Genomic DNA, 56,013 nt, shown 5'->3' with positions numbered 1-56,013 from the left:
ATAGTGTCCTCGACGTTGTCCTCGGGCCTGCGCCCTGCTTGTCATGTATTCCGCTCTTTCGTGCAATGTCTCCACACATGCCCGAAGGAGCACTCAGCCATTCTCGGTTCCGCACGGTTCGTTCTCTGTTCGTCAACTAACGCTTTGCGGTTTCACTAAGCCCCCAGATGTCAGGCGGCCACCGCAGCCGGCTCGCGCTCACGTACCACGGGCGCCTCCACCTGTGTCTCCAGGAAAGCCTCGTAGGCACGGCGCAAGCCCTCGGCCAGCGGGGTACTGGCGCGCCAGCCGAGCGCGGCCAGCTTGGAGACGTCCAGCAGTTTGCGCGGCGTGCCGTCCGGCTTGCTCGCATCAAACACGATGCGCCCGCCGTAGCCCACGGTCTCGCCCACCAGGCGCGCCAGCGCGGCGATGGTGACGTCCTCACCGGTGCCGACATTGATGTGCGAGTGCATCGGGTCGGTGTTGGCGGCGTAGACCTCCAGCGGCAGGTTCATCACGTAGACGCTGGCCGCCGCCATGTCGTCGACGTAGAGGAATTCGCGCATCGGCTTGCCGCTGCCCCAGATCACCACTTCGGGCGCCCCGCCCGTCTTCGCTTCGTGGAAGCGGCGCAGCAGGGCCGGGATCACGTGGCTGTTCTCGGGGTGGTAGTTGTCGCCCGGGCCGTAGAGATTGGTCGGCATGACGCTGCGGTAGTCGGTGCCGTACTGGCGGTTGTAGCTTTCGCACAGCTTGATGCCGGCGATCTTCGCCATCGCATACGGTTCGTTGGTCGGCTCCAGGATGCCGTTCATCAGGTATTCCTCGCGGATCGGCTGGGCCGCCAGGCGCGGGTAGATGCAGGAGGAGCCGAGGAACAGCAGCTTGTGCACGCCGGCGCGCCAGGCTTCGTGGACGACGTTGGCCTGCACCATCATGTTGTCGTAGATGAACTCGGCCGGATAGCTGTTGTTGGCGTGGATGCCGCCGACCTTGGCCGCGGCCAGGTAGACCTGGTCGATATTCTCCGTACGGAAGAATTCGCGCACCTGGGACTGGTCGGTGAGTTCCAGTTCCTGGTGGCTGCGGGTGACGATGTTCGTGTGGCCTTGGGCGCGCAGGGTGCGCACGATGGCGGAGCCGACCAGGCCGCGGTGGCCGGCGACGTAGATGCGCGGCTCGTTCTGCTTCTGCTGAATGTTCAACACGATTACTCCATTGAAAGTGCAACGTTGTAGCCATGCGATGCCAGCAGCTTGTGGCGGCGCGCCGTGTCGAGGTCGTGCGCCACCATCTCCTGCACCATCGCTTCGAAAGAAGTTGCCGGCTCCCAGCCGAGGCGCTCGCGCGCGCGGCTCGGGTCACCCAGCAGGGTCTCGACCTCGGTCGGACGAAAATACTGCGGATCGACGGCCACGATGGTCTGGCCGACCGCCACGCCCGGCGCCCGGTCGCCATCGACGCCGGCGACCAGGCCGCGTTCCTCGACGCCCTGCCCCTGCCAGGCGATCTCGATGCCCAGCTCGTTCGCCGCGAGTTCGACGAAGCGCCGCACCGAATACTGGCGGCCGGTGGCGATCACGAAATCTTCCGGCCGCTCCTGCTGCAGCATCAGCCACTGCATGTGGACGTAGTCGCGCGCATGGCCCCAGTCGCGCAACGCGTCCAGGTTGCCGAGAAAGAGCTCGCGCTCCAGGCCCTGCGAGATATTTGCCAGCGCGCGCGTGATCTTGCGCGTGACGAAGGTCTCGCCGCGGCGCGGGGATTCGTGGTTGAACAGGATGCCGTTGCAGGCATACATCCCATAGGCTTCACGGTAATTGACCGTGATCCAGTAGGCGTAGAGCTTGGCCACCGCGTAAGGGCTGCGCGGATAGAACGGCGTGGTCTCGCGCTGCGGGGTTTCCTGCACCAGGCCGTAGAGTTCGGAAGTCGAGGCCTGGTAGAAGCGGGTCTTCTTTTCCAGGCCGAGGAAGCGGATCGCTTCCAGCAGGCGCAGGGTGCCGATCGCGTCGACGTCGGCCGTGTATTCGGGCGACTCGAAGGACACCGCCACATGGCTCATGGCGCCCAGGTTGTAGACCTCGTCCGGCTGCACCTGCTGCAGGATGCGGGTCAGGTTCGAGGTGTCGGTCAGGTCGCCGTAGTGCAGGATCAGGCGCGGGTTGTCGGCATGCGGGTCCTGGTAGATATGGTCGATGCGGCCGGTATTGAACAGCGAGGCGCGGCGCTTGATGCCATGCACCTCATAGCCCTTGTCGAGCAGCAACTCCGCCAGGTAAGAACCGTCCTGGCCCGTCACGCCGGTGATCAATGCTTTTTTCATGTTCCCGTTCCCGTACAGAACCAGACAAGCGGCCCCGGCAAGTTGCAAACTCATCAACGATTCTACGCAGCTCGCATGGGCATGCAAGCAGCTGTTCTATCGTGCGTGTGGCGTTTAAGTCAAGCCTAAGCGATTTATTTCCGAAACGAATTTAAAGTGTTTTCACCAGTAAATGTCGTCACTTTGTCGACAATTGATGACTTTTCGCAAAACCCAACCATACCCGGATTCTGTATTCGATGTCGCTAATGTCAACAGGTTCTGCGCTTTCGTAGGTGGGCGGTCCTCCGCCCACGCGTTCACATCACTGTCGATCAGCCTGCGCGGCTATTCATGTCCCGGTAATCACCGCGTGGGCGGCATAGCCGCCCACCCTACGAGGGTGTGAAAAATTCGTCCATGGCTGCGTTGCCTCGTCTCGCCGTACGAGTGTACTGTCTTCGACTCGGCGCCTTGCCATAGCCGTTTTTTCACACCCTCTACGAAAAACGACACCATTATTAGTGCGCGTTCTGGCGCGACAGCACCACCTTGACGGTTTTCAGGATGATCCACAGATCCAGCCACAGCGACCAGTTGCGCAGGTAGTCAAGATCGTGCTGGATCCGCGCCTCCATCTTGTCGAGGGTCGCGGTCTCGCCGCGCAAGCCGTTGACCTGGGCCCAGCCGGTGATCCCGGGGCGCACCTTGTGGCGCAGCATGTAGCCCTTGATCAGCTTGCGGTACAGCTCGTTATGAGCGACGGCGTGCGGGCGCGGGCCGACCAGGCTCATGCGTCCTTGCAGCACGTTGATGAATTGCGGCAGCTCGTCGAGCGAGGTGCGGCGCAGGAAGCCGCCGATCGGCGTGATGCGCTGGTCGTTCCTCGAGGCCTGCACCACGTTCGGCCCGTCCTCGGTGACCGTCATCGAGCGGAATTTGTAGACGTAGATCTCTTCCCCATACAGCCCGTAGCGACGCTGGCGGAAGATCACCGGCCCCGGCGAAGTGAAGCGCACGGCGAGCGCGATCACCAGCATCAGCGGCGCCAGCAAGAGCAGGATCAGGCTGCCGATCACGATGTCGCTGCCGCGCTTGAGCACGCTGTTGAAGCCCATGAAAGGGGTCTCGCTGATGGCGATCACCGGCATGCCGCCGACGGTATCGAAGCGCGCCTGCATCAGGTCGAACACGTAGACGTCGGGCAGGAAGTACACCGAGGCCGTGGTGTCCTTCAGTTCGTCGATCAGCTTGCGGATGCGCGGCTGGGCCGAGATCGGCTGGCTGATGAAAATCATCTTGATATTGTGCTGGCGCACGTACTGGCAGACGTCGGCCATGCCGCCCAGCACCGGGTACTGCATGCTGGCGGGCCGCCGCTCGTCGGCGCGGTCTTCGAAGAAGCCCTCGACTTCCATGAACAGGTTCGGATGGCGCTCGCACACGCCGGCGAACTTGATGCCGACGTCGTTGCAGCCGACCACCACGATCGAGCGCACTTCGCGCGAGCGGTCGCGGCTGCCGGTGGCCTTGCGTACCGCCAGGTGGCTGGCCAGGATGGTGACCGGGGTGGCGACGAACCAGGCCAGCAGCACGCGCTCGTCATAGAAATATTTCAGGCCGGACGCCGAGCCCAGGAAATACAGCACCGCCATGGTCAGGCACCAGCCGAACACCGTGTCGCGCGCATACGCCACCATGCGCCCGCTGCGCCAGGTGCGGTAGGGGTCGACGTGCTGGTACACGGCGGACGAGATGAAGAAGGCCAGGATCATCAGCACCAGCGAGTAGCCCGAGAACGGTTCGCCGTAGTACAGGGTCGCCAGATAGAGCGTCCCCATGATGATCAGGGGATCGAGCACGCGCTGGAAGAAGGAGATGATCGGGATATCGTTGACCGTCATGTGAACCTTCCGCGCGGCTCAGAAGAGCACGTTCGCGCTGACCATCACGGTGTTGGCGTCGAACTTGCCCAGGCCCAGGTTCTCGGAGCCGCTGCGCGACTGGTGCTGCCAGCCGGCCGACACCGCGACCTTGCGTTTGGCCTGCCAGGTGGCGCGCAGGCTGGCGGTGCGCAGCGAATCGCTCAGCTCGCCCCTGCCGCTGAAGGCTTCGCGCGGATTGTAGGCGCGCTGCTCGTAGGCGGCATTGCCCTCGACCTTGATCTTGCCGGTGGCGGCCCAGGTGGCGCCCACGCTGGCGCCGCGGTTGAGCGTATAGCTGACGATGGTGCTCTCGATCGGCGCGAATTCGCGCCAGACCGAGGCGTTGTAGCTGATCTTGCCCTTCGGCGTGTAGGTGCCGTTCAGGCGGCCGTTGAAGCCGCTGGTCTTGCCCTCGCCGAACGACAATTGCTCGCGCCGCACATAGCCGGCCAGCGCCTGCAAGGTGGTGGTGCCGGTCGCGTACCAGTTGACCCGCACCTTGAGTTCGTCCTGGGTGAAGTCGTCGATCAGCACGCCCGTGGCGGCTGGCCGGCGGAAGGGATACACGCCCTTCACGCGGCGCGCCACCAGGCCGACCGAGTTGCCCGAGCGCGGCGTGTACAGCAGCTCGGCTTCCGTCGCCTTTTCGGTGCGGTTGTTCCAGCGCTGGCGCAGCAGTTCGTACTCGTAGCGGTCGCGCGTGAAGCCGGTGCGGATCTTCCAGCTCGGGTGCATCTTGTAGCCGGCGTCGACCCATTGCTTGCGCTGCTCGCGCACATTGCGCTCGTCGCTGAAGAAGTCGGTATAGGGCGCCAGGGTGCGGTTGTACAGCGCCCCGGCCTGCCCTTCGAACTTGTTGCCGACTTCCCAGAACCAGGTGCCCTGCAGGTCGCGCCCGTCGTAGTCGAGCTGCTGGAAGTGGTCGAAGTTGACTTTCGAGGCCTTGGCAACCACCGCCACGCGCTGGCGGCTGATGCGTTTGTTGTACACCACGCCCGCGTCAAGCTGGCGCCAGCGGTCGCTCTTCTGGCCGCCGAAGGCGGGCCGGTTGTCGGGCACCCGCAGCAGGTTGTCGTCGTAGCCCCAGCCGATGCCGCCGTACAGGCGCAGGCCCTCCTCGGGTTCGGCGGCGCGCGCGCCGCCCGGCAGCAGGAACAGGGCCCCGACCAGTGCCGGCAGCAGGGCCAGGGAGGTGGAAAGTTGCGGGCGTGGATGCGTCATCGTCTTTGTCTTCTTCGAGGTTTTCGCGTCAGGAATCACCAGAACTGCCAGCTTCCGGTCGTGACGACCCAGATGCCGAGCATGCCGTTGGTGACAGCGTGGGCGAGCACCGCCGACCACAGATTGCGGTGGCGCATATAAAGGAGTGCATAAGCGACGCCGGCGACGATGCCGGCCAGCCACAGGTTGTGCTCGAAGCCGAACAGGACGCTCGAAATCAGGAAACCCTTGAGGCCGACCCGGGCCGGCTCCAGGGCTTCGAAGTCGGCCGCATCGGCCCAGCGCATCACGAAAGAGCGCCAGAACAATTCTTCCATGACGGGCACGACCACGGCGGCGCCGAGGATGCGGATCACGACCAGCGGCCAGTTCAGGCCGCCGTCGGTGCGCGGGTCATAGCCCGGGGCGGAGCCGACCGTCATCCAGGCGGCGTCGAGGTTGATCCAGAGCACCAGCACGACGGCGCCGACCGCGATCGCGGTGAGCAGCTGCGCCGGCTTGGGTAGGGGGACGTGCAGCTCGTGGTAGCCGCGCCAGAAGGCGGCCAGCAGCACCGCCACCACGCCGACCTGCACCGGGTAGAGCCAGCGCAGCTCGGCGCGGCTGAAGCCGGCGCGCTCGAGCAGGTCGCCGAGGACGATGAAGAAGATATAGGCCGCGAACGGCAGGATCCGCGCCCAGGCGGCGCGGCTGAACAGCGGGGTGTCGACCGACATGGCGGGGCTGGCTGGAGCGGTACGGGGTTCGTTGTGCTCGGTCATGTCCTCTGGTCCACGGGCGCCTGGCCCGCCGCTTGGGTTACACCATCCGCTACTCGCCCCGCGCGCGGGCTTCGATGCGCTCCCAGCGTTCCAGGGCGTCGAGCAGCAGTTCGTCGATCTCGGCGTGCCGCGCGCTGATGCGCTTGGCGTCGCCGGGATTCTGCTTGTAGAAGTCCGCCGAGTTCAGCTGGGCCGTAATGGCGGACTGCTCATCCTCGAGAGTGGCGATCAGCTGGGGAAGTTCCTCCAGCTCGCGCTGCTCCTTGTAGCTCAACTTTACCTTTTTGCTCGGCGTACTCTGTGCGGTAGATGACATTTCGCTGTCTTTGGCGGGGGCCGCCGCGGGCGCCGCTGCAGCCTTGACCGCACGCGCCGGCTCGCTCGCCTTCACCCGCTCCCAGTCAGTGTAGCCGCCAACATATTCGCGCCATGTTCCGTTGCCTTCCGCCACGATCACCTGGGTGACGACGTTGTCGAGGAAGGTGCGGTCGTGGCTGACCAGGAACACGGTGCCGGTGTATTCCTCAAGCAATTCCTCTAGCAATTCCAGGGTTTCGATGTCGAGGTCGTTGGTCGGTTCGTCCAGCACCAGGCAGTTGGCCGGCTTGGCGAACAGGCGCGCCAGCAGCAGGCGGTTGCGCTCGCCACCGGACAGCGACTTGACCGGCGAACGCGCGCGTTCCGGCGCGAACAGGAAGTCGTTCAGGTAAGTCATCACATGCTTCTTCTGGCCATTGATCTCGACCCAGTCGCTGCCCGGCGAGATGGTGTCGGCCAGGCTCGCCTCTTCGTTGAGCTGGGCCCGCATCTGGTCGAAATAGGCGACGTTCAATCTGGTGCCGAGCTTGACGCTGCCGCTGTCGGCGGTCTCGTCGCCCAGGATGATGCGCAGCAAGGTGGTCTTGCCGGCGCCGTTCGGGCCGATCAGGCCGACCTTGTCGCCACGCAGGATGGTGCCGGTGAAATTGCTGACGATGACTTTCTCGCCGAACGACTTGGAGATGTTCTCCATGTCCGCCACGATCTTGCCCGAACGCTCGCCCGAGGCGACTTCGAGCCGCACGGTGCCCTGCTGCTCGCGGCGTGCGGCGCGCTGCAGGCGCAGCGCTTCCAGGCGCCGCACGCGGCCCTCGTCGCGGGTGCGGCGCGCCTGCACGCCCTTGCGGATCCACACCTCTTCCTGGGCCAGGAACTTGTCGAACTTGGCGTTTTCCACTTCCTCGTTGGCAAGCAGTTCGCGCTTGCGCTCCTGGTAGGTCGAGAAGTTGCCCGGGAACGAGAGCAGGCGGCCGCGGTCGAGCTCGATGATCCGGGTGGCGACGTTGTCGAGGAAGCTGCGGTCGTGGGTGATGAACAGGACCGAGCCGCGGAATTCGCGCAGCAGGCCCTCCAGCCACTTGATCGAGGTGAAGTCGAGGTGGTTGGTCGGCTCGTCCAGCAGCAGCACGTCGGGACCCGACACCAGGGCCACGGCCAGCGCCACGCGCTTCTGCATCCCGCCCGACAGGGTGCCCATCTTCGCCTCGCGATTCAGGCCCAGGCGGTCGAGCGTGGTGTCGACCTTGTGCGTGAGGTTCCAGGCGTCGACGGCGTCGAGCTTCAGTTGCAGCTCGTGCATGCGCTCCATCAGGGCGTCGTCGTTGTCGCCGCCGAACTGGCCGGTGATGGCTTCGTACTCGGCCAGCATGGCCTGCTGGTCGCCCATGCCGCCGGCCACGGCGTCGAACACGGTGGCTTCCGGATCGAACACCGGTTCCTGCTCGACGTAGGCGATCTTGATGCCTTGCTGCATGACCAACAGGCCGTCGTCGAGCTTCGAGCGGCCCGAGATGATCTTCAGCAGCGAGGACTTGCCGGTGCCGTTGCGGCCGATCAGGCCGACGCGTTCGCCGGTCTCGAGGGAAAAGTCAGCGTGGTCGAGCAGCGCGACGTGGCCGAAGGCCAGCTGCGCGGAGGTAAGGGAGATGACAGCCATGATCGGTGAAGCCAGAGAAAATTGAAGGAAGCGTGCATTGTACCGGCTGGATGGATCGGGCCGGAACGTTTGCTATGAAACCCGTGGAGATGTTTCGGCCAACCATGCGGCGAGCGCGCCTGCATCGACCGGTTTGACGAAATGCGCGTCAAAACCCGCGTCGCGGCTGGCCAGCCGGTCATGCGGCTGCCCATACCCCGTCATCGCCGCCAGCCGAACCTGCTCCAGCCCGGGAATCCGGCGCAGCCGCTGGGCCAGCTCCTTGCCATCCATCCCCGGCAGCCCGATGTCGAGCAGGCAGACCTGCGGCTGTTCCAGGCGCGCCCGCTCGAGCGCCGCTTCGGCTCCGAACTCGACGCTGACCTGGTAGCCGAGCAGCTCCAGCAGCATCGCCGCCAGTTCCGCCGCATCGACGTTGTCGTCCACCACCAGCACCCGCAGCGCGTCGCCGGCACGGGGCAGCGGCGCGGCGGCGCCCGGCGCGGCCCGGTCCGGCAGGGACAGGAGCGGCAGGGTCACCGTGAAGGTGCTGCCGCGTCCCTCCCCTTCGCTGGCGGCGGAGACCGTGCCGCCGTGCAGCTGCACCAGGCTGCGCACCAGCGCCAGGCCGACGCCGAGGCCGCCCTGCGAGCGGTCGGGGCTGCGTTTGCCCTGGTGGAACAGCTCGAAGGCGCTGGCCACCAGTTCGGGCGCCATGCCGACCCCGTTGTCGCGCACCGACACCACGGCGCGGCCATCGGCGATGCCGGCGTCCAGCACGATGTGGCCGCGCGCCGGGGTGTACTTGGCGGCGTTGCCGAGGATGTTGGCCAGCACCTGCACCAGGCGCTTGCGGTCGCCCGCGACCTGCGCGTCGCCCAGCGCCGCGCGCACCTCCAGCCGGTGGCCGCGGCCTTCGAGCAGCGGGCGCACCTGCTCGACGGCGTCGTCGATCACGGCGGCCAGCCCCACGCTGTCCTTGTCCAGGGTCACCATGCCGCGGGTGACGCGCGAGACGTCCATCAGGTCGTCGATCAGGCCGGTCATGTGGGTGGCCTGGCGCGAGATCACCTTGCCGACCTGCTGCACCCGCTCGGGCAAGCCGTTCGACAGCCCGAGCAGCGAGGCCGCGGTCACGATCGGCGCCAGCGGATTGCGCAATTCGTGCGCCAGCATCGCCAGGAACTCGTCCTTGCGACGGTCGGCCTGCTGCAGCGCCTGCTGGGCCAGCTTCTGTTCGTGGATGTCGGTGCAGGTGCCCATCCAGCGCACGATCGTCCCGCCCTCGTCGCGCACCGGCAGCGCGCGCCCCAGCACCCAGCGCCAGGCGCCGCTGTGGTGGCGCAGCCGGTATTCGATCTCGTAGGTGGCGCCAGTGCGCAGCGACTCGCGCCATTTTTCCCAGGCCAGCTCGCGGTCGTCCGGGTGGAACAAATCGTTCCAGCCGTCGCCGTCGGTCGAGCCGTAAGGCACGCCGGTGAAGGCATACCACTGGTCGTTGTAATAGTCGTGGAAGCCGTCGGCGCGGGTCGACCACACCGCCTGCGGCATGGCGTTGGCGATCACGCGGAAGCGCAGCTCGGCCTCGACGCGGGCGCTGACGTCGAGCACCGCGCCCGACAGCCAGGCCGGCGTGCCGTCCGGCGCCAGCGCTACCCGGCCGCGCGCCTCGATGTGGCGCCAGCCGCCGCCCGCGCGCCGGATGCGGTAGTTGTCGCTGAACGATTCGCCGCTGGCCAGGGCGCGGGCGATGCGGGCCTGGACCTGCGGCACGTCGTCCGGGTGGATGGCGGCGAGAAAGGCGCTCACCGGGCCGCCGCCGGCATCTTCTTCCGACACGCCGTACCAGGCGCGCAGGGTGGCGTCGGCATACAGGCGGTCGGCCGGCACGTCCCAGTCCCAGGTCGCGACGCCGGCGGCGTCCAGCGCCGTGGCCAGGCGCCGGTGCGCCGCGCTCTCGTCGACGGTGAAGGTCAGGCCGCGCACCACGCCCGCCAGCGTGCGCAGCGGTGTCGCAGCGATGCTGCGCCCGGCCGGCTTGAAAGGCAGGTCGAGCGGCGGCAGGCGTCCCGCCAGCGCATCGGCCAGCACCGGCGCCAGCGCCGCGGCGGCTTGCGGCCAGGCCTCGCGCAGCGGACGCCCGAGGGCGGCCGGGTGGCGGCTGCCCAGCAGCGGCACGCAGGCGTCGTTATAGAACAGCAGGCCCGCTTCGCCCCAGGCCACGAACACCGGGATGCCGGCGTCGAGCATGCGGCGCAGCCCGAACTGCAGGGCCGGCTCCCACCGGGCCGGATCGCCGCAGGGCGTGGCCGCCCAGTCGTGGCTGGCCAGCAGGGATTCGGCGGCGTCAGGCCGTCCGGGTACGGGGAAGAACATGGAAGGAGGCACGCGCGCGCCGGAGATCGAAGCAGGCAGTATAGCCGAGCTCGGGGTGAATACGTTGCAGAGCGAACAGAACTGGTGTCGCCAGCAGGAATCGAACCTGCATCTAAGTCTTAGGAGGACCTTGTACTATCCATTGTACTATGGCGACACATGCGCGACAGCGGTCGGCAGCCCCATATTGTACCAGCGGTCTTGCCAAACCAGAACACCGGCGCGCTCAACGTCCCTCGTCGATGCGCAAGCGCCCCTTCATCGACGTCAGCAACCCGATCAGGGCCGCCTTGTCCTCGTCCGGGATGTCGGCCAGCATCTCGTCGATCCAGCGCTCGTGCACCGCGGCCATCTCGGCAAAGGCGGCGCGCCCGGCGGGGGTCAGGCGCACCGCCCAGGCGCGCCGGTCGCTGGGGTCGGGCACACGCTGCACCAGCTTCTCGCGTTCGAGCTGGTCGGTGATGCCGGTGACGTTGCCGCCGGTGACCATCATGCGCTTCGACAGCTCGCCCATGCGCAGGCCGTCGGGATGGCGCTCGAGCTGGGCCATCAGGTCGAAGCGCGGCAGGGTGACGCCGAAGGCGGCGCGCAGGCGGGTGCGGATCTCGTTCTCGATGCGCACGGTGCACGAGAGCATGCGCAGCCACAGCTTGAGCGACTGGTGATGGTCCGGCGTCAGGCGGCTGGCAAGATCCAGCCCGGCTTCCCGTCTCTCGTTGTCCCCGTCCTGGCCTTCGGCGTCCTTCATCGTCGTCAACCTTCGCTCATGCGCAATTTAAACCGTTGCAGTTTACCGGTTTCGGTACGCGGCAGCGCCTCGCGGAAGCGCACCACGCGCGGATACTTGTAGGGCGCGATGTGCGCCTTGACGAATTCCTGCAGCGCCAGCGCCGTCTCCCCGGACGGCGCATGCCCCGGCTTGAGCACCACGTGGGCCTCGACCACCTGGCCGCGCTCGGGGTCGAGCCTGCCGACCACCCCGCACTCGGCCACCGCCGGATGGTGCAGCAGGGTTTCCTCGACCTCGGCGCCGGCGATGTTGTAGCCGGCCGAGATGATCATGTCGTCCAGCCGCGAGCGGTAATAAAAATAGCCGTCGGCGTCCATCTCGTAGGCGTCGCCGGTGATGTTCCAGCCACCCTCCACGTAGTCGCGCTGGCGCGGGTCGTCCAGGTAACGGCAGCCGGTCGGCCCCTTGACCGCCAGGCGCCCGATCACGCCGGGGCCGGCCGGCAGACCGTCCTCGCCCAGGATGCAGGCGACATAGCCCGGCACCGGCTTGCCGGTGGCGCCCGGACGCACCTCGTCTCCCGCGGCCGAAATGAAAATGTGCAGCATCTCGGTGGCGCCGATCCCGTCGATCATCTCCAGGCCGCTGGCCTCCTTCCACGCCGCGCGCGTGGCCAGCGGCAGCGCTTCGCCGGCCGACACCGTGCGCGTGAGACTCGTCACATCGAAACGGCCGGCCAGCTGCGCCATCTGGCGGTAGAAGGTCGGCGCGGTGAAGCAGACGGTGGCGCGGTGTTCCTCGATCGCCGTCAACAGGGTCTCGGGCGTGAGCTTTTCCAGCAGCACCGCGCCGGCGCCGACGCGCAAGGGGAACAGCAGCAGCCCGCCCAGGCCGAAGGTGAAGGCCAGCGGCGGGGTGCCGATGAAGACGTCGTCGCTGCGCGATTGCAGGGTGTGGCGCGGGAAGCAGTCGCAGATCGCCAGCAGGTCGCGGTGGAAGTGCATGGTCCCCTTCGGCACGCCGGTGGTGCCGGAGGTGAAGCTGATCAGGCAGACGTCGTCGGCCGCCGTGTCGGGCGCGGCGAAGGGATCGCCGTGCGCCGCCATGCGCGCCTCCAGCCCGTCGGATGCGGCGCCGGCATCGAACAGCAGCAGCGGCAGCGCGGGGCCCTCCATCGCGTCGACCTCGGCGCGCAGCGCGGCCGCCGACAGGACGGCGTCGACCTGCGCGCGTGCGGCGATGGTGTTCAGTTCGCGCGAGCGCAAGAGCGGCATGGTCGGCACCGCGATGCAGCCGGCCTTGATCACGGCCAGGATGCAGGCCGCCATCATCGGACAGTTGGCGCCGCGCAGCAGCACCCGGTTGCCGGTGGCGAGCTTCAGGTCGCGCCGCAGCACGTGGGCGATGCGGTCGACCCGGGCCGCCAGCTCGGCATAGGTCCAGCGTTCGCGCGCACCCACCAGGGCGGTACGCCCGTTCCAGCCGCGCACCGCGGCCACCTCGAACAGCTCGGCCACGGCGTTCAGGCGCGCCGGATAGCGCAGCTCGGGCAGGTCGAAGCGCAGTTCCGGCCATTCTTCGAAGGGAGGCAGCTTGCTGCGGGCGAAGCCGTCGGCATAGCCGGAAGGCGCGAGCGGGTGAGCGGCAACGGCAGCGTCGGTCATGGCGGGATCCCTGTCGAGTTCAAGACAACAGCCGCGGATACTTTAAATCTAAAGTAACAGGTCAGCAAGCGGAATCGTCGGCCGCCTTGCGCGCCAGCGCATCCTGGCGCTCGAGCGCATCGAGCGCATGCGCGACGGCGCCCGCATCGCCCGCGCGCAGCAGCGCCGCACTCTCCATCAGGCCGAGGGTGGCGCAGCCTTCCGCCAGGCGCGCCGCGCCCGGCCCGCCGCCGGTGCGCGCATCGATCAGCTGGCGGCGCAGGCCAGCGAAGTACACCAGCAGGCGCTCTAGCGTAATGCCGAGGCGGTGCGCCACCGCCTGCGGGTCTTCCCCGGCGCCCGGCGCCAGCTTGTCGAGCTGGGCCCGCACCGCATCGATGCGGAAGGGCTTGGCGATGTAGCCGTCGGCGCCCAGGCGGCCGGCCTGTTCCAGGGTCTCGGCGTCGGAGGCGGCCGAGACCAGCACGAAGGGAATCCCCGCCGTTGCCGCACTCCCGCGCAGGCGCGCCAGCAGGCCCAGGCCGTCCAGCCGCGGCATGCGCAGGTCGCAGAACACGATGTCGGGCCGCAGCCCGTCCGCCAGCAGGCGCCAGGCGTCCTCGCCATCCTCCGCTTCCAGGATCTCGGCGCGCACGCAGCCGTCGACCTGATGCATCAACATCATGCGCGAAACCACGTCGTCATCGACCACCAGGACCTTCATGCCGCCACCATCGGATTGACCATGGCGCGATTATAGTGGGCGAGCCGTTTATCAAGCGTCCTGGAAGGCGGCCAGGTGCCGCTCCAGGCGCGCGCCGGCCGCCGCCAGGCCCGGCGCATCGCCGGCGTCGGCCAGCGCTTCCAGCTCGGCGCACAGCCGTTCCAGCCCGGCTTCGCCCAGGTGGGCGGCGCTGCCGCGCAGGCCGTGCAGCACCCTGCCCGCCTCGGTCATGTCGCCGGCCGCGAGCGCCGCATCGAGTTCGGCGCGGCGGCGCGGCAGGTCGGCGGCAAAGGCCGCGCGCAGGCGCTCCTGCAGCCCGCCGCCGCGCGGGACGGGTCGCGGCGGCGCGGGCTCGGGCGCCACGCCGAACATGGCGTCGAGCGCCGCCACCGGCGGCGCATCCATCGCATCCAGCGCGGCCGGCATCGGCGGCATCGGCGGCAGTTCGACGCCGCGCGCGCGCTGGCGCTCGATCGCGCGCGAAATCTGCGCGTGCAGCGCGTCCTCGTCGATCGGCTTGGTGAGGAAGCCGTCCATGCCGCAGGCGAGATAGCGGGTGCGGTCTTCCAGGCTGGCGTTGGCGGTCAGGGCCACGATCATCACGTGGGTGTCGAGCACGCGCGCATCCGGCGTGCCGCCGGCGCGGATCACCCGGGTCGCATTGGCGCCGTCCATCTCGGGCATGCGCCCGTCCATCAGCACCAGGTCGTAGCGCGTGCGGCTGCAGGCCGCCACCGCCTGCAGGCCGTCGGCGGCGACGTCGACCAGGTGGCCCATCTCCTCGATCATGGTGCGGGCGATGATCTGGTTGGTCGGGAAGTCCTCGGCGCACAGGATGCGCAAGCGGTGCGTGTGCGGCGCGCGCGCCGGGTTGTCGGCCTGCGGCGGCGCGACGCCGTCGGCCAGCGGCAGCAGCACGCTGAAGGTGCTGCCCTTGCCCTCGACGCTGTTGACGCCGATCGAGCCGCCCATCAGGGTCACCAGCTGGCGGCAGATGGCCAGGCCCAGGCCGGTGCCGCCGTAGCGGCGCGTGGTGCCGGCGTCGGCCTGCTCGAACTTCTGGAACAGGCGCGGCAAGGCGTCCGGCGCAATCCCGATGCCGGTGTCGCGCACCGTGAAGCGCACCATGTTCCAGCCCTCCCCGCGCACCTGGTCGTCGTCGCGGCGCTCGACCTCGATCTTGATACTGCCCTCGGTGGTGAACTTGAAGGCGTTGCCGAGCAGGTTGACCAGCACCTGGCGCAGGCGGGTCGGGTCGCCCTCGACGAAATGCGGCACGCCGGGGCCGACCTTGACCTCAAAGCCGACGTTTCTAGCCGCCGCGCCTTCCTCGAACAGGCTGGCCACGCCGCGGATCGCCGCGTGCAGGTCGAAGTCGATGTTCTCGATACTCAGCTTGCCGGCCTCGATCTTGGAAAAGTCGAGCAGGTCGTTGATGATCGCCAGCAGGGCCTGGGCATTGGCCTGGCCCAGCGCGATCTGCTCGCGCGTGTTGTCGCGCAGGACCGGATCGCGCAGCGCGAAGCCGAGCATGCCGATCACGCCGGCCAGCGGGGTGCGCATCTCGTGGCTCATGTTCGCCAGGAACTCGGATTTCTGGCGCGTGGCGTCCTCGGCGCGCTGCTTGGCCTGGCGCAGGAATTCCTCGTTCTCCTGCAGCGCGCGGTAGGCGCGCGCCAGTTCGTTGGACTGCTGGCGCACCCGCCCTTCCTTGTCGCGCAACTCGGCGGCCTGGCGTTCCAGCACCCGGTTCTGGCGCTCGACCTCCTCGGTGCGCACGCCGACCTGGTGCGCCAGCTGTTCCTTCTGGCGCCGCAGGCCGGACAGGCGCAGGCGCACCCCGCCATACACCAGCGCCAGGGCCAGCGCCAGCAGGGCCGCGCGGAACCAGGGCGTGCCCCAGGGCGGCGGCTCGATCGTGATCGCCAGCGCCGCCACCTGCTCGCTCCAGACCCCGTCCTTGTTGGCGGCGCGCACCCGGAACACATAGGTGCCGGGATCGAGGTTGGTGTAGGTCGCGAAGCGCTTGCCGGCATCGGCCTGCACCCACTGCTCGTCGAAGCCGTCGAGGCGGTAGGCGAAGCGGTTGCGCTCGGGCGCGGCGAAGTGCAGCGCCGAGAATTCGAGCGAGAACACCGAGGCGCTGGGCGGCAGGGTCACCGATTCGGCATGCTCGACCGGCCCCTTCAGCAGGCCCGGGAAGGCTTGCTCGACCGGCTGATTGAAGATCGCCAGGCCGGTGATCACGGGACGCGGCGCGACCCGGTTGTCGCGGATCGCGCGCGGATCGAAGGCCGTGATGCCGTTGAAGCCGCCGAAGTACAGGGTGCCGTCGGCGGTCCTGAGCGCCGCGCCGTCGAAGAAGGCGCCCTCGGTGATGCCGTCGGCCGAGGTGTAGCTGCGCCAGCGCCCGCTCTCGGGATCGAAGCAGGACAGGCCGGCCGTGGTGCTGACCCACAGGCGGCCGTCGGCGTCTTCCAGGATCGCGGCCACGGCGTCGTCGATCAGGCCGTGCCGGGTCGTGTAGCGCACGAACGAGACCGAGCCGTCCTTCGCGGTGACCATGCGGTTCAGCCCCACCGCGGTGCCGACCCAGATGTCGCCGCGGCTGTCCTCGAACAGGTAATGGACCTCGTCGTGGCTCAGGCTGGCCGCGTCATAGGGATCGTGGCGGAAGTGGCGGAAGCGCCCGCTGGCGCGGTCCATCAGGTCCAGGCCGTCGAAGGTGCCGATCCACATGCGGCCGCGCCGGTCGTGCAGGATCGGGCGCACGATGTCGTCGGCCAGGCTGGTCGACTTCGCCGGATCGTGGCGATAGCTCTCGATGGCGCGCGTCTTCGGGTCCATGCGGTGCAGGCCGCCGCGGGTGGCGATCCACAGGAAGCCGTCCTCCCCCGCCAGGATGTTGCGCACGTTGTTGGCGTCGGCGTCGCCCGGCAGCGGCAGGCGCGTGAAGCGGCGCGTGCCCGGGTCGAAGATGGTGAGGCCGGTGCGGCTGCCGATCCACAGCCTGCCGGCGCGGTCGCGCGCCAGCGCCGACGCCGGCACGTCGATGATGCTGTTCGGGTTGTCCGGCTCGTGGCGGTAGACCGTGGTCTTGCCGGTGCCGGGGTCGACCCGGTTCAGCGCGGTGCCGGTGCCGACCCAGATGGCGCCGCTGTCGCCGTCGGCCAGCAGCGCGCGCGCCTTGTTGTCGGCCAGGGTGTCGGGCGCCTCGTCGCGCCGCACGATGCGCGCGAAGCCGCCGCTGCCCAGATCGACCCGCGACACGCCGGCATACCAGGTGCCGACCCAGAAGGTGCCGAGGCGGTCGCGGTACAGGGCGGACACCTGGTTGTCGCCCAGGCTGTGGCGGTCGGTGACGGCGTGGCGGTGGCTGTCGAAGGTGTCCTCGCGGCCGCGCCAGCGCAGCAGGCCGTCGTCGTGGGTGCCGACCCAGATCTCGCCGGCGGCGTCGCGGTACAGGGCCGTGATCCACCACGGCCCGATGCCGTCGCGCGGACCGAAGCGGCGCACGCTGCCCGCCTGCGGGCCGCGCAGCGCGCGCCGCTCCAGGCCGCCCAGGCGCCCCACCCACAGGCGCGCGTCGCCGTCGACCATCAATGCGTGCACGGGACTCGCGCGCGGAGCCAGGTCGGAGCCGTGGTGTTCGATGCGCTCGCGCTGCGGGCCCAGGCTGTCCAGGCCCCCGCCGGTGCCGATCCACAGGCGGCCGTCGCCGTCCATCGCCAGCGCGTTGACGTTGTCGTCGCTCAGCGAGCGCTCGTCGCCGCGCGCATGGTGCCAGGTGGTGAAGCGGCGCAGCACCGTGTCGAAGTGCTGCAGGCCGTCGTTGGTGCCGATCCACAGCCCGTCCTCGCCATCGCCGACGATGGCGTTGATGTGGCGGTTGCCGTTGCCGCGGCGCGCGGTCTCGTCGGGCGTGAACAGGGTGAAGGACTGGGTGACCGGATCGAACAGATTGAGGCCGCCGTCGGTGCCGAGCCACAGGCGCCCGTGGCGGTCCAGGTGCAGCACCCGCACCCAGTTGTTCGACAGCGCGCGCGGCTTGCCGGTCGCCGCGCGATAGTTGACGACGCGGTAGCCGTCGAAGCGCGACAGGCCGTTCTGGGTGCCGAACCACATGAAGCCGTCGCGGTCTTGCACCACCGACAGCACCGTCTCCTGGGCCATGCCCTCGGCCACCGACAGGTGCTCGAAGCGCAGGGTCGGACGCGGCGCCGTCGCCATCGCGGCGGCGCCCAGGGCCAGCAACAGCAGGCCGGCGATGCATCGCAGCAGCGCGCTCATTCGGGGAAGAAGGCGAGCACGTCGTCGCGCCGGGCCAGGGTGTCGCGTTCGCCGAGGCGGATCAGCTCGCGCGTGTAGCTGCCTTCGAACAGCAGGTAGGACGCCAGCGCCGACCCGCGCGACTCCAGCGCCCCGATCCCGCCCAGCAGGGTGCGCACCGGCGCCGGCAGGCTGTGGACGTGGCGCGCCGCGAGGTCGTCCAGCCGCTCGGACGGCGCGATTACCAAGAGTTCCACGCGCTTGAGCGGCAGGTAGCCGCGCGCCTGCGGCGCGACCCGCTCGAGGGTCTGGTTGATGCGCTGCAGGCGCTCGATGTCGGCCGCCAGGCTGTCGAGGAAGATCGAGGACAGCGCATGGCCGCCGATCTGCGCCAGGGTCGGGTAGCCGCCATGCGGCAGCGGATCGGGCGCCGGCTCCGACATGCGCCCCGCCCCCACCACCAGCACCCGCGTCGCGCCCAGGTGGATGGCCGGCGAGATCGGCGCCAGCTGGCGCATCGATCCGTCGCCGCAGTACTCGCGCCGGCCCGCCAGGTACAGCGGCACCGCCGGGAAGATGAAGGGAATCGCGCTCGACGCCAGCAGGTGCTCGACGCTGATCTGGGTGGCCAGCGCCAGGCGCTGGTGGCGCATCCAGGGCGCGATCTCGCGCGCGGCCTGATAAAAGGTGATGTGCTGGCCGCTGCTGTACGAGGACGCGGTGATCGCCAGCGCATCCAGCACACCGTCGGCCAGCGCGGCGTCGAGGCGCGGCAGGTCGATCGCATGGTGCAGCAGGCCCGCCAGCGGCGTGTTGTCGAGCAGCGACCGGGGCGGCGCCGCGCGCCACTTGCGCAGCAGCCAGCCGAAGGAGAGCAAGAACAGCCAGCGCGCGCCGGAGCGCAGCACGGCAAGGGAATCGGCGCGGTAGACCTGCTCGGCGGCGACGCCTTCCCAGACCTTGAGCAGGCCGCGCACGGCGCTCGAGAAATCGTCGGCGCGGCAGGCCAGCGCGGTGGCGTTCAGTGCGCCGGCCGAGGTGCCGCAGATGACGTGGAACGGCGAGCGCAGCGCCGGACGGCCGGCGTCGGCCAGGATACGGGCGATGGCATGCATCACGCCAGCCTGATAGGCGGCGCGCGCTCCACCGCCTGTGAGGACCAGGCCTGTTTTTTCGATGCTGTCCACCCTGCCAAGGGTAGCAAAAAATGGGTATCCCTTGGGAAATAAATACTGAATGCGGGGCGAACAGTTGGATTTCGCCGACGTTCGGCATGTATCCCCCGCCGCCGCCCGACACCGGTAAGTTGATGCTGACTAGGAAGCTGATGTATATTTCATTTTCAGAATATTTTTCTTATTTTGAAATATTCTTTGATCGCGATCAGTCACAGGAGAGCCGTCCCATGCATGCCTTCGCCCGCCTTGCGCCGTCCATCTTCCTTACCCTCTTCCTTGGCACGACACTGGGTACGCTGTCCCCATGCGCCATTGCGCAAGACCAGGCCGATGACGCAGCCAGGACCCGGCCCGCCCCATGGACAGTCAGCGACGTCATGATCCCCATGCGTGACGGCGCCAGGCTGCACACCAGGATCTTCGTGCCCGCCGGAGCAAGGACGGCGCTGCCGATCCTGTTCCTGCGCACCCCCTACGGCATCGACGACTCTGCCCAGGCGATCGAGAGCCGCTACAAGGAGCTGTTTGACGACGGCTACATCTTCGCCTTCCAGGACATCCGCGGCAAATTCGGCTCCGAAGGCGACTTCGTCATGCTGCGCCCGGCGCGCAAGGCGGGTGACAGCAAGGGCCTCGACGAGGGCACCGACGCCTACGACAGCATCGAATGGATGCTCAAGAACGTCCCCGCCAACAACGGCAAGGTCGGCATGCTGGGCAACTCCTACCTGGGCTGGACCTCGGTCATGGCCTCGCTCGAACCGCACCCCGCCTTGAAGGCGATCGCGCCGATGGCCTCCCCCGCCGACATGTGGCTGGGCGACGACTTCTATCACAATGGCGCCTTCCGCCTGAGCTACGGCTTCGAGTACGCCTACATGATGGAAGACGGCAAGGGCAACAGCCAGTTCGCCTTCGACCGCTACGACACCTACACCTGGTACCTGGGCCTCGGCTCGCTCGCCAACGTCAACCGCGACATCTTCAGGAACCGCATCACGACCTGGAACGATTTCACGGCGCACCCCGACTACGACGCCTTCTGGAAGCGGCGTTCCTTCGCCCTGGATACACCGGAACTGAAAGTGCCGACCCTGAACGTGGCCGGATGGTGGGACCAGGAAGATTTCTATGGTCCGATGAAGATCTACGAGACCCTGGAAAAACGCGACAAGCGCGGCCTGAACTTTCTTGTCGTGGGACCGTGGAAGCACGGCGGCGCGCGCGTCGGGCCGGGCGATTCGCTGGGCGCGATCGGCTTCGACAGCGCGACCGCGAAGTACTACCGCGAGCGGATCGAGATCCCCTGGTTCGCCTACCACCTGAAGGGACAGGGCAAGCTCGACCTGCCGGAGGCGCTGACCTTCGAGGCCGGCAGCAACCAGTGGCGGCGCTGGGACACCTGGCCGCCGAAGGCCGGCGTCGAGCAGCGCAAGCTGTACTTCGGCGCGGACCGTTCGCTGTCGTTCTCCGCGCCGAACAACGACGCCGAAGCGTTCGACAGCTTCGTCGCCGATCCGGCGCATCCGGTGCCGTATCGCCACCGTCCGATCCAGGCCACCTACTTCCCCGGCGGCTCGGCCTGGTCGACCTGGCTGGTCGAGGACCAGCGTTTCGTGGATGGGCGGCCGGACGTGCTGACCTGGGAAAGCGCGCCGCTGGCGAACGACCTGACCATCGCCGGCAGCGTCACGGCGAACCTGTTCGCCTCCACCACCGGCAGCGACGCCGACTGGGTCGTCAAGCTGATCGACGTCCATCCCGAGCACATGCCCGGCAACTGGCCGATGTCGGGTTTCCAGCTGATGGTCTCCAGCGAAGTGTTCCGCGGACGCTACCGGCAGGGTTTCGACAAGCCCGTGGCGATCCAGTCCGGCGCCGTGCTGCCCTATGCCTTCAGCCTGCACACGCAGAACTACACCTTCCGCAAGGGCCACCGCGTGATGGTGCAGGTGCAGAGCAGCTGGTTCCCGCTGATCGACCGCAATCCGCAGACCTTCGTGCCCAACATCTTCACGGCGAAGGACAGCGACTTCCGGCCGGCGACGCACCGGGTCTACCGGTCGGCAAGCCATCCCTCGCACGTGTCGATCCCGGTGGTATCCTCGCCTTCACGGTGACGAGGAGACCAGCATGGATCATGAGACTGCGCGGGAGCTGATGGCGGTGTACGAACGCCTGGGTGGGGTCATCAACGAAGCGGACGACATCCTCCGCACCCTGCCCGAGGCCGAGCGCAGCACGCACCTGCACGCGCTGGCCGTCGTGATCCAGCATCTCTGGGCCAACCTGCAGCACCCCATCGTGCGCGAGCATCCGGACCTCGATCCGGACGGCGACCTTTTCCAGCGCAAGGCCTAGGCGAACGCCGCCACGCGGTACACCGCATCGTTCGCGCAGGGACCGCGGGCGGCGCGCACCTGCGGCGTCGAACCCACGCTCATCGGCTGCTCATCGAGCAGCAGCGTCGTTACGGCCGCCACGTCCATGCCATTGATCGCCGCCTGGAAGCGGCGCACCAGCGCGCGGCACAGCTTTTCCTCTGGTATCTTGTCCATATTGTCGCGCAGCCGCTGGCGCGCGTTCGCCGCCCGGGTCCCGAGCACCGCGGCGATGTCCGCGTGACTGCAGGCAAACGCCTCGTACAGCACCAGCGCCAGGCGCTCGGACTACGACAGTCGGGCCAGCAGCCGGGTCATGGCTTCCGCTGTCTAGGCTTCCCGCAGCGGGTCGTCCGGGTCGGTGGCGCGCGTCAAGCCGGCAAGGAATCGCGTTCGCGATACGACTCTACCCCGAAAGGACGGACATGACAGCTGATGCATCCCTGGGCCTGGCGCCCACCGTGATCGAACAGACCGGACGCGGCGAGCGCGCCTTCGACATCTACTCGCGCCTGCTCAAGGAAGGGGTGGTCTTTCTGGTCGGCGAACTGACGGAGCAATCCGCAACCTGATCGTGGCGCAGCTGCTGTTCCTGGAATCGGAGAATCCGGAGAAGGACATCGCGCTCTACATCAACTCGCCCGGCGGCTCGGTGTACGCGGGCATGGCGGTGTACGACACCATGCAATTCATCAGGCCGGAGGTGTCCACGCTGTGCACCGGGTTCGCGGCCAGCATGAGCACGTTCCTGCTGGCGGCCGGGGCGATCGGCAAACGCCATGCCTTGCCGAATGCGCGGATCATGATTCATCAGCCGCATGGCGACTCGCAGGGGGTGGCGAGCGACATCGAGATCCAGGCGCGCGAAGTGCCTTCTATCCGCCATTGGATGAATACGATCATGGCCGAGCGCACCGGGCGGACGCTGGCGCAGGTCGAGAAGGATTCGGACAGGGACAATGACATGTCGACGGGCCAGGCGGTGGAATACGGGCTGATCGACCGCGTGCTGACCGAGCGCCAGCAGGGCCGAGCTTCCTACCGAAAACCTGCCGTCACGCGATCGACGGCGTCGCGCAGCCACCGTTGCGACAGCTTCTCATCGTTACGGCGGTGCCAGATCTGGTGAAAGACCACTTCCGGCAAGGGCACCGGCGGCGGGAACATCACCAGTTCAGCCGCCTGCGCCGAGTGGAGGGCGACACGGCGCAACAGCGTCGCCGCCAGGTCCGCTTCGCGCAGCAGTGCAGGCACGGCGAACATCTGCGGCATCGTCACCTTGACGCGCCGCTGCAAGCCATGGTCGGCGAGCGCCTGGTCGACCACGCCATAGCGACTGCCCTCGGGAGAAACCAGGATATGGTTCATCGCCAGGTAGGCATCCAGGTCCAGTTTGCGCCGTGCCTGCGCCGCGTCCCTGCGCACCAGCGTGACGAACACGTCGTGCATGATCGGGCGGCTCAGGATGCGGCTTTCCTGCACTGTCGGCGCGACGCCGATCGCGAGGTCGATCTTGCCCGCATCGAGCAGCTCCACGGCATCGTCGCGTCCGGAGAAGGTGCGAACGTCCACGCCCACGCCCGGCGCCTCGCGCGCCAGCATGCCGAGCAGCGCAGGCAGAACGATGAATGCCGGGTAGTCGGAAAGGCCGATCGCGAAGCGCAGCACCGCGGCGCCGGGGTCGAAGCGTTCCGGCTGCGCCAACACGGATTCGAACTCGCGCAGTGCGCGCGCCACCGGTTCCGCCATGTCGTAGGCGCGCGGCGTCGGCAACAGCCCGGTGGCACTGCGCTGAAACAGCCGGTCGCCGAACAAGGCGCGCAGCCGCGCCAGGGCCGCGCTCATTGCCGGCTGGCTGACATCCATGCGCGCGGCCGCACGGGTCACGTTGCGTTCCTGCATGAGCGCGTCGAAAGCCGCCAGCAGATTCAGATCGATACCATGAAAATCCATATTTAGTATATTACCGTATCACTGCTATTTGTTGGATAGATAGCACCTCGTCTTCATAATCATTCCAGGCGCCGATATGGAGCGCCATCCAGGAAAGGTTACAAGATGAGCAAGAATGCAATACACCAGGACGAAGAGCGCCTGGCCCGGGAGCGCCGCGCCGTGCTGCGCCTGTACGACGCCTTCAGCCGGCAAGATCCCGACCTGATCGACGATGCCGTGACGCCGGACTGGGAAGACATCCCCCCGGCGCCCGGACAGGGTCCGGGCCCCGAAGGCATGAAGCCCATCATCCGCAGCGTCATCAGCGCGTTTCCCGACGTGCAGATCGTCGTCCACGAACTGATCCAGGTCCCGGGCAAGATCGCGGTACGCGGCGAGATCACCGGCACCCACGAAGGCGAGCTGTTCGGCATCGCCCCGACTGGCAAGGCGGTGCGCTTCCGACTCCATGAATTCCACGCGCTCGACGGCGAACACATCACCACGACCTGGCACATGGAGGACTGGTACGGCCTGTTCCTTCAGCTCGGCCGCTTCCCAGCAATCTGACATCCACCAGGAGCCATCCATGCAAGCAGCAATGATTCGACAATTCGGCGCGGACGCGGCCGTGCAGGTCGCGTCCCTTCCTTCCCTTTCTCCTGTCGCGAACGAAGTACTGGTCCGCATCGAGGCAGCCGGGGTCAATCCGCTGGACATCAAGATGATCCGCGGCCATATGCAGACGGTGTTCCCGGCCCGCCTCCCCTACGTCCCGGGCACCGACTTTGCGGGCGTGGTAGAAGCGGCGGGCCCGCAGGCGCACGGCGTCAAGGCCGGCGACCGCGTGGCCGGCCGCCGCAATCCGGGCGATGGCGGGGCATTCGCCAGGTATCTGCTGTCTCCGGCCGAGGCGCTGGTGGTCATCCCGGACGCGATGAGCTTCGAACAGGCAGCGGCCTTGCCGACGGGTTTCGGCACTGCGCACCAGGCCCTGTTCGACGCCGGCCGGCTGCAGCGCGGCCAACGGGTGCTGGTGCATGCCGGCGCCGGCGGGGTGGGCAGCTTCGCGATCCAGCTGGCCAAGCGCGCCGGCGCGCACGTGACGGCGACCGCCTCTTCCCGCAACCTCGGCCTGCTGCGCGAACTCGGCGCCGACGACGCGATCGATTACGCCAACGACGACTTCACCCGCCTTCCGCCATTCGATCTCGTGCTCGACACCATCGGCGGCGACACGGCGGCGCGTTCCTGGAGCGTGCTGCGCGAAGGCGGAACGATGGCGACCCTGGTCGACTTCGCCATCACCTCACGCGATGGCCGCCACGGCGCCTTCGTGTTCTTTTCCCAGGCGGAGACGGCACTGCGCGAGGCTGTCGAGCTGTTCGACAAAGGTGAGCTCACCATTCCCATCGACTCGCTGTTTCCGCTCGAGCAAGCCGCCACGGCGCTCGACAAGGTCGCTTCCGGCCATGCGTGCGGCAAGGTCGTGATCCGGACCGCACGCTAAGGGAGGCGATCATGAGCAACACCATGAACCCACCCCGCATTGTCCTGGTCACCGGCGCCGGATCCGGCATCGGACGCGCGGTTGCCACGACACTGGCGCAGGCGGGAGACACCGTCTACGCCGGCATGCGCGATATCGACGGACGCAACCGGCAGCGCGCTGTGCAACTGGCTGCGCTCGCCGCCGAGGAGGGGCTCGTGCTCCACGTGCTGGAACTGGACGTCCTCTCCGAAACCTCCTGCCGTTCGGCGCTCGACCAGCTTTTGCTGGAACAGGGACGCATCGACGTGGTCGTGAACAACGCCGGCATGCTGATGAGTGGCGTGACGGAAGCCTTTACCCCGGGTCAGGTTGCGCAAGTGATCGATACCAATGCGCTGTCATGGCTCCGGGTCAACCGCGCCGCCCTGCCGGCCATGCGGCGCCAGGGCGGCGGCACCCTCGTCTACATCGGCAGCACGACCAGCCGCATCCACGAACCCTTTCTCGGTCCCTACGTGGCCAGCAAGGCGGCGGGCGACGCCCTGGCCGAGGTCATGGGCCTCGAGGTGCGGCCGTTCGGCATCGACAGCATCATCGTCGCGCCGGGCGCTTTCACGCAAGGGACCGAACACTTCAATCACGCGCAAGGCCCCGCCGACGGCGCCGTGCTCAGGCAATATGGCGCCCTTCCCCGGCGCGCCGCCGGATTGCCCGCGCGGCTCGACGCCATCGACGCCGCCTGCGGGGGCGCGCTCGACGTCGCAGCGGTCGGGATCGCCGTGCGCGAGGTCCTCGCGCTCGCGCACGGCCGGCGACCGGCGCGGATCACCGTCGATGCGCAGCAGAAAGGCGTCGAGGAACTCGACGTCCTGCACCAGGCGAAGCAGGCGGCCTTCCTCACCCGCATGGGACTGGAAGACCTGTTGCCGGCATCCATGCGGCGCTGAAGACGTTCATCGAACGCCCATCACACTGACGGAAGGAACGCCATGAGACCCACCACCGGCAGGACCGCCATCGTCACCGGCAGTTCACGCGGCATCGGCCGTGAAATTGCCCTGCACCTGGCAGCGCGAGGATGCGACATCGTCGTCAACTACCACGGCCGGGAAGACCTCGCCGATGCGGTCGTGCGCGAGATCAAATGGCTCGGCCGCAAGGCCATTGCCGTGCACGCCGACGTCGCCGACGAGACCGGGGCCAAGGCGCTGTTTCGCGCCACCCTGGATGCCTTCGGCAGGATCGATGTCGTCGTCAGCAACGCCGGCATCATGAAGACCGTGCCGATTGCCGGCGCCGGCCTGGCGGACTACGATGCCATCATGCGCACCAATGCCCGCGGCGCCTTCAACGTGCTGGCGCTGGCCGGCAAGCATCTCGGCGAGGGCGGGCGCATCATTGCCCTGTCCTCCAGCGTGATTGCCAAACCGGCGCCCGGCTATGGACCCTATATCGCTTCCAAGGCGGCGGTCGAGGTACTGGTCCGCGTCATGGCGAACGAGCTGCGCGGCAGGGGCATCACCTGTAATGCGGTCGCACCGGGTCCGGTCGGCACCGAGCTGTTCCTGGAAGGGAAAAGTGCGGATCAGATCGCCTCACTGGCAAGTGCGGCGCCGCTGGAGCGCCTGGGGACGCCGTCCGACATCGCCGCGGCCGTCGCCTTCCTGGCCGGGCCCGAAGGCGCCTGGGTCAATGCCCAGGTGCTGCGGGTCAATGGCGGCTTTGCCTGAGCCGGCTAGTCGCCTTTTGCGATGCCTTCCCGGCGCGGATCCGCCCCGCCATACCAGATCGGCACGCCGTGCACCTCGATCCGCTGGATCCCATGCAGCCCCGAGGTCTGCTCCCCAAGCCGCACCTTGTGCCCGCGCGCATTCAGCGCCTCGATGGTGGTCGACGGAAAACGCCCCACTTCCAGCTCGGTCGGCCCGTTGCGGCTGCCGAAATTCGGCAGCGAGATCGCTTCCTGCACGTTCAGGCCCCAGTCGAGCGTCCCGACCAGCACCTTGGTCACGAAGTTGATGATGGTCGGGCCGCCGGGCGAGCCGATCGCCAGCACCAGCTTGCCGGTCTTGCGGTCGAACACGATGGTTGGCGACATGGCGCTGCGCGGACGCTTGTTCGCCTCGACCCGGTTCGCCACCGGCCCGTCGGCATCGCGCGCGGAGAACGAGAAGTCGGTCAGCTGGTTGTTCAGGATGAAGCCATCGACCATCTGGCGCGAGCCGAAGGCGTCTTCGATGGTGGTGGTCATGGCCAGCCCCATGCCGTAGCCGTCGACCACCGACATGTGGGAGGTCGACGGCGTTTCGATCGCATTGTCGGTGCCCCACGCGACCTGCATGCCCGGCGGCGTGCCGGCCTTGGCTTCGCCCATCGAGCGCGGGCCGACCAGCTTGGCGCGCTGCGCCAGGTAGCCCTTGTCGATCAGGCTCGGCAAGCCGCGGCCCGGCAGCGGAACGAAGTCGGTGTCGGCCGCGTAGCGGTTGCGGTCGGCATAGGCCAGGCGGCCGACTTCGGTGAACACGTGCAGCGCGTCCGGGCCCGGCACGCCGGCGGCCGGCGCCAGCGCGCGCATGTCCATCGTCTCGAACATGCCCAGCATCTGCGCCACCGCAATACCGCCAGAGGACGGCGGCGGCATGCCGCACACGGTGTAGGCGCGATAGTCGCTGCACACGGGCGTGCGGACTTTCGGCCGGTAGTTGGCGATGTCCGATGCACTCAGCAGGCCGGGATTGGTCGGATGCCCCTGCACCTTGGCCGCGATGTCGCGCGCAATATGGCCCTTGTAAAACGCGTCGGCGCCGCCGTCGGCGATCTCGCGCAGGGTCCTGGCCAGCGCCGCGTTCTTGAGGATATGGCCGACCGGCCAGGGCTTGCCGCCATTGCCGTAGAAATAGGCGGCCGCTTCCTTGTCCTTGCGCAGGTGCACGTCGCCGCTGAGCAGCGCGTTCAGGCGCGGGCTGACGGCGAAGCCTTGTTCCGACAGCTTGATGGCCGGCGCGAACAGCGCCTTCCACGGCAGCTTGCCGTGCTGCTTGTGCGCCAGCTCGAGCATGCGCAGCACGCCCGGCGCGCCGGTCGAGCGGCCGCCGACGATGCCTTCGGTACGCGACAGCGGCGTGCCGTCGGGACGCTCGAACAAGTGTTCGTCGGCCTTGGCCGGGGCGGTCTCGCGGCCGTCGAAGGCCTGGGTGTGCTTGCCGTCGTAGTGGACCAGGAAGGCGCCGCCGCCGATGCCCGAGGATTGCGGCTCGACCAGGGTCAGCACCATCTGGGTGGCGATGGCGGCGTCGATCGCGCTGCCGCCCCGCTTCAGGATCTGGTAGCCGGCCTCGACCGCCAGCGGGTTGGCCGCGGCCACCATGTATTTCTTCGCGGGCCAGCCCGGCTTCGCCTGGTAGCCGGTGGCGGCTTCGGGGGCGGCCTGGCGGGCATCCTGGGCCAGCAGCGGCGTGGTGGTGGCGAATGCCAGCGTGAATGCCAGCGCAGCCTGTCGCATCGTCAAGTTCTTCAACATCGTTTCCTTAAAAAGCAAAGGGCGCGCGACCTGCGCCGCGCGCCCGACATCTGTCAATCGTACAACAATTGAGTGATGGCTTCAGGATCGTTCCGTGAAACCAGGTTTTGCTTATTTGGGCTGCATGCGGATCGCGCCGTCGAGGCGGATGGTTTCGCCGTTCAGCATGACGTTCTCGATGATGGCCTTGGCCAGGTGCGCGTATTCCTTCGGCATGCCGAGGCGCGGCGGGAACGGGACCATCTTGCCGAGCGAATCGCGCACTTCCTGCGGCATGCCCATCAGCATCGGGGTTTCGAAGATGCCCGGGGCGATGGTCATCACGCGGATGCCGCTGCGCGACAGGTCGCGCGCCATCGGCAGGGTCATGCCGGCCACGGCCGCTTTCGAGGATGCATAGGCGGCCTGGCCGATCTGGCCGTCGAATGCCGCGACCGAAGCGGTGTTGATGATGATGCCGCGCTCGCCGTATTCGCCGGCCTCGAGCTTGCCCATGGCGTCGGCCGCCAGGCGGCACATATTGAAGGTGCCGACCAGGTTGATGTTCACCGCGCGCTGGAAAGAGTCCAGCGGGTGCGGGCCGTCCTTGCCGACGGTCTTGACGGCCGGCGCCACGCCGGCGCAGTTGACCAGGCCACGCAGCTGGCCGAGCTTGCCGGCTGCCTCGACGACCGCCAGGCCGTCGGCCTCCGAGGTCACGTCGCACTTGACGAACTGGCCTCCCAATTCGGCCGCCAGCGCCTCGCCTGCTTCGGCTTGCACGTCGGCGATGACGACCTTGCCGCCCGCCTCGGTGATCATGCGCGCCGTGGCTGCTCCAAGGCCCGACGCGCCACCGGTCACGATGAACACATTGTTCTGAATCTGCATGGTTTTCCCTTATAAAAGTTCTCTGTCCCGCTTCACGTTTACGTAAACGTCAAACAGCGGCATTGTAGCGAACTTTTGGCAGGAAAAACCATGCCCGGCCCCGCAGACGGGTCAAAGACACTGGATCGTGGTGCCGTTGCTGGTGCACGCCCGGCCGCTGCTGCTGACACCCGGACCGCCGCCCGGCGGCAGGTTGACCGTCACGCCGTTGGCGCCGGTGCAGGCGCTGCCGACGCAGCCGACCACCGGCGTGCTCTGCGGCCCCACAGGCGACGGCGCGACGCCGGACTCGACCTGCACCGACGGTTTCGGCTGCGGCGCGGCGATGCGCGGCGTGCTGTCGATGCGCGCCCCGACCGCGCGCCGATTGGCCTGCGGCGGACGCTTCTGCGGCTGCTGGCGCCCATCGCGGGCATTGCCTTGCCGGGACTGCGGCTGCGTGTTCTGCGGCGCCGGGCGGGCCGACGGGTCGGCGTCCGCCGGCTTGCCCGTGGGCGGCTGGCCGGCGCGCTCTTCCTGGGCTTGCGGTCGCGCTTCGCCGGTGGCCTGGGTGCTGGACGTGGTCGGCTGGGCGGTGGTCGCCGGCGGGGTCGGGGGATTGAGCACCGGGCCATAGCTGGCGCTGTCGTCGACCGGCTTGCTGGCAGGCGGTTGCGGCGTGGCCTGGTTCTGGGCCAGTGTGCTGGCGGACGCGACGGCGAACAACACGGCTATCATGGAATGGATGGGACGCATGGTGCACCTCGATGGGTCGGATGTTGGACAAGCCATTATCTGCCTGACATCGCCGGCCCGGCGCACACGAAACAAATCCTCACATGATTGTTGGGCGGTAACGGGCGGCGTGCCCGGGACGGTGCGTGCGAAGATCAGGCCATCCATATTCACAGGAGCAAAGATGAGCCAGTTGCAGATCGCGGAAGGCGACCACGTGCGGGGCCAGCCCGGCGCTGACATCACCATCATCGAATACGGCGACTTCCAGTGCCCCTACTGCGCACGCGCCTACCCTACCCTGGTCGAGCTGCAGCACCGCTATGGCGAGCGCATCGCGCTGGTCTACCGCCACCTGCCGCTCGGCATGCATCCGTTCGCGCAAGGCGCGGCCGAGGCGGCGGAAGCGGCCGGGGCGCAGGGCAAGTTCTGGGAGATGCACGACAAGCTGTTCGAATACCAGGCGCAGATGTCGCCGGGGCAGCTGCCGCTGGTGGCGCAGGAGCTGGGGCTGGACGCGGCGCGTTTCGACGCCGACCTGGCGGCGGGCGCGCATCGCGAGCGTATCCGCGCCCAGGCGCAAGAAGGCAAGACGGCGGGGGCGAGCGGGACGCCGAGTTTCTTCATCAATGGCGAGCGGTATCACGGGGATTCGGATCGGGAGTCGCTGACCGCGGCAGTCGAAAAATACCTGTAGCGCCACTGTAGGGTGGGCGGTCCCCGCCCACCCTACGAGGGTGTGAAAAATTCGTCCATGGCTGCGTTGCCTCATCTTGCCGTACGAGTGTACTGTCTTCGACTCGGCGCCTTGCCATAGCCGTTTTTTCACACCCTCTACGCCAATGCGTACGTTAACAAAAAAACGGCCCATCGAGGACCGTTTCGCTTGAAGCAGAGTCGGTTTATTCCGACAGCGCCGCAAACGCGTTGTCGCGCACCTGCTCGACCGGACCCACGCCCGAGATCTTGCGGTACTTCGGCGCGCCCGGCAGGCCCGATTGCGCCCACTTGTTGTAGTAGCCGAGCAGCACTTCGGTCTGGTTGTGGTAGACCGACAGGCGCTTGAGGACGGTTTCTTCCTTGTCGTCGTCGCGCTGCACCAGCGGCTCGCCGGTCACGTCGTCGATGTCGGCGGCTTTCGGCGGGTTGAACTTGGTGTGGTACACGCGGCCGGAAGCCGGGTGGGTGCGGCGGCCCGACATGCGCTCGACGATCAGGTCGTCCGGCACGTCGATTTCCAGCACGTAGTCGATGGTCACGCCGCTGTCCTTCATGGCGTCGGCCTGCGCGATGGTGCGCGGGAAACCGTCGAACAGGTAGCCGTTGGCGCAGTCGGTCTCCTTCAGGCGCTCTTTCACCAGGCCGATGATGATGTCATCCGACACCAATTGCCCCGCATCCATCACCTTCTTGGCAGCCAGGCCCAGCTCGGTACCCGCCTTGATCGCCGCGCGCAGCATGTCGCCGGTCGAGATTTGAGGGATGTTGAACTTTTCCTTGATGTAGTTAGCCTGGGTGCCTTTGCCGGCGCCGGGTGCTCCTAACAGAATGAGACGCATGAGTTTCCTAAGGTTCTTTGAGGATGTTAATAATTTTTATGGATGCGCTGGATCGCGAATGGATGCGCTGGACGCCGCTATTGGTGTTTTTCTGGCTACCTTGACACGAAAGTTACCACAAAAGTCAGCTTTAACGCCAATTTTGAGGCCATCCGCAAGCAACTTTTGATGTACCGCAGACAGGCCGAATCGGCGTCTTGACTGTTCAGCTTGCGTAATGTTTGCGCACGCGCTCCAGGTCGTCCGGGGTGTCGACGCCACCCGGCGGCGCGCTGTCCGTCACGTGGACGGCGATCGGCACGCCGTGCCACAGCACGCGCAATTGTTCCAGCGCTTCGATGGTCTCGAGCGGGGACGCTTCCAGGGCCGGATAAGCCTGCAGGAAGGCGTTGCTGTATGCATACAGGCCGATGTGGCGCAGCGGGGCGTAGCCGGCCGGCAGCGAATCCTGGGTCGCCATGAAGGCATCGCGGTGCCAGGGGATGGTGGCGCGCGAGAAATACAGCGCACGTCCGGCCTTGTCCAGCACGACCTTGACGATGTTCGGGTTGAACACCTCGGCCACGTCGTATATCGGATGGGCACAGGTCGCCATCGGCACGCCGTCGCGAATGCGGGCGGCGCAGGCGGCCAGCAGGGCCGGTTCGATCAGCGGCTCGTCGCCCTGCAGGTTGACCACGACTTCCTCCGGCGCCAGGCCCAGGATCTGCGCCACTTCGGCGATGCGGTCGGTGCCCGACGGATGGTCGGCGCGCGTCATGCAGGCTTCGACGCCATGCTCGGCACAGGCGGCCAGGATATCCGCATGATCGGTCGCGACGATGATGCGCGACGCCCCGGATTCCCGGGCGCGCTCGGCCACGCGCACCACCATCGGCTTGCCGCCGAGGTCTGCGAGCGGCTTGTTCGGCAGGCGGGTCGAGGACAGCCGTGCCGGAATGATGACCGTAAAGCTCATACCGCCTCGATCTTGCGCGCCTGGTCGGCCCACATGATCGGGATCCCGTCGCGGATCGGGTATGCCAGGCGGTCCGGGCGGCAGGTCAGTTCCTGCGCTTTTTTATCGTATTCAAGCGGGCCCTTGCACAGCGGGCAGACCAGGATATCAAGCAGTCGAGCGTCCACGACATTTCTCCACGATTTGTTCGGCCAGCGCGGAGTCGATCCGCGCCGTCACCGGCACGACCCACAAGCGCGGATCGTCCTTCAGGTTATCAAGTTGCCGACATTTTACTGCATCCTTCTCCGTGATCAGGATGACATCGGCGTCGACGGTGTCGAAAGGCCGGTCGCGGAAGTCGTGGTGGTCGGGCAGCGGCAGCTCGCCGATCGCCAGGCCGGCCGCGCGCAGCATGGCGAAGAAGCGGCCGGGGTTGCCGATGCCGGCCGCGGCGACGATGCGCTTGCCCTGCATTTGCGCCAGCGGAATTCCTTCACCCGGACGATTGAGTGGCTCGGCGACATCGCCTGCCAGCGCCATCCGGAACGGGCTGCCGCCGACCGCGCGCGCCAGCGCCGGCGTGATCTCCGGGGCATTGACCACCGTGAAATCGCGCCGCCGCGACGGCGCTTCGCGCAGCGGCCCGGCCGGCAGCAGCCAGCCGTTGCCGACGCCGCGGCCGTCGAACAGGACGATCTCGACGTCGCGCGCCAGCGCATGGTGCTGCAGCCCGTCGTCGGTGATGATGATATTCACGTCCGGATGCGCGGCCAGCAGCGCCCTGCCCGCTTCCGCGCGCTTGCGTCCGACCACGACCGGGCAGCGGGCGCGCGCGGCGATCAGGAGCGGCTCGTCGCCGACCTCGCCCGGATCGGATTGCGGCGTCACCTCGCGCGGGCTGGATTCCTTGCCGCCATGACCGCGCGAAATCACGCCAGGACGCAGGCCGGCCGCGCGCAGCGCCTCGGCCAGCCAGATGGTCAGCGGCGTCTTGCCGGTACCGCCGATAAAGATATTGCCGACCACGATGACGGGCACCGGCAGCCGTTCGCTCTTCTTGATGCCGCTGCGATAGAGCCAGGCGCGCAAGCCGGACAGCAGGCGAAACAGCAGCGACACGGGCAGCAGCGCGAGCGCCAGCGGGCCGCGGCGCAGCCAGGCGCGGGTGAAGATCGATTCGAGATTGGAAGCCATGCGGGATGGACGCAGCGCTGCACGAGCAGCGCCGCGCCGATTACTTTTGGCCGCCGGTCTGGGCGGCGAAGGTCAGCTTGTCGTAGCCGGCCACGCGCGATGCTTCCAGCACATTGATGACCATCTGGTGCATCGCGAACTGGTCGGCGTTGACGATGACGACCGGGTCGCGCGCCGGCTGGCCATTGGGGCCGTTGCGGGCGGCATTCCTGAGGTCCTCGGCCAGGCCGGCAACGCTGTGGAAAGCCACCGGCACATTGTTTACCGTGTAGTTGCCCTTGGCGTCGATCGTGACGTTGATCTCGAACGGACGCTCCTGCACCTTCTCGGCGTCGGCGGTCGGCAGGGTGATCTGCAGCTCGGTGAACTTGCTGTAGGTGGTCGACACCATCAGGAAGATCAGGACCACCAGCAACACGTCGATGAAGGGGATCAGGTTGATCTCCGGCTCCTCGCGCTGGCGGCCGCGGCGGAAGTTCATCATTTGCGGGTCCCGTGCACGACGTCGACGAATTTCACGGCCTGCAGTTCCATCTCGACGATGAAGCTGTCGACCAGGGCGCGGAAGTGGCGGTAGAAGACCAGGGCCGGCATCGCGATCGCCAGGCCGAAGCCGGTGTTGTACAGGGCCACCGAGATGCCGTGCGCCAGCTGCGCCGGGTTGCTGCCGCCGGTCGGGCTCTGGGCGCCGAAGATCTCGATCATGCCGACCACGGTGCCGAACAGGCCCATCAGAGGCGCGAGCGAGGCGATGGTGCCGAGGGTGGTCAGGAAACGCTCGAGGCCGTGGGCGACGCCGCGGCCGGCCTCCTCGATCGACTCCTTCATGACGTCGCGCGGCGCGTCGACGTTGCGCAGGGCGCTGGCCAGCACGGTGCCGAGCGGCGAATTCTGTTCGAGCTTGTCGACCACTTCCGGCGTCACCTTTCCGGCGCGGTAGACGCGGGTCACTTCATCCAGCAATCCCTTCGGGAGGATTTTTTCGCGGCGCAGGTAGATCAGGCGTTCCACGATCAGGGCGACGGCGACGATCGAGGCGATCAGCAAGAGCCAGATAGGCCAGCCTGCAGCTTGAAAAATGGCGAGCAAGAGAAACTCCTGAGGGTAAGAAATCAATTCGCCAATGTAACAAGTTGCCAGCAGTGCGGCAAGTGCGGTCCAACCAGGTTCTGCACAACTTCTGTGGATAAAAATGTGTGCAAGGGCCTGTTTGGGATCAAAGCACCTTGATTTCAAAGGGATTTCGCTCCGTGCGCAAGAAAACGGCACGTGTCAGATGAGTATGCTTCCAACGCAGTTGGGTTGGCGAACGTGTTTTGATCTAGCTCAACTTATCCCACTTACGAACAAATTCTGTGGACAAAATTGTGCGCAATGGCCTTAAGTGACTCTTAAGTGTTTGATTTGATGAGATAAATTTCCTTGGCGCAAAAATTAAGCACCGGAAGATGGTTGTTCGGCAGCCACGCCAATGTGCGGTTCCTCACATTTTTTGTGGACAAAAATGTGAGCAAGGGCATAGGTTGGGACTTAAGTGATTGATCTTAAACAGAAAAGCTTCAATGCATAAAATTTCATCAGTATGAGCTACAGGCAAGAAATATGTGCAAAACAAGCCGCCTGTGCATGGCTTCTTCGGTCTTGCGAACCTGGCGGCAAAGAAAATTCACATCTCCACATTTATTGTGGATAACAATGTGATGAAGCATGTACTGTTCCTCACAAGCCCTTGATTTCAAAGGATATGCAGGAACTGCAACTGAAACAAGCAATGGCACTACTGTTCGGGTTGACCGCCAAATTGTCACAAATTTCAAAGCTTCCGGCCACGAGACGTGCTCGCAGGCAACGTAGACGGAAAGCGGTCCCGGCACGCTGGCTACTCTTGTGCACACTTTGTGTGGACAAAATTGTGCGCAAGGCCCTTCCTCTGACACTAAGTGCTTGATCTAAAACAACAAAATTTCCCAGCGTCATTTTTGAGCAGCGCGCAGTCATTCAGTTGTCCACGTCCGCCTGTAAAACCCCAACTCGGCCAACAGCTGAGGTATGCACACTTTTTGTGGACAACAATGTGCCCAAGCCACGCATATGCACGCTAAGTCCTTGATCGGCAAGGAAACGCCGATGCACGCCCATTTCCTGCGCACTCCTGAGTCTTCTAGATGAGTTGCCCACAGATTGTGTGGATAAATCGATGCTAAATGATGAAGTCGCCTTCGCAAGCCCTTGATTCCAAAGGGTTTCAATAGAATGCATTGAAAAGCGGCAATAGCCACGGCTTGGGGCGCACGGCTGGCGGCGGCGCTTGTCCTTTTGTCCAAGATATGACATAAGCATCTTCTTTGTCCGTTTAATCGCACCTCCCGCACATCCATGGAACGCCCGACCGACGCCGACCCCGCCTACACCGCCCCCGCCATCCTGACCGTGACCGCCCTGAACCAGCAGGTCGCCCGCATGCTGGAGCGCAGCTTTCCCCTGGTATGGATCGGCGGCGAGATATCGAACATGACCCGCGCCAGTTCCGGCCACTGGTATTTCACCTTGAAGGACGATGCCGCCCAGGTACGCGCCGTGATGTTCCGCAGCCGGGCGCAGTACGTCGGCTTCGTCCCGCGCGAAGGCGACAAGGTCGAAGTGCGCGCGCTGGTGACCCTGTATGGCGCGCGCGGCGACTACCAGATCAATGTCGAGACCATGCGCCGCGCCGGCGTCGGCCAACTGTACGAGGCCTTCCTGCGCCTGAAGGAGAAGCTGTCGAGCCAGGGCCTGTTCGACGCCGATCGCAAGCGTCCGCTGCCTCTTTTCCCGCGCACCATCGGCATCGTCACCAGCCCGCAGGCGGCCGCCCTGCGCGACGTGCTCACGGCCCTGCGCCGGCGCGCACCGCACGTGCGCGTGATCCTCTACCCGGCGCCGGTCCAGGGCCAGTTTGCGTCGAACAAGATCGCGGAAGCCATCATGACCGCGTCCAGCCGGGCCGAGGCCGACGTGCTGATCGTCTGCCGCGGCGGCGGCTCGATCGAGGACTTGTGGAGTTTTAACGAGGAAAACGTCGCGCGCGCCATCGATGCCTGCGCGATTCCCGTGATTTCCGGCGTCGGCCACGAGACCGACGTCACCATCGCCGACTTCGCCGCCGACGTGCGCGCCGCCACCCCGACCGCCGCCGCCGAACTGGCCGCCACGCCGCGCGCCGACTGGCTGGCCTCGCTCTCGAGCGACGCCATGGACCTGCGCCGCGCCATGCGCCGCACCCTGTCGGAGGCCAGCCAGGGCCTGGACAACGCCAGCCGGCGCCTGCTGAACCCGTCCGCCCAGATCCGCCACCAGCGCGTCAAGCTGCTGTCGATGGCGGCAGCATTGACCCACGCCGTGCGCACTCCGGCCAACCGCCACAACCTGGCGCTGGCACAATTGCAGCAGCGCCTGGCCCGGCATCGCCCTGACATGCGCGCCCTGCGCGCCCGCCTGGCGGCCGACGGACGCCACCTGAACGCAATCCTGTGCAGCCAGGTCAAACAGCGGCGCGACGCCTTGAATGCCCTGTCGGCCCAGCTGGAACTGCTGAACCCGCAACGCACGCTGGAGCGCGGCTATGCCATCGTCAGCAATGCCAAGGGGGAAGTATTGCGCGACCCGGGCCAGATCAAGGCGCGCAATAAACTGACCGTGCGCCTGGCCGGTGGCAGCGCCCAGATCGGGGTTTCCAGCGTGCAGAGTCCGCAGGATGCCGTCCCCGACTAGCCAACCCTGCAACATCGCGCTATCCGGTTTAGAATAGCGGCGCTCTGGAACACACTTTGTCCAACCCAAATCAAGGAAGAAAACATGGAACATACCCTGCCGCCACTGCCGTACGCCAAGGACGCTCTCCAGCCGCACATCTCGGCCGAGACCCTGGAATACCACTACGGTAAGCACCACCAGACCTATGTCACCAACCTGAACAACATGATCAAGGGGACCGAGTACGAAAACATGTCCCTGGAAGAGATCATCAAGAAATCCCAGGGCGGCGTGTTCAACAACTCGGCGCAGGTGTGGAACCACACCTTCTTCTGGAACTGCATGTCGCCGAACGGCGGCGGCGCGCCGACCGGCAAGGCTGCGGACGCCATCAACGCCAAGTGGGGCTCGTTCGACAAGTTCAAGGAAGAGTTCAACAAATCGGCGCTGGGCAACTTCGGTTCGGGCTGGACCTGGCTGGTGCAGAAGGCCGACGGCAGCGTCGACATCGTCAACACCTCGAACGCCGGCACCCCGCTGACCACCGCCGACAAGCCGCTGCTGACCGCCGACGTCTGGGAGCACGCCTACTACATCGACTACCGCAACGCGCGCGCCAAGTTCCTGGATGCGTTCTGGAATGTCGCCAACTGGGAATTCGTGAACCAGAACATGGCGTAAGCCCGGTCTCGTTCAGGTAGGAAGAATGGCTCGCGACTGCGGGCCATTTGTTTTATGTGTTAGCCGCACAACCGTCGCACCGGCGAAGGCCGGTGCCCAGGTTTCGATGAGCAGTCGTTACGCACGCCGAAATTAGGCACCGGCCTCCGCCGGTGCGACGTGCGAAGAGAGCGGGACTAACGTGTCAAGCTGTGTCGGTGCGACGGCTTTATGGTGAGTGCGTGACGCCTTGGCCGCCGGCCCGCTTCACCGTGTGGCCGCGCTTCTGGAGCTCGTCCACGATCCTGTCCACATGGTCGCCCTGCACTTCCAGCACCCCATCCTTCAGCGTCCCACCCGAACCGCACGCCGTGCGCAGCTGTTTGCCCAAGGCAGCCAGCGCCACCGGGTCGAGCGCCAGCCCTTTCACCAGGGTGACGGTCTTCCCGCCCCTGCCCTTCGCTTGCCGCGACACGCGCGCGATGCCGTCGCCGACGGGCGCGGCCGCCGCCTTGCACGTGCAGGCGGCAAGCGGCTGGCGGCAACCGGGACACATGCGGCCTCCATCCGTCGAGTAGACCAGGCCGCCGTTGGAACTGTGTTTCATGTGATCGCTGCAGGAATATAGCTGAGTTTCAGGACGTCGCCGTCGATCCGCTCGTGCGCCACCAGGCGCAGGGGCGGACGGGGTCCGGCGAAATACGGTTTGCCCTGGTCGAGAACGGCCGGGTGCAGGTAGATGCGGTATTCGTCGATCAGGCCGAGTTCCGCCACGCTGTGCGCCAGCTTCGGGCCGGCCACTTCGATCTCGCCCGCGTGTTCGCGCTTGATCTTGCGTAGCGCGCCTTCGAGGTCATCCCTGATCAGCGTGGCGTTCGGCCCCACCGCATCCAGGGTGGTGGAGACGACCCATTTCGGCTGCCGTCTCCAGGCCAAGGCGAACGCCCGCTCGTCGTCGCCCCATTCGGGATGCTCGTCGTCCCAGTAGCGCATGGTCTCGTACATCGCGCGGCCGTAGATGCTGCCCGCCTGCTGCTCCGCCTCGGCGATGAAGTGGCGGAACAGCCCGGGGCCGGGCGCGAAGCCGGTGTGGTCGACGTAGCCGTCGAGGGACACGTTCATGCCGCATACGAACTTTGCCATCATGCCTCCTTGATGTTGGACGCGTATTCATCCTGGCCCTTGGCCCGGTCGAACACCTCGCCCGTCAGCGAATGACGGTTGGCCGCGCGCTGGCGCGCCGCCGCCTCGTCGTAGAAGAACGGCAGGAAGGCGTAGCGTCTACCGGCCGTCACCGGGGTTGCCTCGTGCAGCAAAGAGCAGGAAAAGATCACCGCGCCGCCGGTCGGCGCGCGGTAGCTGCGCTGGCCGAATTCCGGAAAGCGCAGGTCGCCGCCTTCGTAATCCTGGGCATTCAGGTTGATGGTGCAGGCGAAGCGCCGGTGGGCGGTGCCGGGGGTCGTGTTGTCCTTGTGCGGCCGGAAGAAGCCGCCGCTGGCGCTGTCGTACTGGGCGACGAGGTAGCGCTCGATGCGCGTGATCTCGAACTGGAAGGCGCGCTTCACCGCGGGGACCACGCGCCGGCGCAGGCGCACTTGAATATGTTCGCGCAGGCCGGCGAGTTCGGGCAGCGCATCGAAGGCGAAGTCGCTGCGGCGCTTGAAGCTGCGCTCGCGCACTTCGACCGTCTTGCCGTTCACCTCGCGCATGAAGCCGGACTCGGATCCGCCGTGGCGCTCGTACAGCGCCACCAGCTCGCGGCACAGCTCCGGTTCGAAAACGCGCGGCACGATCAAGACCGGGGCGTGCATCTCGACGCCGGCATGCTGCGCCACCGGCGGCAGCCGCCGCAGCACGTCCTCGAGCGCGGCATTGTGCCTTGCCGCCGGCAGCAGCGGGATGTGCGCGAGGACCTTCTGCATCGGGTCGAGCACCAGGGTGAAGGGCCGGTATTCGGCACCATCGCCGACGGCGCCGAAGCGCTTGCCGAGGGCGAGGTCGGGATCGTGGAAGTAGCGGATGCCCGGAATGACGGTGCGCAGCCGGCCGCTTTCCTCATCCGCCGGGTCGCTGGACACGCCGAAGAAGCACAGCCGCTCGTCGTCGAAGGAGGCGCGGCGCTTCTCGACCCAGTCCACCACCTGGCGCACCTCCTCGCCGGCCGCGCTGCCCAGGAAACTCAGGACGATGTAGCGTCCCGCGGTGGTGTGGAACGCGAAGCGCGGATTATGCGCGGTGGGCGCTGTGAATTCGGGTATCGGATCGCCGGGTAGCCACACGGTTGTTCCTGGAAGTGATGGGAAAGTCCGGTCATCTTAACGCAGCAGCACCTCGCCGCGGAAGCGCCAGGCATAGGTCTGTCCCACCTTCAGCTGCGCGGGGTGCTCGCGCAGTTCGACCACGAAGCCGCCCGTTTCGTCGCGCCGGATGCGGGCGATGGCGCGCGCGCAGACCAGGGTGCCGCGCCGGATCTGCCAGAACTGGTCCGGGTCCAGGCTGGGCAGCAGGTCCTTGATCGGCATCCGGATCAGGCCCTCGTCGCTCGCCGTCACCACGCGGGTATAGCGGGTGTCGGATTCGAAGAACAGGATCTCGTCGATCGGGAACAGCTTGATGATGTTCCCCGCCGTGCAGCTGATCCAGCGGATGCGCTCTTGAACGGCATTGGGACGCAGACGGGCGTCGAGCTCCACCAGGCTGCGGGTGCGCTCGGCGCTGCCGGTCTTCAGCTGGGCGCGCAGGCGCTGCAGCGCCTGTTCGAGCCGGGGCTGGGTGACCGGCTTGAGCAGGTAGTCGACGGCGCCCAGGTCGAAGGCGTCGATCGCGTGGCTGTCGTAGGCGGTGGTGAAGACGACGCGCGCCCGCCCCTGGCTGGCGCGCGCGACTTCGAGGCCGCTGATGCCGGGCATGCGGATGTCGAGGAAGGCCACGCTCGGCGCCAGTTCGGCGATCGCGGCCAGCGCCTCGCTGCCGTCTTCGACCGAGGCGACGATCTCGAGCTCGGGCCAGGCGAGGGCCAGCAGGCGTTGCAACTCGATGCGCTGCAGGTCCTCGTCGTCGGCGATGATTGCGGTCGGCATGTCAGTCGTGTTCCTCCATCGTTGCGCGCAGCGGCAGCACGATGCTGGCCGCCACGCCGCCGGTGTCGCGCGCGCGCAGGGTGAGCGCGGCGTCGGCGCCGTACAGGTGCTTCAGGCGCTCGCGTATATTCGTCAATCCGATGCCGCTGCCGCTCGACGCCGAGAAGCCGACGCCGTCATCGAGCACGCTCACCTCGAGCGCATCCAGGCGGCGCGCGGCCTGCACCCGGATCGACACCGGGCCCTTCTTCGGCTCGATGCCGTGCTTGACCGCGTTCTCGACCAGCGAGATCAGCATCAAGGGAGGCATCAAGGCGCCGCGCAGCGCCTCCTCGCATTCCACTTCCACCTTCAGGCGCGGCATGCGCGCCTTGATCACGCCGAGATAGGCGCGCACCGAATCGCATTGGGAGCCGAGCGTGACGAAGGTGGTGGCGCGGTCGGCGCGCAGCTGCGGGATGGTCGAGCGCAGGTAGTCGATCAGGTGGTCGATCATGACCACGCCGCGCTGCGGGTCGGACAGCATGGCGGCGCGCACGCCGGACAGGGTATTGAACAGGAAGTGCGGCTCGACCTGGCTGGCCAGCACCGCCAGCTTCATCTCGACTTCGTTGCGCTGGTTCTTGTAGCGCTCCGCCTGCGCCTGCAGGTCGGCCTCGCGCAGCAGCCTGCGCTGGCGGAAATAGGCCACCAGGTCGAAGGAACCGCCCAGCCAGACCAGCACCGGAAGCCACACCGCGAAGTTGATGATGCGGTTGTCCTGCGCGCGCTCGATCTCGAGCTCGGTCGAGGCGCGTCCTTTCGGCGGCTGGCCGCCGGTCTTCACGAGCGGCGTCAGGGACCAGGCCACCATCACGCCGAGCAGCAGTGCGCAGACGATGCCGGCGGCTTCGCGCCGCGGATGCCAGCCGCGCGCGCGCACCAGCACCGCCAGGCCCCGCCCCAGCGCCAGCGCCACCGCGATCACCAGCCATTGCGCGGGGAAGGTCATCCAGAATGCCAGCGCATCCGCATCCGCCGGCGGCTTCGGGATCAGGCAGGCCACCGCTCCCAGCACCAGCGCCAGCAGGATCATCGGCACGCGGTAGGAGCGCATGCGGTAGACGTACCAGGTCTTGCTGAACACCGGATACTGCTGCGCGCGATGCGACCATCCCGCCAGCCGCGTGGCCAGGCCGGATGGGAGAGGTGAGTCGCCGCCGCTTGCCGCTGTCTTGTCCATCCGCTTATTGTACGGTCGCCAGGATCCAGCTGCTGACGGTCTCCAGCGCCGCCGGCGCGAAAGTCTCTTCGATCGTGTAGTACTCGCTCCCCGCCCCGGTCGGCGCGGTCTGGAACAGGTGGTTCAGGCCCGGCATTTCCTTGACCACGGCGCGCGGGTTGTCCTTCAGCGCGGTGCGGATCGCCGTCAGATCCATCCCGCTCGGCACCTGCAGGTCACGCTCGCCGTTCAGGGCCAGCACCGGCTGGCGCAGCGACTGCAGGACCGGACCGGGTTCGTGGCGCAGAAACGCATGGAACCACGGGGTCGCGAAGGGCTGGAGCCGCGCCTGGGCGCCGCCCGCCGGCAGCATGCCCCTGGCTTCCAGCGCCGCCAGGGCCTGGCGCGCCTTGTCGCCGGCCTGCTCCAGCTGCGCTTCCGACGCCAGCGCCGCGAGCAGCGCGCGGTTGACTTCGCGCTCCCGGGCGAGCATCGCCACCGGCATGCCGTTCGCCCTGGCGGCGTTCGCCATCTGTTCGACCATCAGCAATTCGCCGCGCACGCCGGGGCCGGCCAGCATCACCACGAAGGCGACCTTCGGGTCGCGCGCCGCCACCATCGGCGCGATCAGTCCGCCCTCGGAGTGGCCGACGATGCCGATGCGGCCGGCCTCAGGGCGCGTGCGCAGGAAAGCGGCCGCCGCTTCGGCGTCGTCGGCGAAGTCCATCGAGGTCGCGCCTTTATACACGCCGCCCGACTTGCCGACGCCGCGCTTGTCGTAGCGCAGCACCGCGATGCCCTGGCGGGTCAGGTGGTCGGCCAGCACCAGGAAGGACTTGTGCTCGAAGATCTTCTGGTCGCGGTCGTTCGGCCCGGAGCCGTGGACCAGCACGACGGCCGGAAACGGTCCCTTGCCCTGCGGGACGCTGAGGGTGCCGGACAGGGTATGGCCGCCCCTTGGGTTGGTGAAGGTGACCTCGCTGCTGGTATAGCCGGCGGCGCGCGCGGCGATCGCCTCTTCCTGCGGTCGCTTCGGCTTGCTCGCCGTGGCGTCGGCGCGCTCGAGGCTGAGGGGAACCGACTGGCCGCCCTGGCTCCAGGCGCCCACCCAGGCCTTGTCCGCCGCGCTCCAGCGGGCGGTAAAGCCGGCGCTCAGGGACACCAGCCTGAAGGCGATCTCCTCTTCGCTCACCGCCAGCTGGTCCACCTTGAACTTCGCGCCCTGCTGCGGCACCGTGATCGTGCCTTCCCACTGTCCCTGCGGCGCCTTGCCGAATTCGAGGAACACGTCCAGCGAGTTCGCGATGCGGCCCTTCCAGTGGCCGGTGGCGTCCTCCGCCTGCGCAAGGGGTGCGGCCAGGGCCATCAGCAGTGCGATCAGTGTCGATTTCATGTTCTTCTCTCGTCGGTTTCAGGGCCACCACGGTAGCCCGGCCGCGCGCCAGGCGCAGCGAAATGGGATGAACCGGGTTTTGCCTGTCATGAACCCGTGCCGCCCTGCGCCAGGTGCCGCCGCAGGAACTCCACGCAGACCCGCACCCGCCCAGAGCCGGCCAGGCGCTGCGGGTACACCGCCCAGACATTGGCCGGCTGCGTGTACTCCGGCAGCACCTGCACCAGCGCGCCCGATTCCAGGTAGCTGCGCGCGTCCCACCGCGAGCGCAGCACGATCCCCGCGCCCTCCTCGGCCCAGCGCAGCGCGATCTCGCCGTGGTTGGTCGACAGGCTGCCGGATACCCGCACCGTCTCCTCGCCATGGCGGCCATGCAGGCGCCAGGTCCCGAGCGGATGGTCGCGCTCCTTGATCGCCAGGCACTGGTGGCCGGCCAGGTCGGCCAGTGTTTTTGGTGTGCCGTGGCGCGCCAGGTATGCCGGCGCCGCGCACAGGATGCGGTGGTTGTCCATCAGCTTGCGGGCCACCAGCTGCGGGTGGATGTCGTCGCCGATGCGCACGTCGAGGTCGAAGCCCTCCGCCACCGTGTCGACCAGCCGGTCGAAGACCTCGAAGCGGATCTGCAGCTTCGGGTAGCCGGCCGCCAGCTGCGCGATCACAGGCGCCACCACCTTGCGCCCGAAGCCGAAACTGCTGCAGATGCGCAGGCGGCCGGCCGGCTCGCTGTGGCGTTCGCTGAGCGCGTCGGCCATGTCGTCGAGCTGCTCCAGGATGCGCTGGGCGCGGCCGTAGACCTGTTCGCCGTCGTCGGTGACGGCCACGCGCCGCGTGCTGCGGTCGAACAGGCGCACGCCCAGGGTGCTTTCCAGGACCCCGATCCGCTTGCTGACGAAGGCCGGCGACATGCCCAGCTCCGTGGCGGCCGCGCTGAAGCCACCCTTGCGCACGACGGTCACGAACACGCGCAAGTCACCATTCTCGATATTGTTCACAATTCGTGTTTTATGAGTCCACAATTTCAGGGATTATATACAGGGCGTTTTCTTGCTACCCTGACGCATATTGAACCTCGCGGAGAACACCATGAAGACCCACAAGATCGCCGTCATCGCCGGCGACGGCATCGGCAAGGAAGTCATGCCGGAAGGCCTGCGCGCCGTGCGGGCAGCGGCCGACAAGTTCGGTATCAATCTGGAATTCGCCCACTTCGAATGGGCCAGCTGCGACTACTACCTCGAGCACGGCAAGATGATGCCGGACGACTGGAAGGCGCAACTGGACGGATGCGAGGCCATCTTCTTCGGCGCGGTCGGCTGGCCGGACACGGTGCCCGACCATATCTCGCTGTGGGGCTCCCTGCTCAAGTTCCGCCGCGAGTTCGACCAGTACGTGAACCTGCGCCCGGTGCGCCTGATGCCGGGCGTGCCCTGCCCGCTCGCCAACAAGCAGCCCGGCGACATCGACTTCTACGTGGTGCGCGAGAACACCGAGGGAGAATACTCGGCGGTGGGCGGACGCATGTTCGAAGGCACCGGGCGCGAGCTGGTGCTGCAGGAGGCGGTGTTCACCCGCCACGGCACCGACCGCATCCTCAAGTACGCCTTCGAGCTGGCCCGGCGCCGGCCCAAGCAGCACCTGACCGCCGCCACCAAGTCGAACGGGATCGCGATCTCGATGCCCTACTGGGACGAGCGCGTCGCCGCCATGGGCGAGGCCTATCCCGAGGTCCGCTGGGACAAGTACCACGTCGACATCCTGGCCGCGCGCTTCGTGCTCTCGCCCGAGCGCTTCGACGTGGTGGTGGCTTCGAACCTGTTCGGCGACATCCTGTCCGACCTGGGGCCGGCCTGCGCCGGGACGATCGGGATCGCGCCCTCGGCCAACCTGAACCCCGAGCGTACCTTCCCCTCGCTGTTCGAGCCGGTGCACGGCTCGGCGCCGGACATCCACGGCAAGAACATCGCGAACCCGGTGGCCATGATCTGGTCGGGGGCGATGATGCTCGAGTTCCTGGGGTACGAGGAGGCGCACGATGCCGTCGTGGAGGCGATGGAGCACGTGCTGGTGAACGGGCCGAGGACGCCCGATATGGGTGGGGATGCGAATACGACGGACGTCGGCAAGGCCATCGCGGCGTATCTGTCGGCGCCGGTGTGACACATGGCGGGCGGCATCTAGCGACCGCCCGCCACGCGGATCATTTCAGCAGGTAGGTATTGAGGAAGTCGATCCCCGAATAGAACAGGTAATCGGCATTCGCCTTCTTGCCGAAGCCATGGCCCTCGTCATTGGCCGTCATGTACCACACCGGCGTGCCGTTCTTCTTCACGGTCGCGACGATCTGGTCGGCTTCCTGCCAGGGCACGCGCGGGTCGTTCTTGCCCTGCACGACGAACAGCGGCTTGGTGATCTTCGCCGCGTTGTTGGCCGGCGCGGTCGCTTCCATCCACTTGCGCATGTCGGGGTCGCGCTCGTCGCCGTACTCGACGCGGCGCAGGTCGCGGCGGTAGCTCTCGGTGCGTTCGAGGAAGGTCACGAAGTTGGAGATGCCGACGATGTCGATCGCGCCCGCGATGCGGTCCGCGTACATGGTCGACACGGCCAGCACCATGTAGCCGCCGTAGGAGCCGCCCATCACCATCACGCGCGAGGCGTCCAGGTCGGGCTGGGTCGCGATCCAGTCGAGCAGCGCGCCGATGTCCTTCACCGAATCCTCGCGCAGCTTGCCGTTGTCGAGCTTCAGGAAGCTCTTGCCGTAGCCGCTCGAGCCGCGCACGTTCGGATAGATCACCGTCAGGCCCATCACGTCCGTGTAGTAGTTGTTGCGGCCCATGAAGCCGGGCAGCGACTGCCCTTCCGGACCGCCGTGGATGTTGATCAGCACCGGCCGCTTGCCCGGGAATTTGTCGCTCGGGGCGCGGTACACGAAGCCCGAGATGCTGCGCTTGTCGAACGAACTCCAGCGCACCAGCGAAGGCTCGACGAATTTCTCGACGTCGACGTCCATCTTCTCGTGCGTCGTCCAGCGCGTCACCGCATTGGTCTTGGCATCGATGCTGTACACGTCCGAGGGGCTGCGCGCCGAGGACAGCGTGAGCGCCAGGTGGCGGCTGTCGCGGTGCCATTCGACCCTGCCGATCACGCCGACCGGCAGCGTCGGCGTCGCCACCAGCTTGCGGTCGCCCGTGCGCATGATGCGCAGCACGCTGGTGCCGTCCTCGTTGGCGACAAAGGCCAGCAGCTTGCCGTCGTCCGACAGGTCGACGCTCTCGATGTCCCAGTTGATCTCCGGCGTGAGCACGGTCTGCTTGCCGCTGGCCAGGTCGATGTAGACCAGGCGCGCGAACTCCGAACCCTGGTCGCTGGTCGTGTACAGGCCCTTGCCGTCGCGCGAGAACACCGCGCTGCCGTAGGCGACCGTCTCGCCGCCGGTTTTTTCCGTGATGCGGCGGCTCTTGCCGCTCGCGACATCCATCACCCACAGATAGCTTTCGTTGGCCGACACGCCCTCGCTGTAGACTACCTGCTTGTCGTCGTGCGAGAAGGAGAAGCCGCCCCAGCCCCCGCCCGGCAGCTCGGCCAGCACCCGCGCGCCTTCCGGCTGGCTCGGGTCGGCGATGCTGATGGTGGAGGCGATCTTGTCGTTCGAGCCCTGGCGGCCCACCGGCACCGTCACGTAGAGCAGCCGGCCGCTGGTCTTGCCCCAGGCGGTGTCCTGCACGCGGCGGTTGTCGGGCGTGACCGGCAGCGCGTCGCCGCCCTTCGCCCCCACTTCGCGCCGATAGGTGCGGAACACCTCGTTGCCGCCGCTGTCGCGGTTGAACACGTAGAAGCGGCCGTTCTTCGGCTCGTACCGGGCGCCACGCACCGGTTCCGGATAGTCGGTCAGGAGTTCGGGCGCCGCGCCCGGTTTGGCGACGCGGAACAGTTGCGGCGTGTTCTGGTGGCGGCGCGAGACGATCATCTCGAGTTTGGTCGGGTGCCAGGCCGCATAGGCCGTCGGCTTGAACTCGTTGTACTTGGCCACCTGGGCGGCCAGGTCGGCGCGCACCGGCGGCACGTTTTCCAGGACCATCGCCGCGGGCGGGGCAACGGTGTCCTGGGCCAGCGCCATCGACAGCGGCGCGGCGGCGAGCAGGGTGGCAATCAGGGACAGCCCGAGCGGGCGGCGTGCAAGACTCATCCGGTTCTCCTTGGTGGTGTCGTTCAGCAATATCTACTCTACACCGGAACGCGCGGCTTGCGACAGTGGAAACGAACGTTTTGCGGGCCAGGGGCGGCTTGCGCTCTGCTGGTGCCGCACGTACACTCCCCTTACCGCCCCTTCCCTTCGCGGCAACAACCGCGTTCGCGCCAGCGCGACCCATCCCGACCGGATTTGTCGCAAAAATGTATAGAAATGTCACCCCACTGTGGAGGTTATCTTTTTCCGTAGTTGGTCTTATACAATGCCGACCGAGGAGAAAAAAGTATGTACCGAGTGATGTTGGTGGAAGACGATGCGCGTTTGGCGGAACTCGTCACCGAATACCTGTCCGGCTACGAGTTCGCGGTCGACCTGGTGACCCGCGGCGACGCCGCGCTGGAACGCTTCAAGGCCCTGTCCCCCGATGTCGTGGTGCTCGACCTGATGCTCCCCGGCCTGGACGGCATGGTGGTGTGCCGCCAGATCCGCGAGGTGTCCGAGGTGCCGATCCTGATCCTGACCGCGCGCGAGGATTCCTACGACGAGGTCTCGGGCCTGGAACAGGGCGCCGACGATTTCGTCAACAAGCCGGTGCAGCCGCGCGTGCTGCTGGCGCGCCTGCGCGCCCTGATGCGGCGCACCCAGGCCAAGGGCGGCGCCGATTCGCGCGTGCTGCAATTCGGGTCGCTGCGCATCGTCACCAGCGACCGCAGCGTGAGCTGGCGCGGCGAACCCTGCGTGCTGTCGAATACCGAATACAAGCTGCTGCTGGTGCTGGCCGAAGCGGCCGGGCGCGTGCTCTCGCGCGACGCCCTGCTCAAGAAGATGCGCGGGATCGAGTTCGATGGGCTGGACCGCAGCATCGACAACTGCATCTCCAAGCTGCGCCGCAAGTTCGACGATGCGGAGTCGGAGAAGATCAAGACGGTGTGGGGCGAAGGCTACCTGTTCTCGCCATCCGCCTGGAACTGAACCGGCGGTTTTCGTAGGGTGGGCGGCTACGTCGCCCATGCGGTCGACAATATGATCGCCCCTTATTCGAACAGCGGCACGATCGCCAGCGGCGCCCCATACGTGATCACGCGCGCCGGCTCCGGCCCGAAGCGGTAGGTCACGCTCGGGAAGCCGGCATCGATCTCGCCCGCATACGGCGCCGGCGCCAGCGCCTGTTCCGCGCCATTGCCCGCGCGCACCCGCACCGCCGCCTCGGCTCCCTTCTTCGCGAACACCATCCGCACCCCCACGCACTGGCGCGCACGCGCCGCTGCGTCGACGTGGCGCGCAAACCCAAGCGCCTGTTCGCAGGCGCCGCGCAGGTCGGACAGCTCGTAGCTGTTGTCGGCCTGCGGCGCGATCGACACCCGCGAACGCAGCGCGAATGCGCCGATGCGGCGGCTCGGGGTCAGCACCGCGTTCTCGTCGTAGGCCGCCTTCAGCAGCGGCAGCACCGTGCGCCCGAGCGGATCGAGCGCGAGGCTGGTCTGCACCGTCTTGCCGGCCAGCGCCAGCTGCAGGCCCTCGTCCAGCACGCCCTTTTCGCGCGGCAGCACTTGCAGGTGCTGCTGCAAGAGGTTCTTGGGGCCGCCGTACTTGTCGAACACCACCATCGCGCGGTAGGCGTCGCGGTAGCTGGCCCAGTCGCCGGCAGGCGCGAGCGCCTGCGCCGCGGCCAGGGTGGCCGTGGACAGGAGGCAGACGCTTGCGATGACGTGGGCGGCGCGCATCATCAGAACCGGTAGGCGAAGGCGGTCGAAACCGTCACGTTGTTCGGCCGCTCGACGAGCGGGCTATGGCGGGCGTCGTTCGCCAGGCGCGAAGCCTGCACCGACGAGGTCAGCATCCACGAAGGCGACAGCACCCAGTTCCAGCGGGCGCCGACGTGCATGTCCTTCAGGCCGCCGTCCGGGCGGTAGGCGCGGTGGCCGCTGGCGATCGATTCGTCGGCGCTGACGCCGAAATAGGAACGGTTGTAGGCGCTGTTCACGAAGGTGAAGCCGCCGGAGAACGACAGCGTGTGGTGCGGCGCCAGCGCGATCGCCAGGCGCTGGATGCCGAGTTCGGCGCGCAGGCCGTTGCGGTCGTTGCCGGCGCCGCCGAGGACGGTGCTGGTGAGGCGCCATTCGGGCGCCAGGTAGACGTTCAGGAAGCCGCCGATTTCGGGGCGCAGCTTGACTTCCTCCATGCCGCTCAGGCGGTTGCCGGTGGTGCGCATGAGCACCGGACCGGGGACGAAGGTGGCGCCGACGTCGCCGACCCCGCCGCCGGCGCCGGACTCGGTGCGGCGCGGGTGCAGATTCAGCAGCGGGCCGTACTCCACGGTCGGCTGCCGCGACAGGTGCATGCCGGCGCTCATGCCGGACACGAAGACGCCATTGCTCCACTGGACCTGCAGCACCGGCAGGGCGCGCGTGCGGCGATCGTCCGCCCCCTCGTAGCGCGGGGCCGACACGACGCCCAGCCCCGCATACATGTCGCGGCTGCCGTCGGGCATCGGGTTGGTGGTCGGCGTCTGTGCGCTTGCGGCGCTGCCCGAGACGGCCAATACCAGGGCGAGGAGCTTGTTCATCGTGTCACAATCGGAGTTCGGCGTGCCGGTATTTTACGTCGTGCATGCGCGGGACTCAGCAATTGTTACCTTGAGGGTCGAGTGGCTTGTCGAACCGGAAGCGGCCGGCCGATGGGCCGGTCGCTTCGTTCAGAATAAAAAAACCCGCCGACACTCGCATATCAGGCGGGCAAACGGAAAACCAGATAAACCTGATGTGAGTGCATGGTAGGACCTGGCCCGTTTTGATTCCACCTCGAACTGTCCGGGAATTGTCATCAATTTGTAAGGCGCCTGCCCGTGGCGCCCTCTTTGTAAGCACAGCAATCATTGCTCCTATACAATGCCGGCAAGGAGAGAGCATGTATTGCGCAGCAGGTAACCGCGAGTTATGCAGGATGGACACGTGAACCGGATCTTCTTCCGCTTCTTCGTGCTGGTCATGTTGTCGATCACCGGGGCGACCTTCGTGATCTATTTCGCGTTCAGCCGCCTGTTCGGCGACCCGCTGGAGGACATCGCGCGGCGCCAGGCGGCGGCCCAGATCTTCCTGCTCGAGCAATACGTCGACAAGGCGCCGAGCGACGAGTGGCTCACGCGCCTGAACAACGTGCGCACCGTGTCCGAGGTGCGCTACGACCTGGTGCCCTTGCCTGATGCGCGGGCGGCGCTGGCGGGCGGCCGGCGCGCCGCGCTGGACCGCGGCGAGATCGTGCTCGATCCGGCCAGCCGCAGCTTCTGGCGCCGCGTCGACCTCGAGGGCGAGCGCTACATCGGCAGCCACGAGGAGGTGCTGCATGCGCAGAACCTGCCGATCGATATCGGGCAAGCCCTCAAGATGGAGGCGCTGCGCTACGTGATCGTGGCGGTGGCGCTGCTGGTGCCGATCGCGCTGTGGTCGCGCGCGCACTGGCAGGGCTTGCAGGCGCTGGCGCGCGTGGCCGACGAATTCGGCGGCGGCAAGCTGGACGCGCGCGCCCACATGAAGCCGTCCGACGCGGCCTACCCGCTGGCCGAACGCATCAACCACATGGCCGACCGCATCGAAGACCTGCTGGAAGCCCAGAAAAGCCTGCTGCACTCGGTCTCGCACGAACTGCGCACCCCGATCGCGCGCCTGGAATTCGCGCTCGAGCTGCTCGACGCGCGCGCCAGGGACCCCGACCTGAGCAAACGCATCCGCGCCATGGAAACCGACCTGCACGAGCTGAACGCGCTGGTGAACGAGCTGCTCGACATGAGCAAACTCGACAGCGCCCGCAGCCTGCAGGCCGCACCGGAAGACATGGCCATGCTGCTGCGCGAATCCACCCAGGCGCTGCCGCCCTCCCCGCACGCGCTCGACTGCGACATCCCCGACAGCCTGGGCGAACGCGAGGTCGACCGCCGCCTGCTGGTGCGCGCGGTCGGCAACCTGCTGCGCAACGCCCAGAAATACGCCGCCGGCCGCATCCTGCTGTCGGCCAGCCGCGGCCCCGGGACCCTCGAGATCGTGGTCGACGACGACGGTCCCGGCATCCCCATCGAAGAACGCGAGAAGGTCTTCGATCCCTTCTACCGGCTCGACCGCAGCCGCGACCGCGCCACCGGCGGCTTCGGCCTCGGCCTGGCGATCGCGCGCAAGGCCGTGGCCCTGCATGGCGGCGCGCTGCGCGCGGAAGAATCGCCGCTGGGCGGCGCGCGCTTCGTGATCACCTTGCCGGCATGATGTCATCCTTAGGAGAACCCGCATGAAACGCCTCATTCCCCTGCTCCTGCTGCTCGGCCTGGCCGCGCAGGCCCGCGCCGAAAAGGCCGACGCCTTCAAACCCACTGAAATCAAATGCCGCAGCTGCGAGGCCGATGGCGTCACCGGCGTCGTGACGGTGTCCGGCGGTGTCGTGATCCAGCGCGGCACCCTGCGCATCGAAGCGGACAGCGGCCGCATCGAGCGCTCGCCCGACGACTACCAGTTCGCCCGGCTCACGGCCAGCCCCGGCAACAAGGTGCGCTTCCGCCAGAAGGCCGACGGGCCGGGCGAACGCTGGATCGAGGGCGAGGCCGACCGCGTCGAGTACGACGAGCGCGCGGCCACCGTCAAGCTGTTCTCCGGCGCGAAGATCCGGCGCACCGCGAGCGACCGCTTGCCGGAAGAAGCGCAGGGCGAGTACATTGCCTACGACAGCCGCAAGGAGTTCTACGTGATGCGCAACACGAACACCGGCGAGGACCGTCCCGGCGCCGGCCGCAACACCATCATCCTGCCGCCGAGCCGCGTGGCGCAACCGGCCGGCGCGCTGGCCAACAAGGGAGACCGACCATGATGCTGAACCTGCGCTGCCGCTGCGGCCAGCTGCACGGCCAGGTCGACGCGCGCCGCATCGCCGCGCGCGCCGTCTGCTATTGCAAGGATTGCCAGGCCTATGGCCATTTCCTGGGGACGGAGGTGCTGGATGCGGCGGGCGGCACCGAGGTCGCCGCCGCGCTGCCCGCCGCGATCCGCTTCGACGGCGGCCTGGAGCACCTGGCCTGCATGTCGCTCAGCCCCAAGGGGATCTACCGCTGGTACGCAAGCTGCTGCCGTACGCCGGTCGGAAACATCTCGCGCAAGCGCGGCATTCCTTATGTCGGCCTGGTGCGCGCCTGCCTCGGCGAGAGCGACGCCGTGCTCGAACGCGAACTGGGCGCGCTGCGCTGCCGTGTCAACACCAGGTCGGCTTCAATGCAGGTGTCGTCGAGCAGCCTGGGCAACGCCTGGGCTTTCGTCCGGATCGGCACGATGATCGCGATGGCGCGCCTCTCCGGCGGCTACCGCGTCAATCCCTTTTTCAAGCCGCAAACGGACGAGCCGGTAAAGCCGGTGGCGGTGCTGTCGCTGGAAGAAAGGAAGGCGCTGACCCCGCAGGGCCAGCGCTGAGGGCCGGGCTCAGCGCCCTTTGTTCTCGGGCACGGTGCGCACGTGCGTGAAGCCGTACCACAGGTGTTCCCACCAGTGGTCGCGCGAACGCACGGTCACGAGGCATGCCTTGTCGATGCCGCCCTTGAACAGGGGATCGGGGCACTTGCTGGTCATCAGGGCGTAGCGCTGGTTCTCGGCGTGCACCAGCGCGATGGCGAGCCAGATCGCGAGGCCGGCGAAGAAGATCGCCAGCCCCCACGCGATGTGGTTCACGTTGCTGGTCTCAAACAGGTCGTCCTCGTTGGGCCGGGACCCATCGTACATCTTGAGGACTTCGCGTTCGACGTCGTTGCTCATTTGGTGGCGGCGGCCTTCTTCACGAGCGCATCCATCACTTGCGTGGTGGCCTGCAGCAGCTGGTTGTTGTCCTGGATCTTGTTGGCTTCCTGGACCTGGGACGGCGACACCACGTACTTGCCGTCGATGATGATGGTCGGGGTGCCGCTGACCTTGTAGTTGGCGGTGATGGTCTGCAGGCGGCGCAGCTTGCTGGTCACGCCGAAGGAGTTCCAGGTTTCCATGAACTTGGCGCGGTCCAGGCCGTTCTTGGCGGCCCACTCGATGATCGCGTCATCCTTCATCAGGCGCTGGCGTTGCACGTGCACGGCGTTGAACACGCGCTGGTGATATTCCTCCAGCTTGCCCATCGCTTCCAGGGTCAGGAACAGATGCGCTTCCGGATCGGCCGGACCCTGGAACGGCAGGTGGATGCGGCGCATGACGATGTTGTCGCCCTGCTTCTTGATCCAGTTGTTCAGCGTCGGTTCGAGGAAGTTACATGCCGGGCAGTGGTAAGCGAAGAACTCGACGACCTCGACCTTCTTGCCCGTCGCCTGCACCGGCTGAGGCTGCGCCAGGGTGATGTAGTCGACGCCGTTGACCGGCGCGGTCGGCGAAGCGAACGCGGTGCTGGCGGCCAGGGTGGCGGCGATGAGGGCAAAACGCAGAGAACGCATGGGTTTCCTTCCAGAGTAGATTGAGCAAACGCGGGCAGATTACCACTTTTTCGCCCGGGCTTCCGAGTGGAGGGCGGAATTTTGCATTTGCTTACGGAATTAACTTCGGGATACGGGGAAAGGATGGGCTAACGGCTACGGAACGGAACCGAAATCACTTTGGCCTGCGTTGCCGTACCTTATCGAGCGCCTCGCACAACAAAGCGGCGCCTTCGACCGCCCGCGGCCCCGGCCGCGTGAGCAATTCACCATCCACCGTCAGCAAATTGCCACGTTTAACAGCCGTCATGCTCCGATACGGCTCCCACAGCTTCACGCCAGGATTCGCAGGATCATGCCGCTTGCCCGCCATGATCGCCTCCGGATCGGCCGCGATCACCGCCTCGATGCCGACCTCCGGCGCCACCACCTTCATGGCGCCGAACACGTTGCGCCCCCCGCAGACGCGGATCGCGTCGCTGGCGATCTGCGCGTCGTTGAGGGTGTACAGCGGCTGGTCCCAGATCTGGTAGAACACGGACACCTGCGCACGCTTGCCGTAGCGGCTTTCCAGCGCGGCCAGCTTCGCCCGGTAGGCGCCCGCGGCCGACTGCGCCGCCGGCACCGTGCCCAGCAACCGCCCCAGCCGCTCGATGTTGTCGGCCACCTGCGCCAGGCGCCGCGGTTCGCTATGAAACACCGGCACGCCCAGGCTTTCGATCTGGGCGATCTGGCGCGCGGTATTCCCGGTGTGCCAGACCACGATCAGGTCGGGCTTCAGGCTCAGCACGCGTTCCATGTCGATCTGGGCATTACTGCCCACCAGCGGGATGGCCTTCGCCGCCGCCGGGTAGTCGCTGTAGTTCATGACCCCGACGACGCGCGCGCCGCCGCCGGCTGCGAACAGCAGCTCGGTGGCGTGCGGCGCCATCGAGATGACGCGCTGCGCCGGCCTGGCCACCGTGACCTTGCGGCCGGCGTCGTCGACCACGGTCACGGGAGCAGCCTGCGCCGCCATCGCGGCGCAGGCCAGCAGGAACGGCGCGAGACGCGTCGGGCTGCGCATCAGAAGTCGTAGCGCAGCGACAGCTTCAGCTGGCGGCCGTCGCTCGGGTAAATGCCCGAACGGCAGCCGAAGGCGTTGCTGTAGTACTGGCGGTCGGCCAGGTTCAGGCCGTTCACCGCGACTTCCCACGGGCCGGTGCGGTAGGCATAGCGCGCATCAAACGTGGTGAAGGACGGGATCTGCGTCGTGCAGGTGTTGCCGAAATCGCTGCCATAGCGCTGGCGGTCGACCCACTGGGCGCCGATGTCGGCGCTGTGCGGGCCGGCGCCGGCCCAGGCCAGGCGCGCGGTCACGACGTTCTTCGGCACCAGCACCATTTCGCGGCCCGCGTTCGGGCCGTCAGTGAACTCGGCTTCCACGCGCTGCCACTGGCCGGTCAGGCGCAAGTCGTCGCCGAGCGCCAGCTGGCCTTCGACTTCCACGCCCTGGCGGCGGGTCGGGTCCAGGTTGGTGTTGGCGCCCCAGCCGCCGCCCAGGGTCGGATCGTAGAAGATCTCGTTGCTCAGGCGATGGCGGAACACGCGCGCGGCGATGCGGCGCGCGTCGGTGCCGGCGGTGACGCCCAGCTCGAGGTCGCGCGAGGTCTGCACGTCGAGCAGGCCGA

General features: G+C 67.1%; 51 protein-coding genes, 1 tRNA gene and 1 pseudogene (1 of these 53 cut by a window edge). 15 read left to right on the top strand and 38 right to left on the bottom strand.

The window, feature by feature from the left end; all coding sequences use genetic code 11:
• Positions 1-170: 170 nt before the first annotated feature.
• From fcl to LQ564_RS21420, 13 genes are all read right to left on the bottom strand, one after another.
• Entirely contained in the window at positions 171-1,190 is a 1,020-nt protein-coding gene (gene fcl, locus LQ564_RS21480) for a GDP-L-fucose synthase (RefSeq protein ID WP_371873526.1), read from the bottom strand.
• A gap of 2 nt (positions 1,191-1,192) precedes the next feature.
• A complete protein-coding gene (gmd, locus tag LQ564_RS21475) occupies positions 1,193-2,308 on the bottom strand; it encodes a GDP-mannose 4,6-dehydratase (RefSeq protein WP_231060146.1) in 1,116 nt (371 codons plus the stop codon).
• Between the two features lie 500 nt (positions 2,309-2,808).
• On the bottom strand, positions 2,809-4,191 hold the full coding sequence (locus LQ564_RS21470; RefSeq protein WP_231060145.1) for an undecaprenyl-phosphate glucose phosphotransferase: 1,383 nt from the start codon (positions 4,189-4,191) through the stop codon (positions 2,809-2,811).
• An 18-nt stretch (positions 4,192-4,209) separates the two neighbouring features.
• Positions 4,210-5,433, bottom strand: a complete 1,224-nt coding sequence (gene epsL / locus LQ564_RS21465) for an XrtB/PEP-CTERM-associated polysaccharide biosynthesis outer membrane protein EpsL (RefSeq protein WP_231060144.1) — start codon at positions 5,431-5,433, stop codon at positions 4,210-4,212.
• Between the two features lie 35 nt (positions 5,434-5,468).
• Positions 5,469-6,194 (bottom strand): CAAX prenyl protease-related protein, encoded by a 726-nt coding sequence (locus tag LQ564_RS21460; RefSeq protein WP_231060143.1) that lies wholly within the window; start codon positions 6,192-6,194, stop codon positions 5,469-5,471.
• A 49-nt stretch (positions 6,195-6,243) separates the two neighbouring features.
• Positions 6,244-8,169: an ATP-binding cassette domain-containing protein gene (locus tag LQ564_RS21455; RefSeq protein ID WP_231060142.1), complete on the bottom strand. Its 1,926-nt coding sequence runs from the start codon at positions 8,167-8,169 to the stop codon at positions 6,244-6,246.
• A 72-nt stretch (positions 8,170-8,241) separates the two neighbouring features.
• A complete protein-coding gene (locus tag LQ564_RS21450; protein ID WP_231060141.1) occupies positions 8,242-10,524 on the bottom strand; it encodes a hybrid sensor histidine kinase/response regulator in 2,283 nt (760 codons plus the stop codon).
• 82 nt (positions 10,525-10,606) lie between these two features.
• Positions 10,607-10,681: transfer RNA gene (locus tag LQ564_RS21445), tRNA-Arg, on the bottom strand.
• Positions 10,682-10,750: 69 nt separating this feature from the next.
• Positions 10,751-11,272, bottom strand: a complete 522-nt coding sequence (locus LQ564_RS21440; RefSeq protein WP_231060240.1) for a MarR family winged helix-turn-helix transcriptional regulator — start codon at positions 11,270-11,272, stop codon at positions 10,751-10,753.
• A 5-nt stretch (positions 11,273-11,277) separates the two neighbouring features.
• Positions 11,278-12,918, bottom strand: a complete 1,641-nt coding sequence (locus LQ564_RS21435) for an AMP-binding protein (protein ID WP_231060140.1) — start codon at positions 12,916-12,918, stop codon at positions 11,278-11,280.
• Between the two features lie 61 nt (positions 12,919-12,979).
• Positions 12,980-13,621 carry a response regulator gene (locus LQ564_RS21430; protein WP_231060139.1) on the bottom strand — a complete coding sequence of 214 codons (642 nt, stop codon included), beginning with the start codon at positions 13,619-13,621 and terminating at the stop codon, positions 12,980-12,982.
• A 51-nt stretch (positions 13,622-13,672) separates the two neighbouring features.
• A complete protein-coding gene (locus tag LQ564_RS21425; protein ID WP_231060138.1) occupies positions 13,673-17,911 on the bottom strand; it encodes a hybrid sensor histidine kinase/response regulator in 4,239 nt (1,412 codons plus the stop codon).
• Positions 17,908-19,077: a patatin-like phospholipase family protein gene (locus LQ564_RS21420; protein WP_231060137.1), complete on the bottom strand. Its 1,170-nt coding sequence runs from the start codon at positions 19,075-19,077 to the stop codon at positions 17,908-17,910. The genes LQ564_RS21425 and LQ564_RS21420 overlap by 4 nt, the downstream gene beginning before the upstream one ends.
• Before the next feature lie 368 nt (positions 19,078-19,445).
• On the opposite strand from LQ564_RS21420, the gene LQ564_RS21415 reads away from it, so the two are divergent.
• On the top strand, positions 19,446-21,188 hold the full coding sequence (locus LQ564_RS21415; protein WP_231060136.1) for a CocE/NonD family hydrolase: 1,743 nt from the start codon (positions 19,446-19,448) through the stop codon (positions 21,186-21,188).
• Between the two features lie 13 nt (positions 21,189-21,201).
• Positions 21,202-21,429 carry a hypothetical protein gene (locus tag LQ564_RS21410; RefSeq protein ID WP_231060135.1) on the top strand — a complete coding sequence of 76 codons (228 nt, stop codon included), beginning with the start codon at positions 21,202-21,204 and terminating at the stop codon, positions 21,427-21,429.
• Here LQ564_RS21410 and LQ564_RS21405 read toward each other — a convergent pair.
• Complete coding sequence (locus tag LQ564_RS21405; RefSeq protein WP_231060134.1) at positions 21,426-21,626, bottom strand: hypothetical protein; 201 nt, start codon at positions 21,624-21,626, stop codon at positions 21,426-21,428. The genes LQ564_RS21410 and LQ564_RS21405 overlap by 4 nt on opposite strands.
• Positions 21,627-21,874: 248 nt before the next feature.
• On the opposite strand from LQ564_RS21405, the pseudogene LQ564_RS21400 reads away from it, so the two are divergent.
• A pseudogene (locus LQ564_RS21400) lies at positions 21,875-22,578 on the top strand (ATP-dependent Clp protease proteolytic subunit).
• Here LQ564_RS21400 and LQ564_RS21395 read toward each other — a convergent pair.
• Complete coding sequence (locus LQ564_RS21395) at positions 22,488-23,402, bottom strand: LysR family transcriptional regulator (protein ID WP_231060133.1); 915 nt, start codon at positions 23,400-23,402, stop codon at positions 22,488-22,490. The pseudogene LQ564_RS21400 and the gene LQ564_RS21395 sit on opposite strands and share 91 nt — an antisense overlap.
• Before the next feature lie 105 nt (positions 23,403-23,507).
• Here LQ564_RS21395 and LQ564_RS21390 point away from each other — a divergent pair, with 105 nt between their 5' ends.
• Genes LQ564_RS21390 through LQ564_RS21375 form a run of 4 tightly spaced genes read left to right on the top strand, consistent with a single transcriptional unit; the run spans position 23,508 to position 26,606 of the window.
• On the top strand, positions 23,508-23,954 hold the full coding sequence (locus tag LQ564_RS21390) for an ester cyclase (RefSeq protein ID WP_231060132.1): 447 nt from the start codon (positions 23,508-23,510) through the stop codon (positions 23,952-23,954).
• Positions 23,955-23,973: 19 nt separating this feature from the next.
• A complete protein-coding gene (locus LQ564_RS21385) occupies positions 23,974-24,894 on the top strand; it encodes an NADP-dependent oxidoreductase (RefSeq protein ID WP_231060131.1) in 921 nt (306 codons plus the stop codon).
• An 11-nt stretch (positions 24,895-24,905) separates the two neighbouring features.
• Positions 24,906-25,823: an SDR family NAD(P)-dependent oxidoreductase gene (locus LQ564_RS21380; protein WP_231060130.1), complete on the top strand. Its 918-nt coding sequence runs from the start codon at positions 24,906-24,908 to the stop codon at positions 25,821-25,823.
• A gap of 42 nt (positions 25,824-25,865) precedes the next feature.
• Positions 25,866-26,606, top strand: coding sequence for an SDR family oxidoreductase (locus LQ564_RS21375; protein WP_231060129.1), 741 nt, complete (start codon positions 25,866-25,868; stop codon positions 26,604-26,606).
• A 5-nt stretch (positions 26,607-26,611) separates the two neighbouring features.
• On the opposite strand, the gene ggt is transcribed toward LQ564_RS21375, so the two are convergent.
• The 3 genes from ggt to LQ564_RS21360 all read right to left on the bottom strand — a co-directional run bounded on the left by ggt (position 26,612) and on the right by LQ564_RS21360 (position 30,001).
• Positions 26,612-28,396, bottom strand: coding sequence for a gamma-glutamyltransferase (gene ggt / locus LQ564_RS21370; protein WP_231060128.1), 1,785 nt, complete (start codon positions 28,394-28,396; stop codon positions 26,612-26,614).
• Positions 28,397-28,507: 111 nt separating this feature from the next.
• A complete protein-coding gene (locus LQ564_RS21365; RefSeq protein WP_231060127.1) occupies positions 28,508-29,266 on the bottom strand; it encodes a 3-hydroxyacyl-CoA dehydrogenase in 759 nt (252 codons plus the stop codon).
• Positions 29,267-29,377: 111 nt separating this feature from the next.
• Positions 29,378-30,001, bottom strand: coding sequence for a hypothetical protein (locus LQ564_RS21360; RefSeq protein ID WP_231060126.1), 624 nt, complete (start codon positions 29,999-30,001; stop codon positions 29,378-29,380).
• A 163-nt stretch (positions 30,002-30,164) separates the two neighbouring features.
• Between LQ564_RS21360 and LQ564_RS21355 the strand changes: the two genes are divergently transcribed.
• Positions 30,165-30,677: a DsbA family protein gene (locus LQ564_RS21355; RefSeq protein WP_231060125.1), complete on the top strand. Its 513-nt coding sequence runs from the start codon at positions 30,165-30,167 to the stop codon at positions 30,675-30,677.
• Between the two features lie 205 nt (positions 30,678-30,882).
• Here LQ564_RS21355 and adk read toward each other — a convergent pair whose 3' ends face one another.
• From adk to LQ564_RS21325, 6 genes are all read right to left on the bottom strand, one after another.
• Positions 30,883-31,539, bottom strand: coding sequence for an adenylate kinase (gene adk / locus LQ564_RS21350; protein WP_231060124.1), 657 nt, complete (start codon positions 31,537-31,539; stop codon positions 30,883-30,885).
• A 205-nt stretch (positions 31,540-31,744) separates the two neighbouring features.
• Positions 31,745-32,497, bottom strand: coding sequence for a 3-deoxy-manno-octulosonate cytidylyltransferase (gene kdsB, locus LQ564_RS21345; RefSeq protein WP_231060123.1), 753 nt, complete (start codon positions 32,495-32,497; stop codon positions 31,745-31,747).
• Entirely contained in the window at positions 32,494-32,664 is a 171-nt protein-coding gene (locus tag LQ564_RS21340) for a Trm112 family protein (RefSeq protein WP_020652555.1), read from the bottom strand. Before LQ564_RS21340 ends, kdsB begins: the two co-directional genes overlap by 4 nt.
• Positions 32,645-33,673: a tetraacyldisaccharide 4'-kinase gene (gene lpxK / locus LQ564_RS21335; protein WP_231060122.1), complete on the bottom strand. Its 1,029-nt coding sequence runs from the start codon at positions 33,671-33,673 to the stop codon at positions 32,645-32,647. Before lpxK ends, LQ564_RS21340 begins: the two co-directional genes overlap by 20 nt.
• A 40-nt stretch (positions 33,674-33,713) precedes the next feature.
• Positions 33,714-34,154: an ExbD/TolR family protein gene (locus LQ564_RS21330; protein WP_231060239.1), complete on the bottom strand. Its 441-nt coding sequence runs from the start codon at positions 34,152-34,154 to the stop codon at positions 33,714-33,716.
• Positions 34,154-34,762, bottom strand: coding sequence for a MotA/TolQ/ExbB proton channel family protein (locus LQ564_RS21325; protein WP_231060121.1), 609 nt, complete (start codon positions 34,760-34,762; stop codon positions 34,154-34,156). The genes LQ564_RS21330 and LQ564_RS21325 overlap by 1 nt, the downstream gene beginning before the upstream one ends.
• A gap of 1,287 nt (positions 34,763-36,049) precedes the next feature.
• Between LQ564_RS21325 and xseA the strand changes: the two genes are divergently transcribed.
• On the top strand, positions 36,050-37,423 hold the full coding sequence (gene xseA / locus LQ564_RS21320) for an exodeoxyribonuclease VII large subunit (protein ID WP_231060120.1): 1,374 nt from the start codon (positions 36,050-36,052) through the stop codon (positions 37,421-37,423).
• 84 nt (positions 37,424-37,507) lie between these two features.
• Positions 37,508-38,086: a superoxide dismutase gene (locus LQ564_RS21315; protein WP_231060119.1), complete on the top strand. Its 579-nt coding sequence runs from the start codon at positions 37,508-37,510 to the stop codon at positions 38,084-38,086.
• A 208-nt stretch (positions 38,087-38,294) separates the two neighbouring features.
• Here the strand turns inward: LQ564_RS21315 and LQ564_RS21310 are convergent, their stop codons facing one another.
• The 7 genes from LQ564_RS21310 to LQ564_RS21280 all read right to left on the bottom strand — a co-directional run bounded on the left by LQ564_RS21310 (position 38,295) and on the right by LQ564_RS21280 (position 44,731).
• A complete protein-coding gene (locus LQ564_RS21310) occupies positions 38,295-38,672 on the bottom strand; it encodes a translation initiation factor Sui1 (protein ID WP_231060118.1) in 378 nt (125 codons plus the stop codon).
• Complete coding sequence (locus LQ564_RS21305) at positions 38,669-39,208, bottom strand: dihydrofolate reductase family protein (protein ID WP_231060117.1); 540 nt, start codon at positions 39,206-39,208, stop codon at positions 38,669-38,671. The genes LQ564_RS21310 and LQ564_RS21305 overlap by 4 nt, the downstream gene beginning before the upstream one ends.
• Entirely contained in the window at positions 39,208-40,344 is a 1,137-nt protein-coding gene (locus tag LQ564_RS26055; protein WP_231060116.1) for a 2OG-Fe(II) oxygenase, read from the bottom strand. Before LQ564_RS26055 ends, LQ564_RS21305 begins: the two co-directional genes overlap by 1 nt.
• A 36-nt stretch (positions 40,345-40,380) precedes the next feature.
• Positions 40,381-41,145: a LytR/AlgR family response regulator transcription factor gene (locus LQ564_RS21295; RefSeq protein WP_231060115.1), complete on the bottom strand. Its 765-nt coding sequence runs from the start codon at positions 41,143-41,145 to the stop codon at positions 40,381-40,383.
• 1 nt (position 41,146) lies between these two features.
• Positions 41,147-42,367, bottom strand: coding sequence for a sensor histidine kinase (locus LQ564_RS21290; protein ID WP_231060114.1), 1,221 nt, complete (start codon positions 42,365-42,367; stop codon positions 41,147-41,149).
• Positions 42,368-42,371: 4 nt separating this feature from the next.
• Positions 42,372-43,739, bottom strand: coding sequence for an alpha/beta hydrolase (locus LQ564_RS21285; protein WP_231060113.1), 1,368 nt, complete (start codon positions 43,737-43,739; stop codon positions 42,372-42,374).
• Positions 43,740-43,825: 86 nt separating this feature from the next.
• Positions 43,826-44,731, bottom strand: coding sequence for a LysR substrate-binding domain-containing protein (locus tag LQ564_RS21280; RefSeq protein WP_231060112.1), 906 nt, complete (start codon positions 44,729-44,731; stop codon positions 43,826-43,828).
• 91 nt (positions 44,732-44,822) lie between these two features.
• Between LQ564_RS21280 and LQ564_RS21275 the strand changes: the two genes are divergently transcribed.
• Positions 44,823-45,896 carry a tartrate dehydrogenase gene (locus tag LQ564_RS21275; RefSeq protein WP_231060111.1) on the top strand — a complete coding sequence of 358 codons (1,074 nt, stop codon included), beginning with the start codon at positions 44,823-44,825 and terminating at the stop codon, positions 45,894-45,896.
• A 40-nt stretch (positions 45,897-45,936) separates the two neighbouring features.
• On the opposite strand, the gene LQ564_RS21270 is transcribed toward LQ564_RS21275, so the two are convergent.
• Complete coding sequence (locus LQ564_RS21270) at positions 45,937-47,922, bottom strand: S9 family peptidase (protein WP_231060110.1); 1,986 nt, start codon at positions 47,920-47,922, stop codon at positions 45,937-45,939.
• A 288-nt stretch (positions 47,923-48,210) separates the two neighbouring features.
• Between LQ564_RS21270 and LQ564_RS21265 the strand changes: the two genes are divergently transcribed.
• Complete coding sequence (locus LQ564_RS21265) at positions 48,211-48,897, top strand: response regulator (protein WP_231060109.1); 687 nt, start codon at positions 48,211-48,213, stop codon at positions 48,895-48,897.
• Positions 48,898-48,959: 62 nt separating this feature from the next.
• Here the strand turns inward: LQ564_RS21265 and LQ564_RS21260 are convergent, their stop codons facing one another.
• Both LQ564_RS21260 and LQ564_RS21255 read right to left on the bottom strand, forming a co-directional pair.
• Entirely contained in the window at positions 48,960-49,652 is a 693-nt protein-coding gene (locus LQ564_RS21260; RefSeq protein WP_231060108.1) for a hypothetical protein, read from the bottom strand.
• Entirely contained in the window at positions 49,652-50,491 is an 840-nt protein-coding gene (locus LQ564_RS21255; RefSeq protein WP_231060107.1) for a MipA/OmpV family protein, read from the bottom strand. The genes LQ564_RS21260 and LQ564_RS21255 overlap by 1 nt, the downstream gene beginning before the upstream one ends.
• Before the next feature lie 385 nt (positions 50,492-50,876).
• Between LQ564_RS21255 and LQ564_RS21250 the strand changes: the two genes are divergently transcribed.
• The 3 genes from LQ564_RS21250 to LQ564_RS21240 are packed head-to-tail and all read left to right on the top strand — an operon-like array spanning position 50,877 to position 53,366.
• The gene (locus LQ564_RS21250; protein WP_231060106.1) at positions 50,877-52,178 is read left to right on the top strand and encodes an ATP-binding protein; all 1,302 of its coding nucleotides are present in this window, start codon (positions 50,877-50,879) and stop codon (positions 52,176-52,178) included.
• Between the two features lie 22 nt (positions 52,179-52,200).
• Positions 52,201-52,773, top strand: a complete 573-nt coding sequence (gene lptA / locus LQ564_RS21245; protein ID WP_231060105.1) for a lipopolysaccharide transport periplasmic protein LptA — start codon at positions 52,201-52,203, stop codon at positions 52,771-52,773.
• Complete coding sequence (locus tag LQ564_RS21240) at positions 52,770-53,366, top strand: DUF6151 family protein (RefSeq protein ID WP_231060104.1); 597 nt, start codon at positions 52,770-52,772, stop codon at positions 53,364-53,366. The genes lptA and LQ564_RS21240 overlap by 4 nt, the downstream gene beginning before the upstream one ends.
• A gap of 9 nt (positions 53,367-53,375) precedes the next feature.
• Here LQ564_RS21240 and LQ564_RS21235 read toward each other — a convergent pair whose 3' ends face one another.
• From LQ564_RS21235 to LQ564_RS21220, 4 genes are all read right to left on the bottom strand, one after another.
• The gene (locus LQ564_RS21235) at positions 53,376-53,705 is read right to left on the bottom strand and encodes a hypothetical protein (RefSeq protein WP_231060103.1); all 330 of its coding nucleotides are present in this window, start codon (positions 53,703-53,705) and stop codon (positions 53,376-53,378) included.
• Positions 53,702-54,364 (bottom strand): thiol:disulfide interchange protein DsbA/DsbL, encoded by a 663-nt coding sequence (locus LQ564_RS21230; RefSeq protein WP_231060102.1) that lies wholly within the window; start codon positions 54,362-54,364, stop codon positions 53,702-53,704. The genes LQ564_RS21235 and LQ564_RS21230 overlap by 4 nt, the downstream gene beginning before the upstream one ends.
• Positions 54,365-54,518: 154 nt before the next feature.
• The gene (locus LQ564_RS21225; protein ID WP_231060101.1) at positions 54,519-55,409 is read right to left on the bottom strand and encodes a cobalamin-binding protein; all 891 of its coding nucleotides are present in this window, start codon (positions 55,407-55,409) and stop codon (positions 54,519-54,521) included.
• Positions 55,409-56,013 carry the 3' portion of a TonB-dependent receptor family protein gene (locus LQ564_RS21220; RefSeq protein ID WP_231060100.1) on the bottom strand. The gene runs 1,354 nt beyond the window's last position, so only the last 605 of its 1,959 coding nucleotides appear in the window; its start codon lies off the right edge, out of view; it ends in the stop codon at positions 55,409-55,411. The genes LQ564_RS21225 and LQ564_RS21220 overlap by 1 nt, the downstream gene beginning before the upstream one ends.

This window comes from Massilia phyllostachyos (genome assembly GCF_021044825.1).
Lineage (GTDB): Bacteria > Pseudomonadota > Gammaproteobacteria > Burkholderiales > Burkholderiaceae_D > Telluria > Telluria phyllostachyos.
The sequence above is the reverse complement of the archived record's forward strand: the minus strand, read 5'-3'. Positions and strand labels throughout refer to the sequence as shown.

Bases quoted from the DNA above. Each gene is read 5' to 3' on its own strand.
- LQ564_RS21230 (WP_231060102.1), bottom strand. From the start codon at position 54,364: ATGCGTTCTCTGCGTTTTGCCCTCATCGCCGCCACCCTGGCCGCCAGC.
- LQ564_RS21260 (WP_231060108.1), bottom strand. From the start codon at position 49,652: ATGATGCGCGCCGCCCACGTCATCGCAAGCGTCTGCCTCCTGTCCACG.
- epsL (WP_231060144.1), bottom strand. From the start codon at position 5,433: ATGACGCATCCACGCCCGCAACTTTCCACCTCCCTGGCCCTGCTGCCG.
- LQ564_RS21390 (WP_231060132.1), top strand. From the start codon at position 23,508: ATGAGCAAGAATGCAATACACCAGGACGAAGAGCGCCTGGCCCGGGAG.
- LQ564_RS21295 (WP_231060115.1), bottom strand. From the start codon at position 41,145: ATGCCGACCGCAATCATCGCCGACGACGAGGACCTGCAGCGCATCGAG.
- LQ564_RS21430 (WP_231060139.1), bottom strand. From the start codon at position 13,621: ATGAAGGTCCTGGTGGTCGATGACGACGTGGTTTCGCGCATGATGTTG.
- kdsB (WP_231060123.1), bottom strand. From the start codon at position 32,497: ATGAGCTTTACGGTCATCATTCCGGCACGGCTGTCCTCGACCCGCCTG.
- LQ564_RS21380 (WP_231060130.1), top strand. From the start codon at position 24,906: ATGAGCAACACCATGAACCCACCCCGCATTGTCCTGGTCACCGGCGCC.
- LQ564_RS21235 (WP_231060103.1), bottom strand. From the start codon at position 53,705: ATGAGCAACGACGTCGAACGCGAAGTCCTCAAGATGTACGATGGGTCC.
- LQ564_RS21455 (WP_231060142.1), bottom strand. From the start codon at position 8,169: ATGGCTGTCATCTCCCTTACCTCCGCGCAGCTGGCCTTCGGCCACGTC.
- LQ564_RS21365 (WP_231060127.1), bottom strand. From the start codon at position 29,266: ATGCAGATTCAGAACAATGTGTTCATCGTGACCGGTGGCGCGTCGGGC.
- LQ564_RS21415 (WP_231060136.1), top strand. From the start codon at position 19,446: ATGATCCCCATGCGTGACGGCGCCAGGCTGCACACCAGGATCTTCGTG.
- LQ564_RS21355 (WP_231060125.1), top strand. From the start codon at position 30,165: ATGAGCCAGTTGCAGATCGCGGAAGGCGACCACGTGCGGGGCCAGCCC.
- LQ564_RS21360 (WP_231060126.1), bottom strand. From the start codon at position 30,001: ATGCGTCCCATCCATTCCATGATAGCCGTGTTGTTCGCCGTCGCGTCC.
- LQ564_RS21290 (WP_231060114.1), bottom strand. From the start codon at position 42,367: ATGGACAAGACAGCGGCAAGCGGCGGCGACTCACCTCTCCCATCCGGC.
- LQ564_RS21225 (WP_231060101.1), bottom strand. From the start codon at position 55,409: ATGCGCAGCCCGACGCGTCTCGCGCCGTTCCTGCTGGCCTGCGCCGCG.
- LQ564_RS21460 (WP_231060143.1), bottom strand. From the start codon at position 6,194: ATGACCGAGCACAACGAACCCCGTACCGCTCCAGCCAGCCCCGCCATG.
- LQ564_RS21410 (WP_231060135.1), top strand. From the start codon at position 21,202: ATGGATCATGAGACTGCGCGGGAGCTGATGGCGGTGTACGAACGCCTG.
- LQ564_RS21450 (WP_231060141.1), bottom strand. From the start codon at position 10,524: ATGTTCTTCCCCGTACCCGGACGGCCTGACGCCGCCGAATCCCTGCTG.
- xseA (WP_231060120.1), top strand. From the start codon at position 36,050: ATGGAACGCCCGACCGACGCCGACCCCGCCTACACCGCCCCCGCCATC.
- LQ564_RS21310 (WP_231060118.1), bottom strand. From the start codon at position 38,672: ATGAAACACAGTTCCAACGGCGGCCTGGTCTACTCGACGGATGGAGGC.
- ggt (WP_231060128.1), bottom strand. From the start codon at position 28,396: ATGTTGAAGAACTTGACGATGCGACAGGCTGCGCTGGCATTCACGCTG.
- LQ564_RS21330 (WP_231060239.1), bottom strand. From the start codon at position 34,154: ATGAACTTCCGCCGCGGCCGCCAGCGCGAGGAGCCGGAGATCAACCTG.
- LQ564_RS21255 (WP_231060107.1), bottom strand. From the start codon at position 50,491: ATGAACAAGCTCCTCGCCCTGGTATTGGCCGTCTCGGGCAGCGCCGCA.
- LQ564_RS21275 (WP_231060111.1), top strand. From the start codon at position 44,823: ATGAAGACCCACAAGATCGCCGTCATCGCCGGCGACGGCATCGGCAAG.
- LQ564_RS21265 (WP_231060109.1), top strand. From the start codon at position 48,211: ATGTACCGAGTGATGTTGGTGGAAGACGATGCGCGTTTGGCGGAACTC.
- LQ564_RS21270 (WP_231060110.1), bottom strand. From the start codon at position 47,922: ATGAGTCTTGCACGCCGCCCGCTCGGGCTGTCCCTGATTGCCACCCTG.
- LQ564_RS21385 (WP_231060131.1), top strand. From the start codon at position 23,974: ATGCAAGCAGCAATGATTCGACAATTCGGCGCGGACGCGGCCGTGCAG.
- LQ564_RS21315 (WP_231060119.1), top strand. From the start codon at position 37,508: ATGGAACATACCCTGCCGCCACTGCCGTACGCCAAGGACGCTCTCCAG.
- LQ564_RS21440 (WP_231060240.1), bottom strand. From the start codon at position 11,272: ATGAAGGACGCCGAAGGCCAGGACGGGGACAACGAGAGACGGGAAGCC.
- LQ564_RS21425 (WP_231060138.1), bottom strand. From the start codon at position 17,911: ATGAGCGCGCTGCTGCGATGCATCGCCGGCCTGCTGTTGCTGGCCCTG.
- adk (WP_231060124.1), bottom strand. From the start codon at position 31,539: ATGCGTCTCATTCTGTTAGGAGCACCCGGCGCCGGCAAAGGCACCCAG.
- lptA (WP_231060105.1), top strand. From the start codon at position 52,201: ATGAAACGCCTCATTCCCCTGCTCCTGCTGCTCGGCCTGGCCGCGCAG.
- gmd (WP_231060146.1), bottom strand. From the start codon at position 2,308: ATGAAAAAAGCATTGATCACCGGCGTGACGGGCCAGGACGGTTCTTAC.
- LQ564_RS21375 (WP_231060129.1), top strand. From the start codon at position 25,866: ATGAGACCCACCACCGGCAGGACCGCCATCGTCACCGGCAGTTCACGC.
- LQ564_RS21470 (WP_231060145.1), bottom strand. From the start codon at position 4,191: ATGACGGTCAACGATATCCCGATCATCTCCTTCTTCCAGCGCGTGCTC.
- LQ564_RS21395 (WP_231060133.1), bottom strand. From the start codon at position 23,402: ATGGATTTTCATGGTATCGATCTGAATCTGCTGGCGGCTTTCGACGCG.
- LQ564_RS21405 (WP_231060134.1), bottom strand. From the start codon at position 21,626: ATGGACAAGATACCAGAGGAAAAGCTGTGCCGCGCGCTGGTGCGCCGC.
- LQ564_RS21435 (WP_231060140.1), bottom strand. From the start codon at position 12,918: ATGACCGACGCTGCCGTTGCCGCTCACCCGCTCGCGCCTTCCGGCTAT.
- LQ564_RS21305 (WP_231060117.1), bottom strand. From the start codon at position 39,208: ATGGCAAAGTTCGTATGCGGCATGAACGTGTCCCTCGACGGCTACGTC.
- lpxK (WP_231060122.1), bottom strand. From the start codon at position 33,673: ATGGCTTCCAATCTCGAATCGATCTTCACCCGCGCCTGGCTGCGCCGC.
- LQ564_RS21285 (WP_231060113.1), bottom strand. From the start codon at position 43,739: ATGAAATCGACACTGATCGCACTGCTGATGGCCCTGGCCGCACCCCTT.
- LQ564_RS21240 (WP_231060104.1), top strand. From the start codon at position 52,770: ATGATGCTGAACCTGCGCTGCCGCTGCGGCCAGCTGCACGGCCAGGTC.